The 55,535-nt window shown below is 71.9% G+C and carries 55 protein-coding genes (1 of these 55 running past the window's edge); 32 read left to right on the top strand and 23 right to left on the bottom strand.

Going from position 1 to position 55,535, the window contains the following annotated elements; all coding sequences use genetic code 11:
- Positions 1 to 822: the 3' portion of an FAD-binding and (Fe-S)-binding domain-containing protein gene (locus OF819_RS23480; protein WP_267245599.1), read on the top strand. It extends 2,070 nt beyond the left edge of the window; the window shows 822 of its 2,892 coding nt (coding positions 2,071-2,892); the start codon falls outside the window, past its left edge; it ends in the stop codon at positions 820 to 822.
- Positions 823 to 926: 104 nt separating this feature from the next.
- A complete protein-coding gene (locus tag OF819_RS23475) occupies positions 927 to 1,373 on the top strand; it encodes a hypothetical protein (protein ID WP_267245598.1) in 447 nt (148 codons plus the stop codon).
- Positions 1,374 to 1,474: 101 nt separating this feature from the next.
- On the opposite strand, the gene tgmC is transcribed toward OF819_RS23475, so the two are convergent.
- The 3 genes from tgmC to OF819_RS23460 are packed head-to-tail and all read right to left on the bottom strand — an operon-like array spanning position 1,475 to position 3,373.
- Positions 1,475 to 2,596, bottom strand: a complete 1,122-nt coding sequence (gene tgmC / locus OF819_RS23470; RefSeq protein ID WP_267245597.1) for an ATP-grasp peptide maturase system methyltransferase — start codon at positions 2,594 to 2,596, stop codon at positions 1,475 to 1,477.
- Positions 2,589 to 2,852: a hypothetical protein gene (locus tag OF819_RS23465; protein WP_416370607.1), complete on the bottom strand. Its 264-nt coding sequence runs from the start codon at positions 2,850 to 2,852 to the stop codon at positions 2,589 to 2,591. Before OF819_RS23465 ends, tgmC begins: the two co-directional genes overlap by 8 nt.
- A 26-nt stretch (positions 2,853 to 2,878) precedes the next feature.
- Positions 2,879 to 3,373, bottom strand: coding sequence for an NUDIX domain-containing protein (locus OF819_RS23460; protein ID WP_267245596.1), 495 nt, complete (start codon positions 3,371 to 3,373; stop codon positions 2,879 to 2,881).
- Between the two features lie 110 nt (positions 3,374 to 3,483).
- Between OF819_RS23460 and OF819_RS23455 the strand changes: the two genes are divergently transcribed.
- From OF819_RS23455 to OF819_RS23445, 3 genes are all read left to right on the top strand, one after another.
- Complete coding sequence (locus tag OF819_RS23455) at positions 3,484 to 4,716, top strand: helix-turn-helix domain-containing protein (protein ID WP_267245595.1); 1,233 nt, start codon at positions 3,484 to 3,486, stop codon at positions 4,714 to 4,716.
- A 95-nt stretch (positions 4,717 to 4,811) separates the two neighbouring features.
- Positions 4,812 to 5,072 carry a hypothetical protein gene (locus OF819_RS23450; RefSeq protein WP_267245594.1) on the top strand — a complete coding sequence of 87 codons (261 nt, stop codon included), beginning with the start codon at positions 4,812 to 4,814 and terminating at the stop codon, positions 5,070 to 5,072.
- Complete coding sequence (locus OF819_RS23445) at positions 5,069 to 5,437, top strand: DUF6415 family natural product biosynthesis protein (RefSeq protein WP_267245593.1); 369 nt, start codon at positions 5,069 to 5,071, stop codon at positions 5,435 to 5,437. Before OF819_RS23450 ends, OF819_RS23445 begins: the two co-directional genes overlap by 4 nt.
- 4 nt (positions 5,438 to 5,441) lie before the next feature.
- On the opposite strand, the gene OF819_RS23440 is transcribed toward OF819_RS23445, so the two are convergent.
- A complete protein-coding gene (locus tag OF819_RS23440; protein ID WP_267245592.1) occupies positions 5,442 to 6,338 on the bottom strand; it encodes a LysR family transcriptional regulator in 897 nt (298 codons plus the stop codon).
- A 93-nt stretch (positions 6,339 to 6,431) separates the two neighbouring features.
- Here OF819_RS23440 and OF819_RS23435 point away from each other — a divergent pair, with 93 nt between their 5' ends.
- The 9 genes from OF819_RS23435 (at position 6,432) to OF819_RS23395 (ending at position 18,220) form a co-directional block, all read left to right on the top strand.
- Positions 6,432 to 7,301 (top strand): EamA family transporter, encoded by an 870-nt coding sequence (locus OF819_RS23435; RefSeq protein WP_267245613.1) that lies wholly within the window; start codon positions 6,432 to 6,434, stop codon positions 7,299 to 7,301.
- 116 nt (positions 7,302 to 7,417) lie between these two features.
- On the top strand, positions 7,418 to 8,227 hold the full coding sequence (locus OF819_RS23430) for a TIGR03084 family metal-binding protein (RefSeq protein ID WP_267245591.1): 810 nt from the start codon (positions 7,418 to 7,420) through the stop codon (positions 8,225 to 8,227).
- Positions 8,224 to 10,104: an acyclic terpene utilization AtuA family protein gene (locus OF819_RS23425; protein WP_267245590.1), complete on the top strand. Its 1,881-nt coding sequence runs from the start codon at positions 8,224 to 8,226 to the stop codon at positions 10,102 to 10,104. Before OF819_RS23430 ends, OF819_RS23425 begins: the two co-directional genes overlap by 4 nt.
- Positions 10,101 to 11,744, top strand: a complete 1,644-nt coding sequence (locus tag OF819_RS23420) for an acyl-CoA carboxylase subunit beta (RefSeq protein WP_323748960.1) — start codon at positions 10,101 to 10,103, stop codon at positions 11,742 to 11,744. The genes OF819_RS23425 and OF819_RS23420 overlap by 4 nt, the downstream gene beginning before the upstream one ends.
- A 12-nt stretch (positions 11,745 to 11,756) precedes the next feature.
- Positions 11,757 to 13,970, top strand: coding sequence for a biotin carboxylase N-terminal domain-containing protein (locus OF819_RS23415; RefSeq protein WP_323748959.1), 2,214 nt, complete (start codon positions 11,757 to 11,759; stop codon positions 13,968 to 13,970).
- On the top strand, positions 13,967 to 15,115 hold the full coding sequence (locus OF819_RS23410) for an acyl-CoA dehydrogenase family protein (protein WP_267245589.1): 1,149 nt from the start codon (positions 13,967 to 13,969) through the stop codon (positions 15,113 to 15,115). The genes OF819_RS23415 and OF819_RS23410 overlap by 4 nt, the downstream gene beginning before the upstream one ends.
- A gap of 98 nt (positions 15,116 to 15,213) precedes the next feature.
- Positions 15,214 to 16,830 carry a 4-coumarate--CoA ligase family protein gene (locus OF819_RS23405; protein WP_267245588.1) on the top strand — a complete coding sequence of 539 codons (1,617 nt, stop codon included), beginning with the start codon at positions 15,214 to 15,216 and terminating at the stop codon, positions 16,828 to 16,830.
- Entirely contained in the window at positions 16,827 to 17,627 is an 801-nt protein-coding gene (locus tag OF819_RS23400) for an enoyl-CoA hydratase family protein (RefSeq protein WP_267245587.1), read from the top strand. Before OF819_RS23405 ends, OF819_RS23400 begins: the two co-directional genes overlap by 4 nt.
- On the top strand, positions 17,615 to 18,220 hold the full coding sequence (locus OF819_RS23395) for a TetR/AcrR family transcriptional regulator (protein ID WP_267245586.1): 606 nt from the start codon (positions 17,615 to 17,617) through the stop codon (positions 18,218 to 18,220). The genes OF819_RS23400 and OF819_RS23395 overlap by 13 nt, the downstream gene beginning before the upstream one ends.
- Positions 18,221 to 18,230: 10 nt before the next feature.
- Here OF819_RS23395 and OF819_RS23390 read toward each other — a convergent pair whose 3' ends face one another.
- The gene (locus OF819_RS23390; RefSeq protein ID WP_267245585.1) at positions 18,231 to 19,337 is read right to left on the bottom strand and encodes a citrate synthase 2; all 1,107 of its coding nucleotides are present in this window, start codon (positions 19,335 to 19,337) and stop codon (positions 18,231 to 18,233) included.
- A 420-nt stretch (positions 19,338 to 19,757) separates the two neighbouring features.
- Between OF819_RS23390 and pdxH the strand changes: the two genes are divergently transcribed.
- Together pdxH and OF819_RS23380 are read left to right on the top strand one after the other, a co-directional pair.
- A complete protein-coding gene (gene pdxH / locus OF819_RS23385) occupies positions 19,758 to 20,390 on the top strand; it encodes a pyridoxamine 5'-phosphate oxidase (RefSeq protein ID WP_267245610.1) in 633 nt (210 codons plus the stop codon).
- Positions 20,391 to 20,584: 194 nt separating this feature from the next.
- Positions 20,585 to 22,168: a PAS domain-containing protein gene (locus OF819_RS23380; RefSeq protein ID WP_267245584.1), complete on the top strand. Its 1,584-nt coding sequence runs from the start codon at positions 20,585 to 20,587 to the stop codon at positions 22,166 to 22,168.
- 28 nt (positions 22,169 to 22,196) lie between these two features.
- Here OF819_RS23380 and OF819_RS23375 read toward each other — a convergent pair whose 3' ends face one another.
- Positions 22,197 to 22,952: an SIS domain-containing protein gene (locus tag OF819_RS23375; RefSeq protein WP_267245583.1), complete on the bottom strand. Its 756-nt coding sequence runs from the start codon at positions 22,950 to 22,952 to the stop codon at positions 22,197 to 22,199.
- Positions 22,953 to 23,172: 220 nt separating this feature from the next.
- Between OF819_RS23375 and OF819_RS23370 the strand changes: the two genes are divergently transcribed.
- Together OF819_RS23370 and OF819_RS23365 are read left to right on the top strand one after the other, a co-directional pair.
- Positions 23,173 to 23,865, top strand: a complete 693-nt coding sequence (locus tag OF819_RS23370; RefSeq protein WP_267245582.1) for a metal-dependent transcriptional regulator — start codon at positions 23,173 to 23,175, stop codon at positions 23,863 to 23,865.
- A 730-nt stretch (positions 23,866 to 24,595) separates the two neighbouring features.
- Positions 24,596 to 25,462: an alpha/beta fold hydrolase gene (locus OF819_RS23365; RefSeq protein WP_267245609.1), complete on the top strand. Its 867-nt coding sequence runs from the start codon at positions 24,596 to 24,598 to the stop codon at positions 25,460 to 25,462.
- A gap of 124 nt (positions 25,463 to 25,586) precedes the next feature.
- On the opposite strand, the gene OF819_RS23360 is transcribed toward OF819_RS23365, so the two are convergent.
- From OF819_RS23360 to OF819_RS23330, 7 genes are all read right to left on the bottom strand, one after another.
- Positions 25,587 to 26,312, bottom strand: a complete 726-nt coding sequence (locus tag OF819_RS23360) for a DUF4190 domain-containing protein (protein WP_267245581.1) — start codon at positions 26,310 to 26,312, stop codon at positions 25,587 to 25,589.
- Positions 26,313 to 26,612: 300 nt separating this feature from the next.
- Positions 26,613 to 27,482: an AraC family transcriptional regulator gene (locus tag OF819_RS23355; protein ID WP_267245580.1), complete on the bottom strand. Its 870-nt coding sequence runs from the start codon at positions 27,480 to 27,482 to the stop codon at positions 26,613 to 26,615.
- A 119-nt stretch (positions 27,483 to 27,601) separates the two neighbouring features.
- Entirely contained in the window at positions 27,602 to 27,877 is a 276-nt protein-coding gene (locus OF819_RS23350) for a hypothetical protein (RefSeq protein ID WP_267245579.1), read from the bottom strand.
- Between the two features lie 8 nt (positions 27,878 to 27,885).
- The gene (locus OF819_RS23345; RefSeq protein ID WP_267245578.1) at positions 27,886 to 28,461 is read right to left on the bottom strand and encodes a hypothetical protein; all 576 of its coding nucleotides are present in this window, start codon (positions 28,459 to 28,461) and stop codon (positions 27,886 to 27,888) included.
- 26 nt (positions 28,462 to 28,487) lie between these two features.
- Entirely contained in the window at positions 28,488 to 29,087 is a 600-nt protein-coding gene (locus OF819_RS23340; RefSeq protein WP_267245577.1) for a dihydrofolate reductase family protein, read from the bottom strand.
- 117 nt (positions 29,088 to 29,204) lie between these two features.
- On the bottom strand, positions 29,205 to 29,408 hold the full coding sequence (locus OF819_RS23335; RefSeq protein WP_267245576.1) for a DUF397 domain-containing protein: 204 nt from the start codon (positions 29,406 to 29,408) through the stop codon (positions 29,205 to 29,207).
- Between the two features lie 11 nt (positions 29,409 to 29,419).
- Positions 29,420 to 30,271, bottom strand: coding sequence for a helix-turn-helix domain-containing protein (locus OF819_RS23330; protein WP_267245575.1), 852 nt, complete (start codon positions 30,269 to 30,271; stop codon positions 29,420 to 29,422).
- Between the two features lie 277 nt (positions 30,272 to 30,548).
- On the opposite strand from OF819_RS23330, the gene OF819_RS23325 reads away from it, so the two are divergent.
- On the top strand, positions 30,549 to 30,950 hold the full coding sequence (locus OF819_RS23325; RefSeq protein WP_267245574.1) for an ATP-binding protein: 402 nt from the start codon (positions 30,549 to 30,551) through the stop codon (positions 30,948 to 30,950).
- A 76-nt stretch (positions 30,951 to 31,026) separates the two neighbouring features.
- Here OF819_RS23325 and OF819_RS23320 read toward each other — a convergent pair whose 3' ends face one another.
- The 3 genes from OF819_RS23320 to OF819_RS23310 all read right to left on the bottom strand — a co-directional run bounded on the left by OF819_RS23320 (position 31,027) and on the right by OF819_RS23310 (position 34,418).
- Entirely contained in the window at positions 31,027 to 32,694 is a 1,668-nt protein-coding gene (locus OF819_RS23320) for a transporter (protein ID WP_267245573.1), read from the bottom strand.
- Complete coding sequence (locus tag OF819_RS23315; protein ID WP_267245572.1) at positions 32,691 to 33,530, bottom strand: ABC transporter ATP-binding protein; 840 nt, start codon at positions 33,528 to 33,530, stop codon at positions 32,691 to 32,693. The genes OF819_RS23320 and OF819_RS23315 overlap by 4 nt, the downstream gene beginning before the upstream one ends.
- Positions 33,531 to 33,656: 126 nt before the next feature.
- A complete protein-coding gene (locus tag OF819_RS23310; protein WP_416370606.1) occupies positions 33,657 to 34,418 on the bottom strand; it encodes a bifunctional DNA primase/polymerase in 762 nt (253 codons plus the stop codon).
- Positions 34,419 to 34,677: 259 nt separating this feature from the next.
- Between OF819_RS23310 and OF819_RS23305 the strand changes: the two genes are divergently transcribed.
- Positions 34,678 to 36,060, top strand: a complete 1,383-nt coding sequence (locus OF819_RS23305) for a transcriptional regulator (RefSeq protein ID WP_267245571.1) — start codon at positions 34,678 to 34,680, stop codon at positions 36,058 to 36,060.
- An 850-nt stretch (positions 36,061 to 36,910) separates the two neighbouring features.
- Positions 36,911 to 38,095, top strand: a complete 1,185-nt coding sequence (locus OF819_RS23300) for a hypothetical protein (protein ID WP_323748958.1) — start codon at positions 36,911 to 36,913, stop codon at positions 38,093 to 38,095.
- Between the two features lie 81 nt (positions 38,096 to 38,176).
- Here the strand turns inward: OF819_RS23300 and OF819_RS23295 are convergent, their stop codons facing one another.
- A complete protein-coding gene (locus OF819_RS23295; RefSeq protein ID WP_267245569.1) occupies positions 38,177 to 38,623 on the bottom strand; it encodes a winged helix-turn-helix transcriptional regulator in 447 nt (148 codons plus the stop codon).
- Between the two features lie 131 nt (positions 38,624 to 38,754).
- Between OF819_RS23295 and OF819_RS23290 the strand changes: the two genes are divergently transcribed.
- A complete protein-coding gene (locus OF819_RS23290; RefSeq protein WP_267245568.1) occupies positions 38,755 to 39,627 on the top strand; it encodes an aldo/keto reductase family oxidoreductase in 873 nt (290 codons plus the stop codon).
- A 272-nt stretch (positions 39,628 to 39,899) separates the two neighbouring features.
- On the opposite strand, the gene OF819_RS23285 is transcribed toward OF819_RS23290, so the two are convergent.
- A complete protein-coding gene (locus OF819_RS23285; protein WP_416370609.1) occupies positions 39,900 to 41,213 on the bottom strand; it encodes an ABC transporter substrate-binding protein in 1,314 nt (437 codons plus the stop codon).
- A 173-nt stretch (positions 41,214 to 41,386) separates the two neighbouring features.
- On the opposite strand from OF819_RS23285, the gene OF819_RS23280 reads away from it, so the two are divergent.
- Entirely contained in the window at positions 41,387 to 41,833 is a 447-nt protein-coding gene (locus tag OF819_RS23280) for an SCO4402 family protein (RefSeq protein ID WP_267245607.1), read from the top strand.
- 116 nt (positions 41,834 to 41,949) lie between these two features.
- A complete protein-coding gene (gene purU, locus OF819_RS23275; protein ID WP_267245566.1) occupies positions 41,950 to 42,801 on the top strand; it encodes a formyltetrahydrofolate deformylase in 852 nt (283 codons plus the stop codon).
- A gap of 143 nt (positions 42,802 to 42,944) precedes the next feature.
- On the opposite strand, the gene OF819_RS23270 is transcribed toward purU, so the two are convergent.
- Positions 42,945 to 43,241 carry a hypothetical protein gene (locus tag OF819_RS23270; RefSeq protein ID WP_267245565.1) on the bottom strand — a complete coding sequence of 99 codons (297 nt, stop codon included), beginning with the start codon at positions 43,239 to 43,241 and terminating at the stop codon, positions 42,945 to 42,947.
- 89 nt (positions 43,242 to 43,330) lie between these two features.
- On the opposite strand from OF819_RS23270, the gene OF819_RS23265 reads away from it, so the two are divergent.
- Positions 43,331 to 43,870: an ABATE domain-containing protein gene (locus OF819_RS23265; protein WP_267245564.1), complete on the top strand. Its 540-nt coding sequence runs from the start codon at positions 43,331 to 43,333 to the stop codon at positions 43,868 to 43,870.
- 24 nt (positions 43,871 to 43,894) lie between these two features.
- On the opposite strand, the gene OF819_RS23260 is transcribed toward OF819_RS23265, so the two are convergent.
- Positions 43,895 to 45,379 (bottom strand): zf-HC2 domain-containing protein, encoded by a 1,485-nt coding sequence (locus tag OF819_RS23260; protein ID WP_267245563.1) that lies wholly within the window; start codon positions 45,377 to 45,379, stop codon positions 43,895 to 43,897.
- Positions 45,376 to 45,978, bottom strand: a complete 603-nt coding sequence (locus OF819_RS23255) for a sigma factor (protein WP_267245562.1) — start codon at positions 45,976 to 45,978, stop codon at positions 45,376 to 45,378. The genes OF819_RS23260 and OF819_RS23255 overlap by 4 nt, the downstream gene beginning before the upstream one ends.
- 239 nt (positions 45,979 to 46,217) lie before the next feature.
- Between OF819_RS23255 and OF819_RS23250 the strand changes: the two genes are divergently transcribed.
- Together OF819_RS23250 and OF819_RS23245 are read left to right on the top strand one after the other, a co-directional pair.
- On the top strand, positions 46,218 to 46,589 hold the full coding sequence (locus OF819_RS23250) for an STAS domain-containing protein (RefSeq protein ID WP_267245561.1): 372 nt from the start codon (positions 46,218 to 46,220) through the stop codon (positions 46,587 to 46,589).
- 74 nt (positions 46,590 to 46,663) lie between these two features.
- Positions 46,664 to 47,224, top strand: a complete 561-nt coding sequence (locus OF819_RS23245) for an EF-hand domain-containing protein (RefSeq protein ID WP_267245560.1) — start codon at positions 46,664 to 46,666, stop codon at positions 47,222 to 47,224.
- Positions 47,225 to 47,276: 52 nt separating this feature from the next.
- Here the strand turns inward: OF819_RS23245 and OF819_RS23240 are convergent, their stop codons facing one another.
- Positions 47,277 to 48,782 (bottom strand): class I adenylate-forming enzyme family protein, encoded by a 1,506-nt coding sequence (locus OF819_RS23240; protein ID WP_267245559.1) that lies wholly within the window; start codon positions 48,780 to 48,782, stop codon positions 47,277 to 47,279.
- Positions 48,783 to 48,929: 147 nt separating this feature from the next.
- Between OF819_RS23240 and OF819_RS23235 the strand changes: the two genes are divergently transcribed.
- The 4 genes from OF819_RS23235 (at position 48,930) to OF819_RS23220 (ending at position 53,281) form a co-directional block, all read left to right on the top strand.
- The gene (locus OF819_RS23235; RefSeq protein WP_267245558.1) at positions 48,930 to 50,183 is read left to right on the top strand and encodes an amidohydrolase family protein; all 1,254 of its coding nucleotides are present in this window, start codon (positions 48,930 to 48,932) and stop codon (positions 50,181 to 50,183) included.
- The gene (locus OF819_RS23230) at positions 50,183 to 51,316 is read left to right on the top strand and encodes an acyl-CoA dehydrogenase family protein (RefSeq protein ID WP_267245557.1); all 1,134 of its coding nucleotides are present in this window, start codon (positions 50,183 to 50,185) and stop codon (positions 51,314 to 51,316) included. Before OF819_RS23235 ends, OF819_RS23230 begins: the two co-directional genes overlap by 1 nt.
- Before the next feature lie 8 nt (positions 51,317 to 51,324).
- Entirely contained in the window at positions 51,325 to 52,284 is a 960-nt protein-coding gene (locus OF819_RS23225) for an acyl-CoA dehydrogenase (protein ID WP_267245606.1), read from the top strand.
- 346 nt (positions 52,285 to 52,630) lie between these two features.
- Entirely contained in the window at positions 52,631 to 53,281 is a 651-nt protein-coding gene (locus tag OF819_RS23220; RefSeq protein ID WP_267245556.1) for an ATP-binding protein, read from the top strand.
- A 210-nt stretch (positions 53,282 to 53,491) separates the two neighbouring features.
- Here OF819_RS23220 and OF819_RS23215 read toward each other — a convergent pair whose 3' ends face one another.
- Positions 53,492 to 54,418, bottom strand: coding sequence for a cyclase family protein (locus tag OF819_RS23215; RefSeq protein ID WP_267245555.1), 927 nt, complete (start codon positions 54,416 to 54,418; stop codon positions 53,492 to 53,494).
- Between the two features lie 139 nt (positions 54,419 to 54,557).
- Here OF819_RS23215 and OF819_RS23210 point away from each other — a divergent pair, with 139 nt between their 5' ends.
- A complete protein-coding gene (locus OF819_RS23210) occupies positions 54,558 to 55,472 on the top strand; it encodes an SDR family oxidoreductase (RefSeq protein ID WP_267245554.1) in 915 nt (304 codons plus the stop codon).
- Positions 55,473 to 55,535: the final 63 nt, after the last annotated feature.

Here is a 55,535-nt window from a genome sequence, read left to right as displayed (position 1 = left end):
CGCTGGCTGCGCAGACGACAGCAGGGCCGGGAGACGGTGCTCGCCGAAGGCCGTACGGCGGTGCTGTGGCCCGACACCTTCACCGATCACCTCTCGCCGGAGGTGGGGCGCGCGGCGGTACGGGTGATGGAGGCGGCGGGCGTGGGGATCGTGCTGCCCCCGGGGCGGGTGTGCTGCGGGCTGACGTATGTCTCCACCGGCCAGCTCCACCGGGCGCGCACGGTCATGCGGCGCACCCTGGACACAGTGGAGCCGCTGCTCGATCTGGGCATGCCGGTGGTGGTGCTGGAGCCGAGCTGCGCGGCGGCGCTCACCACGGACCTCCCGGAACTGCTGACCGGCGACCCCCGCGCACGCCGCCTCGCGGCCCTGGTCCGCACCTTCGCCCAGGGCCTTGAGGAGTGCGCCCCGCCCGACTGGTTCCCGCCGCGCCTCGACCGCCCCGTCGTCGGCCAGACCCACTGCCACCAGCACGCGGTCCTCGGCGAGGCGGCCGAGCGCCGCCTGCGGGAACGGGCCGGACTGACGGGCGAGCTGAGCGGCGGCTGCTGCGGCCTCGCGGGCAACTTCGGCTTCGAGCGCGGCCACTTCGAGGTCTCCGCGGCCTGCGCGGAGGAACAGCTGCTGCCGTCGGTGCGGGCCGCGTCCCCCTCGGCCGCCGTCCTGGCCGACGGCTTCTCCTGCCGCACACAGCTTGCGCAGCTGGGCGGCGTGCGGGGGCGGCACCTGGCGGAGGTGCTGGCGGAGGCGCTGCCGGAGGCTCCGGCGGAGGCTCCGGCGGAGGGGGCGGCCCCGGGGGCGTCTCAGGGGCGTCAGACCTGAGAGGTACGTGCGGTCGGCACTCTCGAGGGACGCCGGCGGGGGCATTCGGCGGAAAGGATGGAGATACGCACGACCGACAAAGCATCTGAAAGCGAGCACAAGCCGTGAACCGCAAGTCCGCCCTCGCCGTCACCGCCGGAGCCGTCGCCGTCCTGGGCGTCGCCGCGGCCTTCGCCGTACCCGCCGCCGTGGACTGGTACGACAACCGTCACCAGGAGATATCCACCTACGCCAGCGGCGCCGAGGCCAAGAACGCGCGGACGTCCGTGCCGCGCTGGCTGCCGGACGACGCGACCTCCGTCAAGTACTCGATGAAGACCACTGGCGGCGAACGACTGCTCGTCGCCACCCTCGCCGACGGGGCGCTCCCCGCCGAATGCAAGCCGCTGAAGGGCTTCGCCCCCGCCGCCGAGATCGAGACGGACTGGTTCCCCAAGAACGTGGCCGACAAGGCCACCGCCAAGTGCGGCCTGTACTACGCCTTCACCGACGGCACCACCCTCACCGCCTGGTCCACCGACCAGGAGTGGCGTGACGCCCGAACGTCCTGATGCGGCCGCGCCGGCACGGCCTCAGGAGATATACGGCTCCGTCGAACCCAGACCGTGATCGATGCGCGCCCGAAGCGCCGGATGCACCGGGTGGCTGGCGGTCACGCCCAGGTGAGGCGTTGCCCGTCGGGGCCAACGTGCAGCCGCATACGGTCGGCAGGTGGGCGCCCGTCCGTCTGCCACTGCGTTACACGCTCGGTGATCTCGTCCCACAGGCGCGCCATGCCGCCCTGCCGGACCATCCACCGTCCGCCGTCTTGGAAGACAACCGCCCACGCCTCCGCGCCCACGTCGAGCACGACGTGTTCCGTCCGGCCGTCCCGTTCCAGCGTGAGCCGCTGAGCGCGCGGTGCGGCGAACTGCGCGACGAACCGGGCGGTCCAGTCGTCGAGCACATCCGCGCCCAGCTCCGCGGGCACCGCGTCGCCCTCGCTGAGGTTCGGCAGGACGCCCAGCGGGGGCGGAAGGTGGGGGCGGGCCAGCATGAACGAGACCTGTCCGCCGAGGACCGGGCCGCTGGCCGTTCCGTCGTCGGCGACCGTGAGCCGTACGAGTTCGGATGCGTGCATCCATCCGCCGACCGTGACCAGGACCTCACCTCCGGGCCGGGTCTGCGCGAGCCAGTCGGCTGGCACGGTGTGCACGCCGCAGGTGGCGATCACGCGGTCATACGGGCTGCCCTCCGTGCAGCCCGCCAGGCCGTCACCGACCACGCGGGCGGGCCAGTACCCGGCGCCCGCGAGCGCGATCCCGGCACGGGCGGACACCTCGGCGTCGACCTCCACCGTGGTCACGTTGTCCTCGCCGACGACCTGGCAGAGCAGCGCGGTTGAGTAGCCCGTGCCCGTGCCGATCTCAAGAACGCGCGTCCCCTCGGTCGCCCGCAGGTCTTCGAGCATCCGCACCACCAGACTCGGCAGGGTGGACGACGACGAGGGGGCCGCGGCGATGCGCCCCTCGACCTGGTCGGGGAAGACGCCCCCGGCCACCTGCGTCACGAGGGTGTCGTCTTCGTAGATCCGCGCGAGTCCTTCCGCGGAATCCCCGGCCGCGGGCCGGTACCAGCCGCCGTCTTCGTACTCGAACCAGCCGCGCGAGAGGAACGCCTCGCGGGGCACTGACATGACGGCCGCTTCCCATTCCGGGCTGCGCAAAGCACCGGTCTTGGACAGACGCCGCGCGAGGTCGGCCCGCAGGCATTCCGACGGCAGGGGGTCACTCATGCCGACTCACTCCGTTCTCCAACAGGTCTGCGATTGCGGTTGTGATCGGAAGTCCGGCCGCCTCTTCGAGCCACGCCCATTGGCCATTGGGGTTGCACTCCAGAAACCACCATCCGCCGTCCGCGGTCACGGCGAAGTCGAAAGCGCCGAAGTTCAGCCCGAAGGCGGCGAGGAACCGCACCAGCGCCCCGCGTATCCCGTCCGGGCAGGCGACCGCCCGGGTACGGGCGGTGCGTCCAACGCGCGACAGAGTCAAGCTAAGGCGGCTGCCGGGTGCGGCCTTTACGAGATGTACGGCTCCGCGGAGCCCAGACCGTGGTCGATACGCGCCCGAAGCGCCGGATGCACCGGGTAGCCGTCCAGTTCGGCCGGGGGCAGCCAGCGGACTTCCGCCGCTTCCGACGGGTCGGGTGCGATACGGCCCCCGACGACGCGGGCGCGAAGGCAGACGTTGATGGGCTGACGCACTTCATCGAGCCTGTCGCCGTGCCAGTAGGCGATGACGTGGTCCGGTGTCGAGAACACCCCGACGAGTCCGGTGATCTCGACCTCCAGGCCGGTCTCTTCGCGGCACTCCCGAACTCCCGCCTGCCCGACGGTCTCGCCCTTCTTGACACCGCCCGTGGGGATGGTCCACAGATCGTTGTCCACCCGCTTGAGCAGCAGCAGCCGCCCACGGTCGTCGCGGACGAACACGGACGCCGACGTCTTGCGGCTGGTCGGCTTGGGGGCGGCCGGGTCGCGCCAGTAGTCGATGCGGCGGGTGCGTTTGCTCATCGGGACTCCGTGACGACGATGCCAGCGGGCCGAACCCTGCCAGTTCCTCATTCCCTGGACCACAGCCCCGCCCCTACTCTGACCGAAACGGCACACGGAGAAGGGGCACCATGGACATCCCCGACGGTCTCAGCACCGGTGAACGCATCCGACTCCTCCGGGAATCCCGGGGCATGTCCCGAGCCGTGCTCGCCGGCATGTGCGGCCGAGGCCCCGACTGGCTCAAGAAGATCGAGTCAGGCGAGCGGGAGCTGCGCGCCAACCACCTCGTACTGCGTCTGGCCGCCGCGCTCCAGCTCTCCGACGCCTCCGTGCTGACCGGCTCGACACGAGTCGGCCAGACGGTGCCGACAGGCCGTCTTCAGCATCCGGCCATGCCCGCGATCTGGGATGCCGTCATGAACAGGCGTCTCTCCCTCAACGCGCCTGCAACGCAGCCCGATGTGGCCGGGCTGCGGGGGCGCGTCGACCAGACGTGGCGGCTCTGGCACACCTCAAGCCACAATCGCACCGAGGTCCTCAAGTTGCTGCCCGCGCTGATCCGGGACACCGAGAACGCGACACGGGCACTCGACGGCGACCAGCGCCGCGCCGCGCTTGTCGCGGTCTCGGACGTCTACCGCCTCACCGGGCAGGCCACCGCCTACATCGCCCCCGCGGAGCTGGCCTGGGTGGTTGCCGACCGGGCCATGGCGGCCGCGCAGGATGCGGACCAACCGGCCGCGATCGCCGCTGCGGCCTGGAACATGGGCAACATCCTGCGTGAGACCGCGTATCCGGACGAAGCCCTTCGGGTGGTGACGGAGGCCGCCGATCTGATCCGGTCTCATCTCGACGACGCTCCGGATGACTGGCGCGGCATCTATGGCGCGCTCCAGCTGCACGCCGCCGTCACGGCAGCGCGCGACGGCAGGTCGGGAGACGCTTGGCGTTACTGGGGCGCCGGCGACCAGGTCGCGAAGTCCCTGCCCGCCTCGTACGTTCACCCCTCCACCGTGTTCGGCCGGGCAAACGTCGACTTCCACGAGATCAGCGTGGCGGTCGATCTGAAGACCAGTCGCCAGGCGCTTTCCGCGGCGAACGACATCGACCCGGACGAGATGCCCTCGGTGGAGCGGCGAGCGCGCCTGTGGGTGGAGGTCGCCCGCGGGCATCTGCAACGGGGCGACCACACGGCCGCGCTGCATGTGATGCAGCTCGCGCACCAGATCGGGGCCGAGACGGTCGAGTACACGCCGTCCGCTCGTACGACGGTGGCCGATCTGTGGCGGGAAGTGCCTCGGGCGCTGCGCCCGGAGGCGGCGAGGCTGGCGGAGCGGATCGGTCTGCGCGAAGCAGGGTAGGGGGACGCCGGGGGCAACGGGGACGCTCCGTCCCCGTTACCACGTGGTATTGCTCGTACGGTGACGGCCCGTCAACGCCGATACCTGGAGGGCCGATGGCCACACCTTGGCATGCCTCACGGCGTCCGGACATGTCGCCCACGGGCGATGCCGACACCGGAGAGATCCGCGTACCACTGGACTTGTGGTGCGTCGACAGGCCGCAAGGCCAAGCCGATCTCGTCCTCACTCGCATCGAGGCCGAGCACCTGTACGCACATCTGTCCCGTCTGCTGAACCAGTCCCGGCTGTCGAAGGCCGTGGACTGCAACGTCGAGATCCGCAACCACCCGCACACCGCAAGGAGCGACGCATGAACCCCGCAGCCAGCCCGGCGATGCTCAGTACGACGGGGATGCGGGCCGACGCCGAGCGGTTGCTGGCCTGCACCGGCGATGTGCCGGCGTACGACGGGCTGCATGAGCTGACGCTGCGGCTGCGCGGGCACCTCATGTGGCTCGTCCCCGTCGTGACCGAACGGATCACCGCCTACCCGCGCAACGACGACACCCTGGCCGCCGCGCTGGGCGGCGTCGCCCGGGCGCGCTGGCGGCTTGACGAGCAGCTGACCGGCGCCAGCCTCGCCGAGGCCGTCGACTACGCCCAGCGGCTCGCCCGTACGGTGCTCGCGCTCACCGGTCATCTGGCCCAGCTTGAGCAGGGCCAGAGAGGGGAGCCGTGAAACGTTAGGTACGGCGGTCCGTCGTCACCTCGTGGGCCAGGGTGGACAGTTGGGGGAGCGCCGGGTGGGCCGGGCCCTGGCGGTGGGCCAGGAGGACCGGGATGTGGGGGGCGTCCGGGAGCGGGCGGTAGGTGACGCCCGGATACGGGTGGAGCGCCGCCGTCGAGGTGCCCGAGACGCCCGCGCCGCGGCCCGCCGCGATCGCGGTGAGCCAGTCGTCCGTGTTGGCGACGGTCAGCACGGCGGCCGGGCGGGCGGAGGGCGGCCACAGGTCGAGGGTCGTCGTGCCGGAGACCGGGTTGAGGATCACAGGGAGCGCCGCGAGGTCGGTGAGCGTGAGCGACGGGCGCTCCGCCAGGGGGTGATCGGAGGGGAGCGCCGCGACGCGGGGCTCCGTGAAGAGCAGCTCGGTGACCAGGCCGGGGACGTCCGCCGGGCCCCGCAGCACCGCCGCGTCCACCTCGCCGCGCGTCAGCCCCGCCGTGATGTCGTCGATGCGGAGCAGCTCAAGCGGGGTCTCCGGGTGCTCCTGCTGCCAGCGGCGCAGCAGCGGCGTGGTGTACGGGCCGAGCGCCGACCAGGCGTGCCCGAGCCGCAGCGGCCAGCGGCGCAGCCGCCCCGTGTCGAGCGCCTCGTCGAACGCGGCCACCGCGGCCGCCGCCTTGTCACGGAAGGCCCTGCCCTCCGCCGTGAGGGCCACATGGTGGGTGGAGCGGTCCACGAGCCGTACGCCCAGGGCCCGTTCCAGCGCGGCCAGCGTGCGGGACACCGCGGGCTGGGTGATGCCGAGCCGGTGCGCCGCGCGGGTCACGCTCGACTCCTCCGCCACGGCGAGGAAGCACCGCAGATGACGCACCTCCATGCTCATGTTTACCGAGCATAACCGCAGACCAATAGACATTTCACTGCCGACGCGGCAATCCCTACGGTAGGGCGGGTGAACAGCGAGACAGCGACGAGGAGCGCGGCCGAGCCCGCGCGGGCGCACCAGCACATGGAGCGGGCCGGGACACGGCGCGGCGGGCCGTGTCTCGGGCCCGTCTCGCTTGTCGTCGCCGGCGCCCTGTCCGTGCAGTTCGGGGCGGCCGTCGCCGTGCTGCTGATGCCGCGCGCCGGGGCCCTCGGCGTCGTCACCCTGCGCCTCGGCCTCGCCGCCCTGGTGATGCTCGCCGTCTGCCGCCCCCGGCTGCGCGGGCACTCGCGCGCCGACTGGGGCACGGTCGTCGCCTTCGGCGCGGCCATGGCCGCCATGAACACGCTCTTCTATCAGGCGGCCGACCGCATCCCCCTCGGCGCGGCCGTCACCTTCGAGGTGCTGGGCCCGCTCGCCCTCTCCGTCATCGTCTCCCGGCGCTGGGTGAACCTCGTGTGGGCGGGGCTCGCCCTGGGCGGCGTGCTGCTGCTCAGCGGCGGCGGCTTCGACCGCCTCGACCCCGTCGGCGCGGCCTTCGCGCTTGCCGCGGGCGCGATGTGGGCCGCGTACATCGTCTTCAGCGCCCGCACCGGCCGCCGCTTCCCGCAGGCGGACGGGCTGGCGCTGGCCATCGGCGTCGCCGCGCTGCTCACCCTGCCGCTGGGCGTCGCCGAGGCCGGGACGACGCTGATCACGCCCGCGATCCTCGGTCTCGGCCTCGCGGTCGCGCTGCTGTCGTCCGTCCTGCCGTACACGCTTGAACTGCTCGCCCTGCGCCGGCTGCCGGCCTCCACCTTCGCCGTGCTGATGAGCCTTGAGCCGGCGATAGCCGCCGGAGCCGGATTCCTGGTGCTGCATCAAGCCCTGTCGCTCACCGATGCGCTGGCGATCGCGCTGGTCATCGCGGCGAGCATGGGGGCGGTGCGGACACAGGTGGCCGGAAAGGGCTAGAAATCAAAGCAAGCATGCTTGCTTGTTTTTCGCGGCGCTGCCATGCTCCGGGGCACTGACGCCGTGCCCGAGGGAGCGCCTCGTGTCCGATCCCGCCGCCGTGCCCGCCGCGCCTGGTGTTTCCCCCCGCGCCTGGTCTCGCCGTCGCCGTCCTCGACGATCTGCGGCAGGAGAGCCGTGAGCTCGACCGGCTGGCAGCGGAGCTGAGCCCCGAGCGCTGGCGCGCCGCCACGCCCGCCCCCGGCTGGACGGTCGCCCACCAGATCGCCCACCTGGCCTGGACCGACGCCGCCGCGCTGCTCGCCGCCACCGACCCCCACGCCTTCGCCGCCGAGGTGGAAAAGGCCCTCGCCGCGCCCGAGTCGTTCGTCGACGAAGGCGCGCGGGCCGGGGCCGCCGCGCCGCCCGGCGAACTCCTCGCCCGCTGGCGAGAGGGGCGCGAACGACTCCAGCACGCCCTGCGCGCGGCCCCGCCGGACGCCCGGCTGCCCTGGTACGGCCCGCCCATGGGCGTCGCCTCCATGGCGAGCGCCCGGCTGATGGAGACCTGGGCGCACGGCCAGGACATCGCCGACGCTCTCGGAGCCGTACGCACCCCGACCGCGCGGCTGCGGCATGTGGCCCGCATCGGCGTCCGGACGCGCGACTATGCGTACGGGGCGCGGGGGCTGACCCCGCCCGCGGACGCCTTCCGCGTCGAGCTGACCGCCCCGGACGGTACGGAGGTGTGGGAGTACGGCCCCGAGGACGCGCCCCAGCGCGTGACCGGCCCCGCCGTCGACTTCTGCCTCCTCGTCACCCAGCGCTCCCACCGCGCCGACCTCGCCCTGCGCGCCGAAGGCCCGGACGCCGACCGCTGGCTGGACATCGCCCAGGCCTTCGCGGGCCCGGCGGGCCCCGGCCGCCCGCCGAAGGGGTCCATATGACGGACCCCGTCCTCCGGATCGGCAACGCCTCCGGCTTCTACGGCGACCGCTTCGACGCCATGCGCGAGATGCTCGACGGCGGCGAGCTGGACGTCCTCACCGGGGACTACCTCGCCGAGCTGACCATGCTCATCCTCGGCCGGGACCGGCTCAAGGACCCCCGCCTCGGCTACGCCAAGACCTTTCTCCGCCAGCTTGAGCAGTGCCTCGGCCTCGCCCTCGACCGCGGGGTGCGGATCGTCGCCAACGCGGGCGGGCTGAACCCCGCCGGACTCGCCGACGCCGTGCGCGGCCTCGCCGAGCGCCTCGGCGTCCCCGCCCGCGTCGCCCATGTCGAAGGCGACGACCTGCTGGCGCGCGGCCGCTGGGGCGCGGGTGTGCTCACCGCCAACGCCTATCTGGGCGGGGCCGGGATCGCCGCGTGTCTGCGCGCCGGGGCGGACATCGTCGTCACCGGCCGGGTCACGGACGCGGCCCTGGTCACAGGCCCGGCCGCCGCGCACTTCGGCTGGGGGCCCGAGGAGTACGACGCCCTGGCCGGGGCCGTCGTCGCGGGCCATGTCCTGGAGTGCGGCACCCAGGCCACCGGCGGCAACTACGCCTTCTTCGCCGGACACGACGCCCGCGCCCTGCGCCGCCCCGGCTTCCCCCTCGCCGAGCTGCACGCCGACGGCTCCTGTGTCATCACCAAGCACCCCGGCACCGGCGGTCTCGTCGACGTCGGCACCGTCACCGCCCAGCTGCTGTACGAGACCGGAGGCGCGCGCTACGCCGGCCCGGACGTCACCGCCCGCCTCGACACCGTACGGCTGGAGCCGGACGGGCCGGACCGGGTGCGGATCTCCGGCGTACGCGGCGAGGCCCCGCCCCCCACCCTCAAGGTCGGCCTCAACCGCATCGGGGGCTGGCGCAACGAGGTCGTGTTCGTCCTCACCGGCCTCGACATCGAGGCCAAGGCCCAACTGGTGCGCGACCAGCTCGAAGACGCCTTCGCCGCGGACGGCGGCCGACAGCGGCCCGCGCATGTGCACTGGGAACTCGCCCGCACCGAACGGGAGAACGGCGACACCCAGGAGCGCGCCAGCGCCTATCTGCGGCTCGTCGTCCGCGACGGCGACCCGGAGAAGGTGGGCAGGGCCGTCAGCGGCGCGGCCGTCGAGCTGGCGCTCGCCAGCTACCCCGGCTTCCATGTCACCGCCCCGCCCGGCAAGGGCGCGCCGTACGGCGTCTTCGAGGCGCGGTATGTCGACGCGGGCGAGGTCACGCATACGGCGGTGCTGCCCGACGGGGAGCGGGTGACCGTGCCGCCTCCCGTCCGCACGGAGCCGGCCGCCCCCGTGCGCCCGCCCGCCGGGCCGTCCGGATCGCCGCTGCCCGCTGGGCCGTCCGGATCGCCGCTGCCCGGCCCGCCGCCGCCCGTCGCGCTGCCCGGCCCGCTGCCGTCCGTCTGGCCGTCGGGCCCGCCGCTGCCCGTGGCGTTGCCGCCCGCCGCACTGCCCGGCCCGCTGCCGCCCGTTGCACTGCCCGACCCGCTGCCGCCGGGCCCGTGCCGGGCCGCGCCCCTCGGCCTCGTCGCGGGCGCACGCAGCGGCGACAAGGGCGGCGACGCCAACGTCGGGGTGTGGGCGCGCTCCGACGCCGCCTGGCGCTGGCTGGCGCACGAGCTGACCGAGGACCGCTTCCGCGCGCTGCTCCCGGAGACCGCGGGACTCACCGTCGTACGCCATGTGCTGCCCAATCTGCGCGCCCTCAACTTCGTCGTCGAGGGCATCCTCGGCGAAGGCGTCGCCGCGCAGGCGCGCTTCGACCCGCAGGCCAAGGCGCTGGGTGAGTGGCTGCGTTCGCGGTACGTCGACATACCGGAGGTGCTGCTGTGACGGCCATAGACGTCAGAGGCGCGGAGTACGCCGCCAACCGCGAGGCCATGCTCGCCAAGCTCGCCGACCTCGAAGCCGAGCACGCCAAAGCGCTCGCGGGCGGCGGCGAGAAGTACCGCGCCCGCCACCGCGACCGCGGCAAACTGCTCGCCCGCGAACGCGTCGAGCTGCTCCTCGACCCGGACACGCCCTTCCTCGAACTGTCCCCGCTCGCCGCCTGGGGCAGCGACTACCCGGTCGGCGCGTCCATGGTCACCGGCATCGGCGTCGTCGAGGGCGTCGAGTGCGTGATCACCGCCAACGACCCGACCGTGCGGGGCGGCGCGTCCAACCCCTGGACCCTGAAAAAGGCCCTGCGCGCCAACGAGATCGCCTTCGCCAACCGGCTGCCGTGCATCTCGCTCGTCGAGTCGGGCGGGGCGGATCTGCCGTCCCAGAAGGAGATCTTCATCCCCGGTGGGGCGCTCTTCCGGGATCTCACCCGGCTCTCCGCGGCCGGGATACCGACGATCGCCGTCGTCTTCGGCAACTCCACGGCCGGAGGAGCGTACGTCCCTGGCATGTCCGACCACGTCATCATGGTCAAGGAGCGGTCGAAGGTCTTCCTCGGCGGGCCGCCGCTGGTGAAGATGGCGACCGGCGAGGAGAGCGACGACGAGTCGCTGGGCGGCGCGCAGATGCACGCCCGCACCTCCGGACTCGCGGACTACTTCGCCCTCGACGAGCCCGGCGCGCTGCGGCAGGCCCGGCGTGTGGTCGCCCGGCTCAACTGGCGCAAGGCGCACCCGGAGCCGCCGCACCCCGTCGTGCCGCCGCGGTGCGACCCCGAGGAGCTGCTCGGGATCGTGCCCGGCGATCTGCGCACCCCGTTCGACCCGCGCGAGGTGATCGCGCGGATCGTCGATGGCGCTGACGGTGCTGACGGCGCTGACGGCGCCGGCGCTTCGTACGGTTCGGTCTTCGACGAGTTCAAGCCCCTGTACGGGCCGAGCCTGGTGACGGGATGGGCGCGGCTCGCCGGGTATCCCCTCGGGGTGCTCGCCAATGCGCAGGGCGTGCTGTTCAGCGAGGAGTCGCAGAAGGCGGCGCAGTTCATCCAGCTCGCCAACCAGCGCGATGTGCCGCTGCTCTTTCTGCACAACACCACCGGCTACATGGTCGGCAAGGAGTACGAGCAGGGCGGGATCGTCAAACACGGCGCGATGATGATCAACGCGGTGTCGAACTCGCGCGTGCCGCATCTGAGCGTGCTGCTGGGCGCGTCATACGGGGCCGGGCACTACGGCATGTGCGGACGCGCCTACGATCCCCGTTTTCTGTTCGCCTGGCCGAGCGCCAAGTCCGCGGTGATGGGACCGCAGCAGCTCGCGGGCGTGCTGTCGATCGTGGCGCGCCAGTCGGCGGCTGCCAAGGGGCAGCCGTTTGACGACAAAGCTGCGGAGGCGGACGCGGCACTCCGCCAGATGGTGGAGCAGCAGATCGAGTCCGAGTCGCTGCCGATGTTCCTGTCCGGGCGGCTGTACGACGACGGGGTGATCGACCCGCGTGATACGCGGACCGTGCTGGGGCTGTGCCTGTCGGCGATCCACACCGCGCCGGTGGAGGGTGCGCGGGGCGGCTTCGGCGTCTTCCGGATGTGAGGGGGAGTGACGGTGATTCGTTCTGCGCTGGGCTCCGCGCTGGGCCCTGCACTGGGCTCTGTACTGGTCGCGAACCGCGGGGAGATCGCCTGCCGGGTTTTCCGCACCTGCCGGGAGCTGGGCGTCGGCACGGTCGCCGTGTTCTCGGACGCGGACGCGGCGGCGCTGCATGTGCGGGAAGCGGATACGGCGGTACGGCTGCCGGGGGCCGCGCCCTCGGAGACGTATCTGCGGGGCGATCTGATTGTCGAGGCGGCGCTGGCGGCGGGCGCGGACGCGGTGCATCCGGGGTACGGGTTCCTGTCCGAGAACGCGGATTTCGCGCGGGCGGTCGAGGACGCCGGGCTGGTGTGGATCGGGCCGCCGCCGGCCGCGATCGAGGCGATGGCCTCGAAGACGCGGGCGAAGCAGCTGCTGGGGCTCGCGCCCCTGGACCCGGCCTCGCTGACCGAGGACGATCTGCCGGTGCTGGTGAAGGCGGCGGCGGGCGGCGGCGGCCGGGGCATGCGGATCGTCCGCGAACTGTCCCTGCTGGGCGGGGAACTGGCCGCGGCCCGGGCGGAGGCGGAGTCGGCGTTCGGCGACGGCGAGGTGTTCGTCGAGCCGTATGCCGAACGGGGGCGGCATGTCGAGGTGCAGATCGTCGCGGACGCGTACGGGACGGTGTGGGCGCTGGGCACGCGGGACTGCTCCCTCCAGCGCCGCCACCAGAAGGTCATCGAGGAGGCCCCGGCGCCGGGGTTGCCGGAGGGGCTGGCCGCCGAGGTGTGCGGGACGGCGGTGCGGGTGGCGCGGGCGGTGGGGTACCGGGGGGTGGGGACGGTCGAGTTCCTCGTCTCGCCCGAGGGCCGGGCGCACTTCCTGGAGATGAACACGCGGCTCCAGGTGGAGCACCCGGTGACGGAGGCGGTGTACGGGCTCGACCTCGTCGCCCTCCAGCTCCGCCTCGCGGAGGGCGCGGCCCTGGCGGAGGCTCCGCCGGCCGCGTACGGCCACGCGGTGGAGGCGCGGCTGTACGCGGAGGACGCGGGGCGGGGCTGGACCCCGACGTCTGGCGCGCTGCACGCGCTGTGCTTCCCCACCCACCCGCCCTCATCTGTTGGCGGCTCCGCCCCCAACCCCCCTGGCGGCTCCGCCGCCAACGCCCTCGGCGGCTCCGCCGCCTGGGCGAGCCCAGCACGGAACAGGGGCAGCACCTCGGGCCGCCCCGCTGCCCTGGCAGGCTCGGTTGGCGGTTCGGTTGCCGGCACAGGCGGGGACGCGGACGTCGCTGCCTCGGCGCGCGGCACCCCGGCCAGCACGAGCACCCCCGAGGCGCTTCCCTGGGTGCGGGTGGACGCCGGATATGCCGCGGGGGACGTCGTCGGGGTGCACTACGACGCCATGGTGGCGAAGGTGATCGCGTGGGGGGCCACACGGGAGGAGGCCGTGCGGCGGCTGGCGGATGTGCTGCGGCGGGGGCGGGTGCATGGGCCGGTGACCAACCGGGAGGTGCTCGTACGGTCGCTGGAGCATGCGGAGTTCCGCGAGGGGCGGATGGACACCCGGTTCTACGAGCGGAACCTGGAGGAGCTCACCGCGTCCGCGGAGGGGGAGCGGCATGCGGCGATCGCCGCCGCGCTCGCGGACGCGGCGCGGCGGGGCGGCGCGGGCCCGGGGGCGTGGCGGAATCTGCCGTCGCAGCCGCAGGCGAAGACGTACGGCGAGTACACGGTCCGGTATCACCGCACCCGTGACGGCGGGTACCGGCTCGTGGACGAACCGCGTGTGCGCGTCGCGGGGGTGACGCCCGAGACCGTACGGCTGGAGGTCGACGGGGTCGTCCGGCGGTACGACGTCAGCGTGTACGACGGTGCGCCGGAGCGGGTGTACGTCGACTCGGTTGGCGTCGGCAGCCACACCCTCCCCGTCCGCCCCCGCTTCCCCGACGCCCAGGCCCGCACCGAACCCGGCTCGCTGCTCGCCCCCATGCCCGGCACCGTCGTGCGCGTCGGCGAGGGGCTCAAGGCCGGGGCGCACGTACGGGCCGGGCAGCCGCTCGTCTGGCTGGAGGCCATGAAGATGGAGCACCGCATCGACGCTCCCGCCTCCGGCACGCTCACCGCACTCCACGCCGTCCCCGGCCGTCAGGTCGAGGTCGGTGAGCTTCTCGCCGTCGTCGATGAAGTACGGGACGAGATACGGGACGAAGTACGGGACCACGCACAGGAGGACGAACCATCGTGAACCTGATCCTGGAAACGGAAGAGCACACCGCACTCCGCACCGCCGTCGCCGCCCTCGGCCGCCGCCACGGCCGCGGCTGCGACCCCGAAGCCCTCTGGCAGGAGGCCGCCAAACTCGGCTACCTCGGCGTCAACCTCCCGGAGGAGCACGGCGGCGGAGGCGGCGGCATCGCCGAGCTGTCCATCGTCCTGGAGGAGCTGGGGGCCGCGGGCTGCCCGCTGCTGATGATGATCGTCTCGCCTGCCATCTGCGGCACCGTCATCGCCCGCTTCGGCACCGAGGACCAGCGCCGCGCCTGGCTCCCCGGCCTCGCGGACGGCTCCCGCACGATGGCGTTCGGCATCACCGAGCCCGACGCCGGGTCGAACTCCCACCGCATCACCACCACCGCGCGCCGCGACGCAGACGGCCGCGCAGACGGCGGCTGGATTCTCACCGGGCGCAAGGTGTTCATATCCGGCGTGGACATCGCCGACGCCACCCTCGTCGTCGGCCGCACCGAGGACGCCCGCACCGGGAAGCTCAAGCCGTGCCTGTTCATCGTCCCGCGCGACGCCCCCGGCTTCACCCGCTCGCGCATCGACATGGAACTGCACGCCCATGAGAAGCAGTTCGAGCTGGTCCTCGACGATGTCCGACTGCCCGCGGACGCTCTTGTGGGCGAGGAGGACGCGGGGCTGCTCCAGCTGTTCGCCGGGCTCAACCCGGAGCGCATCATGACCGCCGCGTTCGCCGTCGGCATGGGCCGGTACGCGCTGGACCAGGCCATCGCGTACGCACGCGAGCGGCAGGTCTGGCAGACCCCCATCGGCGCGCACCAGGCCATCGCCCACCCCCTCGCCCAGGCGCATATCGAGCTGGAACTCGCCCGGCTGATGATGCAGAAGGCCGCCGCCCTCTACGACGCGGGCGACGACATCGCGGCGGGCGAGGCCGCGAATATGGCCAAGTACGCGGCGGGCGAGGCCTGTGTGAAGGCCGTGGACCAGGCCGTGCACACTCTCGGCGGCAACGGCCTCACCCGCGAGTACGGCCTCGCCTCCCTCGTCACCGCCGCACGCGTCTCCCGCATCGCGCCCGTCAGCCGGGAGATGATCCTCAACTACGTGTCCCATCAGACCCTGGGTCTCCCCAAGTCGTACTGACGCACGACATCCTGGCCGTCCGCACTGTCACCGTCGCACTGTCACCGCCCGCACTGCCCTCACCGACAAGCACCGCCCTCACAGACCAAGGGGTCGCCATGGTGTTCCGCAGTCCGTACGCAGCAGTCCCGGCCGTCGACGAGCCGATCCACCAGGCCGTGCTCGGCCGCGCCGCGGAGTTCGGCGACGCCGTCGCCCTCGTCGACGGCGTGAACGGCCAGACCGTCACCTACGCCCAGCTCGACCGCTTCCACCGCCGCATCGCGGCCGCACTCGCCGCCGCCGGACTGCGCAAAGGCGATGTGCTGGCGCTGCACAGCCCCAACACGATTGCCTACCCGGCTGTCTTCTACGGCGCGGCCCGCGCCGGGGCGTCCGTCACCACCGTCCATCCGCTCGCCACGCCGGAGGAGTTCGCCAAGCAGCTGAGCGACTCCTCCGCCCGCTGGATCGTCACCGTCTCCCCGCTGCTCGACAACGCCCGCCGCGCCGCGGAACTCGCCGGAGGCATCGCGGAGATCTACGTCTGCGACACCGTGGACGGACATGACGGACATAGCAGATATGTCAGCGTGCTCGACATGCTCGCCTCGACCGCGCCCGAGCCGGAGGTCGCCATCGACCCCGCCGAGGACGTGGCGGCCCTGCCGTACTCCTCCGGCACCACCGGGGTCCCCAAGGGGGTGATGCTCACCCACCGCTCCATCGCCACCAACCTCGCCCAGCTCGCCCCGGCCATCCCGATGGGGCCCGGCGACCGCATCCTGGCCGTGCTTCCCTTCTTCCACATCTACGGCCTGACCGCCTTGATGAACGCGCCCCTGCGGCATGGCGCGACCGTCGTCGTGCTGCCGCGCTTCGAGCTGGAGACCTTCCTCGCCGCGATCGAGAAGCACCGCATCAACGGCCTGTACGTCGCCCCGCCGATCGTGCTGGCGCTCGCCAAGCATCCGGCCGTCGCCGACTACGACCTGTCCTGTCTTCAGTACATCGTCAGCGCCGCCGCCCCGCTCGACGCGCACCTCGCCCAGGCGTGCTCGAAGCGCCTCGGACTGCCGCCCGTCCTGCAGGCGTACGGCATGACGGAGCTGTCCCCCGGCACCCATGTGGTGCCGCTGGACGCGCAGAACCCGCCGCCCGGCGCCGTGGGGCGGCTGCTCCCCGGCACCGAGATGCGGCTCCTCGCCCTCGACGGCTCCGGCAAGGACGCCGACGCCGGGCAGGAGGGCGAGATAGCGATCCGCGGGCCGCAGGTGATGAAGGGCTACCTCGGCCGTCCCGACGCCACCGCCGCGATGATCGACGAGGAGGGGTGGGTGCACACCGGCGACGTCGGGCGCGTCGAGGGCGACGGCTGGCTCTTCGTCGTCGACCGCGTCAAGGAACTGATCAAGTACAAGGGCTACCAAGTCGCCCCCGCCGAACTGGAGGCCCTGCTGCTCACCCACGAGGGCATCGCGGACGCCGCGGTGATCGGCGTGCCGGACGCCGACGGAAACGAGATCCCCAAGGCGTACGTCGTACGGCAGCGGGCCGCCGCGGACCTCACCGCCGGCGAGGTGACGGCGTACGTCGCCGCACGCGTCGCCCCGTACAAGAAGATCCGCCGGGTGGAGTTCATCGACGGCGTGCCGCGCGCCGCCTCGGGAAAGATCCTGCGACGGGAGCTGCGCGAGAGGGATCGCGCGAGCGATCGCGAGAGGAAGACCGTATGACGCTGGTGCTCCGCGGCCGGGAACGCGGCATCGCCACCCTGACGCTTGACTCGCCCGCGAACCGCAACGCCCTGTCGGCGCGGCTCGTCGACGAGCTGGCGCAGGCCCTCGGCGACTGCGCGCGGGACGAGACCGTACGGGCCGTGGTGCTCACCCACACCGGGACCGTCTTCAGCGCGGGCGCGGATCTGAAGGCCCCGCCCAACCCGTACACGTTCGTCGCGCTGCTGCGGCAGCTCGTCACCCTGCCCAAACCGGTGGTGGCGCGGATCGACGGGCGGGTACGGGCCGGAGGCATCGGCCTGGTCGGGGCCTGCGACCTGGCGGCGGCGAGCGCGGGCTCCGACTTCGCGTTCACGGAGGTGCGGCTGGGGGTCGCGCCCGCGGTGATCTCGCTGCCGCTGCTGCCGCGCATGGACCCGCGGGCCGCCGAACGCTACTACCTGACCGGGGAGCGGTTCGGCGCGGCGGAGGCCGTCCGCACCGGGCTGCTCACCGTCGCCTCCGAGGACGCCGGCGGTGACGCCGATGCCGATGCCGGTTCAGGCTCTGTCTCCGGCTCTGTCTCCGGCTCCGGCGTCGATCGTGTGCTCGCCCCGCTCCTCGACGGGCTGCGCAGGGCGTCCCCGCAGGGCCTGGCCGCGGCGAAGCAGCTGCTCGCGGCTAGGGTGCTGGAGACCTTCGAGCGCGACGCGGAGGATCTCGTACAGCGCTCGGCCTCGCTGTTCGCCTCGCCCGAGGCGCGCGAGGGCATGACGGCCTTGCTGGAACGACGGGACCCCGCATGGGTGTTGTAGCAACCGCGCACAAAGGCGCCGAGAACGCGCCGAAGCAGGACCGCAGCCGCGCCACCCGGCAGCGGCTGCTGGAAGCCGCCGTGGCCTGCCTCGCCGAACACGGCTGGGCAGGCTCCACGGTCCTCGTCGTCGCCGAACGCGCCGGGGTCTCCCGCGGCGCGGCCCAGCACCACTTCCCCACCCGCGAGGACCTGTTCACGGCGGCCGTCGAATACGTCGCCGAGCAGCGCTCCAGCGCCCTCGCCTGCCTCGCGGGCGAGGACCGCAAGGAGATCGTCGCCGCGATCGTCGACCTCTACACCGGCCCGCTGTTCCGGGCCGCCCTGCACCTGTGGGCAGCCGCCTCGAACGAGGACCAGCTCCGCCCGCGCGTGACGGAGCTGGAGGCGAAGGTCGGCCGCGAGACGCACCGCATCGCGGTGGAGCTGCTGGGCGCGGACGAGTCCCGGCCCGGTGTGCGCGAGACCGTGCAGGGGCTGCTCGACATGGCGCGCGGGCTGGGGCTCGCCACCCTGCTCACCGACGACAGCGCACGCCGCGGCCGGGTGGTGGCCCAGTGGGCGGCGCTGGTCGACGCCCAGCTGGGCCGCTGACTGAGCTGAATCAGCTGATGCCGACGATGTCGTCGTAGCCGGCGATCTCGCGCGGGCTGCGCGAGCCCGGCCCCACATACCGCGCCGACGGCCGCACCAGCCGGCCCGTGCGCTTCTGCTCCAGGATGTGCGCCGACCAGCCCGCCGTGCGGGCGCAGGTGAACATCGACGTGAACATATGCGCCGGGACCTCGGCGAAGTCCAGCGTGATCGCCGCCCAGAACTCCACATTCGTCGCCAGGACCCGGTCCGGGCGGCGGTTGTGCAGCTCCTCCAGCGCGGCCTTCTCCAGCGCCTCGGCGACCTCGTAGCGCGGCGCGCCCAGCTCCTTGGCGGTGCGGCGCAGCACCCGGGCGCGCGGGTCCTCGGCGCGGTAGACGCGGTGGCCGAAGCCCATCAGCCGCTCGCCCTTGTCCAGGGCCTGCTTGACATAGGCGGCGGCGTCGCCGGTGCGCTCGATCTCCTCGATCATGCCGAGGACGCGGGAGGGCGCGCCGCCGTGCAGCGGACCCGACATCGCGCCGACGGCCCCGGAGAGCGCGGCCGCCACATCCGCGCCGGTGGAGGCGATGACGCGGGCGGTGAAGGTGGAGGCGTTCATGCCGTGCTCGGCGGCGGAGGTCCAGTACGCGTCCACGGCCTTGACGTGCTTGGGGTCCGGCTCGCCGCGCCAGCGGATCATAAAGCGCTCGACGACCGACTGGGCCTTGTCGATCTCCCGCTGCGGGACCATCGGCAGCCCCTGGCCGCGTGCGGACTGGGCGACGTACGACAGCGCCATCACGGCGGCGCGCGCCAGATCGTCGCGGGCCTGCGCCTCGTCGATGTCGAGGAGCGGTTTCAGCCCCCACACCGGGGCGAGCATGGCCAGCGCGGACTGCACGTCGACGCGGATGTCGCCGGAGTGCACGGGGATGGGGAAGGGCTCGGCGGGCGGCAGACCGGGGTTGAACGCGCCGTCGACCAGCAGACCCCAGACGTTGCCGAAGGACACCTGGCCGACCAGGTCCTCGATGTCGACGCCTCGGTAGCGGAGCGCGCCGCCCTCCTTGTCGGGTTCTGCGATCTCCGTTTCGAACGCGACGACTCCCTCGAGTCCAGGTACGAAGTCGGACATCAGGCGGCTCCTCAGGGTGGCTGCGACTTCAGGCGGGTTGGTCGCCCCGGCGGTGTCCGGTACGGCGGGTCGTCAGCGGGCCGTCCGGAAGCTGTGAGGGGGCCACAGTGACCCGAGCCAAGATTTTGGCTGGTCCGGCTGGTGCGGGGAAGCGTGACATCCGGCACACTGCCCCATTTCAGCGAGAGAGGATTAGTGACACTCCGTGCCGGGCAGACTCCCCCGTCGTCGCGGGGCGTCGCGGGGGCCGCGGGCCCGTCACCCCTCGGCCGATGGCACTGCGTACCCGCTCGGGAGCCATAGGGAGTGCCCGCTCGGGCGCTGCGGCAGGATGAGCCCGTGACCGATCACCAGCCCGCCCCTGCCCGGCACACCGCGTCGCCCGTCATCGCCGGGACCGTCGTCCCCGACCCGTCTGTCATGCGGGAGCAGTACCGCTCCACGCCGCTGTACGAGAGCGACCTCGCCGCCACGCCGATGGAGCAGTTCGCGCACTGGTTCGCCGAGGCCGCGGCCGCCGCGCTGCACGAGCCGAACGCCATGGTCGTCTCCACCGTCTCCGCCGACGGCCGGCCCTCCTCGCGCATCGTGCTGCTCAAGCACTTCGACGACCGGGGTTTCAGCTTCTTCACCAACTACGGCTCCCGCAAGGGCCGCGACATCGACGCCAACGCCTCCGTCTGTCTGCTCTTCCCCTGGCATCCGCTGGCCCGCCAGGTGATCGTCACGGGGGAGGCGTCACGCGTCGGCCGCGCCGAGACCGCCGCGTACTTCCGCACCCGGCCGCACGGCTCGCAGCTCGGCGCGTGGGCCAGCGAGCAGTCCGCGGTCATCGCCTCCCGCGAGGAGCTGATCACCCGCTACGAGCAGCTCGCCGCCCGCTACCCCGAAGGCGAACAGGTCCCGGTGCCCCCGCACTGGGGCGGCTTCCGCGTCGCCCCGGACACGGTCGAGTTCTGGCAGGGCAGCGAGAACCGGCTGCACGACCGGCTGCGGTACGTACGCGACGAGACGGCGGTTGGGGGCTGGCGGCTGGAGCGCCTGTCGCCCTGACGGGGCTTCCCGTGTGCCGCACGCAGGAGGACGTCAGGAAGCGGGCCGCGCCCGCACAGCCCAGTTTCCAAGCGGCAACGATTTTCGGGAACAGAGTGTGTGCTGCGTCACGTTCCAGTTGAATGAACTCACGTGCATGAGCTGAAGCTGACGGGCATGAGCATGCGTGGGACGCGTCCTGCAGGGGGTCCAGGATGAGTGCTTCCAGGAGTGAGACGGCGGGCGCGGCGCTCGGGCCGGATGAGCCCGGGCCCGAGCGCGAGCGAGAGCGGGAGCGGGGCGGGCCGGGGGCGGAGCTGCTGGCCGCGCTGCTGGACGGGATGGACGCCGCGCTCTGCGCCTTCGACGCGGACGGGGTGATCACCCATTGGAACCGCGAGGCCGAGCGGATTCTGGGCTGGTCGGCCGAGGAGGCGGTCGGGCGGCGCGGGTTCGCCGGATGGGCGGTGCGCCGCGCGGACGCCGGAGAGGTTGAGGGGCGGCTGCTGGCGGCCATGGACGCGCCGGGGCGGCAGGTGCATGAGTTCGCGCTGCTGCGCAAGGACGGCGGCCGGGTGCTCGTGCGGACGCAGTCGGCGCGGGTCCTGGGCGCGGACGGCGAGCCCGCCGGCGTCTACACGGCCTTCAGTGAAGTCCATGCGCAGATCGATCTGGAGCGCTCGATCGCGCTGAGCGAGGCCCTGTTCGACGATGCCTCCTGGGGTGTCGTCCTGGTCGATGTGGATCTCCGCCCGACCGTCGTCAACGCCCATGCGGCGCGGGCGCTCGGCGCGGGGCGGGTCTCGCCGCTGGGGCGGCCGCTGGGGGAGCTGGTCGTCCAGGGCGTGGAGGAGCTGGAGGGCGCGCTGCACCACGTACTGGCCGAGGGCGCGCCGCGCGGGCTGGTCGAGCTGTGGGTGACCCTGCGGGCGGCGGAGGCCGGGGGCGGGGCAGAGGGGGAGGAGCCGCAGCGAAGGTGCTGGCGGAGCGGGTTCCTGCGGCTGGCCTCACCGCTCGCGGAGGAGCCGGTGCCGCTCGGAGTGGGCTGGCTGTTCCACGATGTGACGGAGCAGAAGCTCGCCGAGCAGGAGGCCGACCGGCTGCGCTTCAGGTCGAGCCAGCTGCACCGGGCCGGGCGCGCCGCCGTCGAGTGCGAGGACCCGATGGAGGCGGCGACGGCGTATGTCGACTTCGCGCTCGCGGGCTTCGCCGACCACGCCCTGATCGACCTGCTGGAGCCCGGCGGCGACCGGCTGGTCCGCGCGGCCGCCACGCCGTCCGGGACGCCGGGGCCGTGTCTGCCCGTCGCGGGCGCGGGCCCTGAGGGCGCGGGCATCCCCGTCCGCTATCCGCCCGGCCATCCGGCCCTTCAGTCGGCGGACCGCGTCGGCTCGGTCCGCGCGAGCGCGGGCGCGCGGTCGGTTACGAGGGCGGGCGCGCGGGCGGGGGCCGGCGGGGGCCCCGCGGCGCACGCCGGCGGCGGCCGGGCGGCGGGCGAGTGGGCCGAGGAGCGCCAGTGGCCGGCCGACACCGCCCACGCCCTGTGCACCCCGCTGCGCAGCCGCGGCCGCACCCTGGGGGTCCTCACCTTCCTCCGTACCGCCAGCCGCCCGCCGTTCGAACGGTCCGACGCTGCGTACGCGGAGAGCGTCGCGGCCCTCGCGGCGGCGTCGCTGGATCTGGCCCGTCTGGCTGGGAGGGAAGAGCGCGCGCGGGACGACCGGGACGAGCGGGAAGGCCGGGGCGGGCCGGGCGACCGGGGCGAGCGGGGCGGGCCGGGCGACCGGGGAAGGCCCTAGCGGAGCCGGTGGGCCTCAGCCGCGCCGGTCAGTGGCGGAAGAAGATCCGGTCGGCGTACTGACCCAGAATCCGGCCGTTCCACTCATGGCCGCCGTCCACGTTCCCGGAGCGCAGCAGCGGGGGCTCGATGCCCCGCTCGACGAGCCGCTCCGCCGCGGCGGCCATCGTCGCCTGCATCAGCGCGCAGGTGACGACCGTGGACGCGGGCGCGAAGGGGGCCTCGATCCCCTGGTGCGTCAGCTCCGCGTCGCCCACCGCGATCTTGGAGTCGATGACGATGTCGCAGTGGTCCTTGAGGAACGTGCCGGACTTGTGCCGGGATCTGGTCTCCTGCGCGTACGCCGCCGAGGTGACGCCGATGACCGTCAGTCCGAGGGCGCGCGCGTTCATCGCCATCTCCACCGGCAGGGCGTTGCGCCCCGACAGGGAGATGATCACCAGTACGTCGCCGGCGCGGGCGGGGCTGGAGTCGAGCACCGCGCCCGCCAGCCCGTCGACGCGCTCCAGGGCGGAGCCGAGCGTCGCGGGCATGATGTCGACGCCGACGACGCCGGGGACGGCCAGCAGATTCATCAGGGCGAGGCCGCCGGCCCGGTAGACGACATCCTGCGCGGGGAGGGAGGAGTGCCCGGCGCCGAAGGCGAAGAGGCGGCCGTCCGCGGCGACGGCGTCGGCGATCGCGGTCCCGGCGGCCGCGATGTTCGCCGATTCCTCGTCCCGTACGCGCTGCAACAGGCCGATCGCGGCGTCGAAGAACTGACCGGCCAGCTTGCTCTCGCTCATGCGCAGCCCTCTCGCACGCGTGGAATGTTCATGCCGCCGATACGTTGCGGTCTGGACCATTCCCCTGTCAATACGGCGTCCAATACGGCGTCCCCGCGGCTGTTCCCGCACCTCCGCGTGAACGTTCGGCGGCGGGCTTCCATCGACGCGGGACGGTTGTCGGCGGGATGCGTCAGAATTGAGTTCAGGGCCGCCAGCACGATTCCATCGAGGGGCACGTATGTCCGGACTGATCGACACCACGGAGATGTATCTCCGCACCATCCTCGAGCTTGAGGAGGAAGGTGTGGTGCCTATGCGCGCCCGTATCGCGGAGCGGCTCGACCAGAGCGGTCCCACGGTCAGCCAGACCGTGGCCCGCATGGAGCGGGACGGCCTGGTCACGGTCGCGGGAGACCGCCATCTGGAGCTGACGGAAGAGGGCCGCCGGCTGGCCACGCGCGTGATGCGCAAGCACCGCCTCGCCGAGTGCCTGCTCGTCGACGTCATCGGCCTGGAGTGGGAGCAGGTCCACGCCGAGGCGTGCCGCTGGGAGCATGTGATGAGCGAGGCGGTCGAGCGGCGGGTGCTGGAGCTGCTGCGCCACCCGACCGAGTCGCCGTACGGGAACCCGATCCCGGGTCTTGAGGAGCTGGGCGAGAAGGCGGAGGCCGACCCCTTCCTGGACGCCGGGATGGTCTCGCTGGCCGATCTGGACGCGGGCACGGAGGGCAAGACCGTGGTCGTCCGCCGTATCGGCGAGCCGATCCAGACGGACGCTCAGCTGATGTACACGCTGCGCCGCGCGGGCGTGCAGCCCGGCGCCGTGGTGAGCGTCACGGAGTCCGCGGGCGGCGTGCTCGTGGGCAGCGGCGGCGAGGCGGCGGAGCTTGAGTCGGACATCGCCTCGCACGTCTTCGTGGCCAAGCGCTGAGACCGGCCCCCGGCCCTGTGTGGCCCGGGGCGGTGCCGGGCCGGGAGGCGCGGGAGAACGCACCTGGGTTCCTCGGCGCTCTGAGGCGCCATTGGCGCCTCGGGCACTTTGGGCACCTTGGGCGCTTTGGGCACCTTGGGCGCTTTGGGGCCTGCGAGGGCCTTGTGGCCGCCGAGGCGGGCGGGGGGCGTCCGGAGGCGTCCGGCGGGCGCGTGCTGGTTGCTTTTCCGTCCTCCTGACTCCGATTTCCGTCTGGATTCCCGTCGGAACGGCAGCGCCCGAGGGAATCGCATGCCACGCTGTGGCTGAGGCATATGACCCCACGGCCGGGGAGGGGATCTGGGTGATGCGCCCGCCGCGCTCGTCGTACGCCCCGCGCGTGTCGCAGCGCGCCGTTTCACGCGCCCGCGCACGGCACCCGAGGCCATTCGGCCGCCTGACGGCGACAGGGGTGGACCCCGGCGCCTTGCGACGCCGGGGCCCGTCCTCCCCTGTGGCGACCCTGAGCCCCGAGCTCCCAGGGTCATCCCCTCGGACCGTTTTCCCCGAGCGGCCCGCCCCCCGGAGAAGATCTCCCCTTGGTCGTGGACGCCAATCCTTGAGCGTGGTCACTCGTATGAGCGGTGTTGCGCGGCAGAGCCGCATTTCCAGCTTGTTCGAATAGAAGTTCGATAGTCTGGCGGGGCTCGACAGGGTTCGATCACCGGGGGAGAAGGGGGTGCCAGACCACATGGTGCGGCGCATCGATGTCAGCGGAGCCGGCGGCGTACGCCTCGCCGCATGGGAGTTCGCCGACCCTCCCAAGGGCCGCAGCGGCGACGGCGAGCCCGCTCCGGGAGTATTACTGCTCCACGGCCTGATGGGCCGTGCCTCGCACTGGGCCTCCACGGCCCGCTGGCTGGCCGAGCGGCACCGCGCCGTCGCGCTCGACCAGCGCGGCCACGGCCGCAGCGACAAACCGGCCGACGGCCCCTTCACCCGGGACGCATATGTCTCCGACGCCGAGGCCGCGATCGAACAGCTCGGCCTCGCCCCGGCGATCCTCATCGGCCACTCCATGGGCGCCCTGACCGCCTGGCAGCTCGCCGCCAAACGCCCCGATCTGGTCCGGGCCCTGATCATCTGTGATATGCGGGCCTCCGCCCTGGGAGCGGCCTCGCAGCGCGAGTGGGAGGAGTGGTTCCGCTCCTGGCCCGTCCCCTTCGCCACCCTCGCCGACGTCCGCAAGTGGTTCGGCGAGGACGACCCGCGGGTCGAGCGCCCCAACCCCTCCCGCGGAGAGTTCTTCGCCGAGGTCATGGCGGAGCGGGCCGACGGCTGGCGTCCCGTCTTCTCCCGCCGCCAGATGCTCATCAGCCGCGCGACCTGGGTCTACGACGCCCACTGGGAAGAGCTGGCCCAAGTCCGCTGCCCCACCCTGGTCGTCCGCGGCCTCGACGGCGAACTGGGCCGCGCGGAGGCCTCGGAGATGGTCCGCGTCCTCCCCCGCGGCCAGTACGGCGAAGTCGCCGACGCGGGCCACCTCGTCCACTTCGACCAGCCGGAGCGCTGGCGCTCCGCGATCGAGCCCTTCCTGGACAGCGTGCTGACGCCCTGACGCCCTGACGCCCTGACGCCCTGACGCCCTGACGCCCGGCCGGACGGCCCGGCGCCTGCCGTGCGGCCTTACGACAGACCGGGCCGGGGTGCAGCTGCCCCGCTCCCCGGCTCAGCGCACCAGCTCAGTTGGGGCCGGACCAGTAGGCGTCCGGCCACCGCTTCGAGTCCGGGCTGAACTCGACCTCGATCTTGTCAGCCGCGTCGGGCGGCAGTGAGAAGGCGTACTTGCCGATGGCTTCCTTGCCGGGCAGGACATAACCGGTGATGACCTTCTGGCGTCCGCTTCCGTCGATCACGAGTTCTGTGGAGGCCCCGTTGGCGTCGTTGACGCTGGGCAGCCCCGTCTCGACCGACAGCCGCTCGGCGCTGGTGTTGACGACGGTGACCGTCACCTGCACGGCCTTGTTCCCCTTCGCATGGCCGTAGACCAGGCTGTCCGGGGTGAACGGCTCCGGCTTGGCCACAGTGACCTTCAGTCCGTTCTCGAAGGTGTACGCCTCACCGAACGACAGGTGCCTGGCCTTCTCCTTCTCCCGCTCCTTTTCCGCCTCCGCAGCCGCCGATGCCCTCACCTCGGCGATCTCTGCGCGGGCGTCCTCGGCCGCATCCTTGACCAGCAGCACCGAGAACACCCCGCCGCCGACCGCGATCAGCAGACCGGCCGCGCCCAGGATCACACCGGTCAGCGCCATCCCTCTGTTGGTCGCCACTCCCTTGCGGCAATGGGCAAGCCCGACGAAACCGAAGACCAAGGCCAGCAGGGCCGGCAGCCAGGACATCCAGAAGAGGACGACGGCCAGTCCGAGGACCACGCCGACTATGCCGAGCACCAGGGCCGTGACCCCCATTCCATTCCGGGCCTGCGGAGCCTGAGACGGGTACCACGGCCCGTGCGAAGCGGAGGGCCCTGAGGGCTGGGATCCCCACGGATTCCGGGAGGTCGACTCCCGGTCCACGGGATTGCGGTCACCGGGCGGAGCAGGCATGGTCATGCAAAGTCCTTGGCTGTCGAATTCACCGGGTCGATGACCCTACCAGCCGCTTTTACCGTTTCCTCATCCCTGGTGGCGGATCGGGGAAGCCTCGGCGGCACGTGTACGCAGCCTCCGGACCAGGGGTGCGGGGCCCTGGTCCGCAGGCGCAGGCGGTCAGGAGGGACTGGTCCGCGCCACCGGAATCCAGAGCTCCGCCTCTGCCTCGGCCCAGTCCTGTGAGGGGACGACCCGCAGCATCTCGGGGCCCGGACGGCTCTCGTACGGATTCGAGGGGAACCACTGCGTGAACACATCCCGCCACAGGTGCTGCAGCGACTGCGGGAACGGCCCCGAGTCCTCGAACACCGCCCACATGCCCGCCGGGACGGCAAGCGCGTCAAGGTCCTCGGGCGGGTCGGCGCAGGTCACCACGCCGTGGTAGTAGTCCAGCTCCGTGCCCTCCGCACGGCTCGGGTCCACCTTGTCGCTCACCTGGAGGATGCCCGCCGGCTCCTGGTCCGACAGGGCCGTGATCCGCTGGATCGTCGCCTGGTCGATTCCCCTGATGAACTCCACGATCGCCGGATTCAGGCCCTCGTGGACCAGCGGGACACGGGCCCTCTTCCCGACCACGCGGAACTCCTCCCGCTCCACGATCCGGTATCGCATGCTGCTGCTCCCTTCGACGACGAGCCGGAAGGACAACCGCTGCTGCGACCGCAGAGCCGCGCCGGTCCGCCGGGCCTCTCCGGGCCCGACGCCGTGCACCGCGCGGAACGCCCGCGCGAACGCCTCCCCGGAGCCGTATCCGTACCGCACGGCCACGTCCAGAAGCGTCCGCTCCCCGGCGAGCACCTCCGCCCCCGCCACGGTCAGCCGCCGACGCCGGATGTAATCCGACAGCGGCATCCCCGCGAGGGCCGAGAACAGCCGCCGGAAGTGGTACTCCGACGTCACCGCGATCCGCGCCAGCTCAGCCGCGTCGATCTGTGCGTCGAGGTGCTCCTCGACGTACTCCATGGCCTGGTTGAGCCGCTCCAGCATCCCGGTCTCCTTCCCTTGCACCGACCACGCTAGGAAGGACCGGCCCTGCGGGACCCGACATCCCGTGCCCGCTCCGATCGGGTCCGGTCGGGTCTGGTCCGGTCGGGCACGGGAATGTGTCATCGGGGACGACGCGGCTCTCTGCCGGGGTTACGCCTCCCGTACCCCACGATGTAGCCGGTGGCCAGCAGCAGCCCCACCACGCCGACCGCGAGCGCGCCCAGAATCTCGACGATCCCCGCACCTTGTGAGACGGCGGTGATGAAGCCGCCGATTCCGCCCACGGACGCCAGCACGCCCAGGATCAGGGTCCTGTGAGTGCGGGACAGCAGATCGAAGAGCTGACCTCCGGCCCGGCCCGGCGCGTTCTCGCGTCGTCTGTTCACACCGCTCATCACACCGCTCACTTCCAATGCACTCTTCCCGGGTCCTTGGGGGCCATGATCTTCGCGTCGGGTCCCTGAGAGGCGCTCTGCGCCGGGGTGTAGTAGAAGTCCAGCCCCGTGGCCACCACGCCGGCCGGGAAGCCGAAGATCTTTCCGCCCAGCCAGCCCGCCTTGTTCATCAGAGTCGGCTTGCGGTGCCGTCCGCCTCCGCCGGAGCTCTCCATCAGGGAGGCCTCCATGCCGGCCGCATAGGCGGGCGTTCCGGCGATGAAGTACGACTCCGCGTCGGCCCACTTCCCCTTCTGCGCGCTGTTGGCGCTGTTGAGCCATGCCCGGTAGCCGATGAACTCCGCCGCCGGCTTGAGCCAGGACTGCCGAACTTCCCCTTGGAGGCCCCGCAGGAGGGCGGGCGTCACATGCAGCTTCTGCTTGGCGCCCTGGCCGCCTCCGCCGTCGAGCTGGTTCAGTCGGGTGCTTGTGGGGCGCTGCGTTCTGGCGTCGGACATATGCCCGGCCCACTCGTCTTCAAGGACATGGTGCTGAAGTTCACCCCGTGCTACGTGCTCTGCGCGTCCCCCGTAGGACGTGCACATGGGGTGCACGGTACCCCGTCCGGGTGTCAGGCCCCGTCTGCCGCCCGGCGGTAGGTGCACACCTGGACGCCGGTGTCGCTGGTGACCGTGGAGACCAGCTCAAGCGGGAGCTTCGTGCCGTCGTTGGGGAAGACCGACTTTCCGCCGCCGAGGATCACCGGCATGACCATGAGCTTCAGCTCGTCGACCAGCCCCTCGCTCAGCAGCGTGCGTGCGAGCGACGCGCTCCCCATGACCAGCAGATCGCCGTCACCGGCCCCGCGCAGCTCCCGGATCTGAGCGACTGCCTTGTCGCCCGGGATGAGCTGCGTGTTGTTCCACGTCAGCTCCGACTCGCCCAGCGTCCGGGACACGACGTACTTCCGGACGGCGTTCATCCGGTCCGCGAACGGATCACCCGCCCGCCCCGGCCACGCCCCCGCCATCGTCTGCCATGTACGCCGCCCGAACAGCAGCGCCTCCGCCTTCCCCAGCGCCTCGTCGAAGGCCCCGCCGACCACCTCGGGGTCAAAGTACGGGTGCGTCCAGCCGCCGTGGGCGAAGCCGCCCTCGGTGTCCTCCTCCGGCCCGCCGGGCGCCTGCACGACGCCGTCGAGGCTGATGAACTCGCTGATCACGATGCGCATGGAAACCACCGCTCCTCGTCGTCTCATCCGGGGTTACGGCAATGAAGACTGCCGCGCCACGCCGGAATCATCGCCCCTGTGCGGTCCTGCCGGGTGATCCAGGCCATATGCCGCGGCTCACCCGCCGAGGGCTCTGTGACCGCCCTCCTTGGCGGCGGCTATGAGCGCGCGCAGCGCGGCGGGGCGGGTGGTGAGGACGGCGGCGGGGGCGTCGCTCTCGCGGAGGTGGATGCCGCGTCCCGCGCTGGCCAGTTCCACGCACTCCTCGTGCGAGCCGCCGCCGGAGAAGCTCGACTTCTGCCAGTGAACGGGTGAGGACATGTCGATGCCTTTCAGAGGTCCTGAGCGATTCGGGCGATGAGATTCCGCGAGGCGTCGGGCGGGAGTGCCGTGCCCTGTACGCGTGCGAACCGTGCGCGGTACTGCTGGAGCCGGGCTTCGGAACCCAGGAAGACGCTGCTGTGCGCGGTGTCGAACTGGACGGTGTCAAGCTGTGGCACCGGGCCGACCGCGTAGTGCATCGAGTGCCCGGCACCCGCGAAGTCATCAGTGTCGAAGGATACGACCCGCACGTTCACATGAGGCAGGTCTGCTGCCTCCATGATGCGTTCGAGCTGCGCACGCGCCGTCTTGCGGCCGCCGACCCTGAAGCGAAGGGCCGCTTCGTGGATCACCGCCTCCACGGGGGTTTCGGGTGCGTCCGTGACAATCCGCTGGCGGCGGGTGCGGAAGGCGACATGTGCGTCGAGGTCGGCCTGCGGCCAGTCCGGGGATACGTACCGGAAGGCCGCGCGCATGTGATCCTCCGTCTGGAACAGGCCCGGGATGTGGGTCACTTGGAAGGTCCGGATTCGGGTGGCATGGTGCTCCATCTCCGCCACATCCAGGCTGGCCGGCGCGATGACACCCCGGTACTCTTCCCACCAGCCTTTTCGACGCTCGGTGGCCATCGCTACCAGTGCGTCGACGAATGCCGCGTCGTCGCAGGCATAGTGAGCCGCCAGACGGCGGATCCGGTCCTCACTGATGCCGCTGCGACCTGATTCCACATGGCTCATCTGCATGGGGTTCGACCCCAGCAGTGCGGCAGCGCTGCGCGCGGTGACTCCGGCCCGCTCACGCATCTTGCGAAGTTCCGCGCCCAGACGCTCCTGCCGAGCCGTGGGATTGCTTCTCGGGGGCATGGTTCAACTCTCCCTGCTGGCCCTGACGATGGGTAGGCGAGCGTCAGCATGGCACGGAGCCGCGAGCCGGAATCAATCCTCGGCAAAAAGTTGCGCCACCATTATTTTTTGCCCTACGGTCGGTAGCGGCTTCAACGCGCTTTGTTGTGGACGGTCTTCGTGGCCTCCCGCGGCGAGGCGCACTCGTTGACGGCCGGAAGCGCACCCGCCCATCTGCTGACGGCGGGCAAGGCCACCGGCCGGGATCACCCCACTCCCCACCTGGAGCTGATACGCCATGCCCTACTCGTACACGCTCTTCTGCCCTCCCCTCCCCACCTCCCCCCGCATCGCCCGCGACTTCGTCGCCTCCGTGCTGCGCGCCCAGGAGCTGGACGACTTCGTCGACCCCGCCGCGCTGTGCACCTCAGAGCTGGTCACCAACGCCTATCGCCACGCGACGGGGATCGGCTCCCTCCTCTGGCTGGCCGTACAGGACAAGGGCGTACGGGTCACCGTGTACGACGGAGAGCGCCGACGCCCCGTGATGCTGCACGGCTACGACGGCGCGAGCGGGCGCGGCATGTGGCTGGTGGACGCCGTCACCGAGGGACGCTGGGGCACCGAGACCGGCGCGCCCCTCGGGCTGGGGGCGCAGGACGGCAAGGGAGTGTGGTTCGAGCTGGTCAGAGCCTGCTGAGCGAAAGGCTCAGCCGATGAGCCGCACGCGCACGCCACCATGTTCAACTTCAACGCAAACATCGCCGTCATGCCCGTCACGCCTTGCTGACCGCCGCCAGGATCTCCGGAAGACGCTTCGCCGTCTGCGGGGCGGCCAGCCGCAGGCCCGCCCAGCCGAGGAGGATGCCGTACCCCGCGCCCGCGGGGAGGAGGAGCCAGCGGGCGCCGTCCGTGCCGGTCGCGTGGAGCCAGATGGCGGCGGCGATGAGCGGGGCGCACAGCAGCGCGCCGGCGACCATGCCGCCGAGGATGGACATCCAGGCGATTGCCCCCTGCCCCGGGGCGACGTTCTTGTACGCGCTGTCCTGCGGGATGGAGTACGGGAAGCGGGCCGAGGCCACCGCGCCCGTCGCCAGCATCGCGCCGAGCAGGGCGAAGGACAGGCCCAGCACCTCGGGCAGCGCGGTCCAGTCGCCCAGCAGCACGGTGGTGAGGACCACCACGAAGACGGTGTACGGGAGGGTGATCACCAGCAACGCCAGCGCACGCGCGCGCAGTTCCTCGTACGCGTCCCGGGGTGACGAGATGGTCAGCGCGACCATCCAGAACGCCGAGGTGTCCTGCCCGAACTGGTTGTACATCTGGACGCCGAGCATCCCGGCCGCGAAGCACGCCAGATAGAGCGAGCCCGTGCCCTGAAGGGCGTTGAACAGCGGCACGATCAGACCGATCGCCAGCGCCGTCGTCCAGGCGGCTTTGGTCTTGGGGTCGCGCCAGACATAGCGCAGGCTCCGCTGCATCACCGTGCCCGTACGACCGTCGGGCAGCAGCGCGTGCAGGCCGCCCCCGCGCCCGGCGGCGGGGTCCTTGCGGGTGGGCTCCGCGGCGGCCGCGAGCGTGGAGCCGTCCGGCGAGGTCATCAGCTTCGTCAGGCTGCGCTGCCACAGCCACAGGCAGCCGGCCAGCGCGGCCCCGGACAGCGCCAGCTGCACGGCCGCCGTGCCGTACGCGCCCTCGCTCGCCGCGTCCACCGCGGCCAGCGCGGAGGCGGGCGGCAGCCACTGCACGATCTGCGCCGCGGGGTCGAGCGCCGCGAGCCCGCCCGCCTCGGTCAGCCGCTGCGTGCCGAAGTTGACGAACTGGATGCCCACCGCGATCACCAGACCGCTCAGCACCGCCAGATCGCGGCCCTTGCGCGAGGTGAGCAGCCGGATGTTGCCCGCCGCGACGGCCCGCGCCAGCGCCACGCACACCAGCAGCGTCAGCGGCACGGCCAGGACGGAGACGGCCACGCCGGCCGCCCCGTGCGCCAGGGCCAGCGCGCAGCCGACCGCGAGGCACAGCGTGAACAGCGGCCCGATGCCCACCAGCGAGGTGACCAGCAGCGCCGAGACCAGCGGCCGCGGCCGCAGCGGCAGCATCACCAGACGCGTCGGGTCCAGCGTCTCGTCCCCGCTCGGGAAGAACAGCGGCATCGTCGCCCAGCCCAGCGCCAGCAGCCCGATCAGCGGGACGACCAGGGACGCGGCATGGTCATGACCGCGCAGTCCGAGCAGGCCGAGCATCAGGCCCGCCGCGAACAGCGCCGTCAGCACGAGCGAGGTGACGAAGGCCGCCGTACGGCCCGACGACTGGCGCAGCCCGTTGGCCAGCAGCGACAGCTTGAGCCGTACGAAGACGGAGGTGAGGGAGGGGGAGTGGGAGTGGGGTGCGGCGGGGGTGGCCGCCGGGGTGGTCAGCGGGGTCGTCGGCGGAGTCGTCATCGCGTGCCGCCGCCCAGCCAGTCCAGCGACTGCCCGGCGTCCCGGCCGTTCGCGCCGACGAGTTCCAGGAACGCCTGCTGCAGCGAGGGGGCGTCCCCGCGCACCTCGGCCAGCGGCCCCTGCGCACGGATGCGGCCCGCCGCCATCACGGCCACCCAGTCGCACAGCGACTCCACCAGCTCCATCACATGGCTGGAGAAGGCGACGGTCGCGCCCGAGGCGGTGTACCGCTCCAGTACCCCGCGGATGGTCTGCGCCGACACCGGGTCGACGCCCTCGAACGGCTCGTCCAGGAACAGCACTTCCGGGTTGTGCAGCAGCGCGGCCGCCAGGCCGATCTTCTTGCGCATGCCGGTCGAGTAGTCGACGACCAGCTTGTGCTGCGCCCCCGCGAGGTCGAGCACGTCCAGCAGCTGGGACGCCCGCTTGTCGACCTCGTCGCCGGGCAGCCCGCGCAGCCGCCCGTTGTACGCCAGCAGCTCACGCCCGGACAGCCGCTCGAAGAGGCGGAGACCCTCGGGCAGCACCCCGATGCGGGACTTGACCTCGACCGGGTCATGCCAGACGTCGTGCCCGGCCACCTCGATACGGCCCTGGTCGGGGCGGAGCAGCCCGGTCACCATCGACAGAGTGGTGGTCTTGCCCGCGCCGTTCGGGCCGACCAGACCGATGAACCGGCCGGCGGGCAGCATCAGATCGACCCCCGAGACCGCGACATGATCGCCGAACCTCTTCCACAGGCCCTGGACGAGAACGGCGGGCGGCGCTGGTGACGCTCCGCCCACCGCGGATGTGGAAAGTGCTTCCGTGGCCTGGTGCGCTGCCTGGTCCGGCATGGCGGCCTGCCTTTCGATGTCCCCGTATGTACGGGGACCACCCTAAGCAACGCCGCAGGAGGCGGCAGGGCTCAGGCCCCGGCCGACTCGCGCAGGCCCGCCGGTCCCTCAGGCTTAGGCCCCTCCTCAGGCCCCCGCCGGCCCTGCCCTGCGCGCCGACCTCGCCGCGGCCGCCTCGCGCCCGCACGCATACGCCAGCGCGCTGATCAACTCCTCCGCGTCAGGCAGCCAGCGGTTGGCGGGCGTCGGGCGGCGCGCCCACTGCACCGCGCCATGGCCGCCGACGCGGGTCGGCGGCGCCGCCACATAGTGACCCTCGCCGCGCGGCACGAGATCGATCGCACTGGGCATCCAGCCGAGCCCGCGGACCAGGTCGGGGACCTTGGCCGCGCCGCCGGGAAGGACGAAGAACAGCATCCGCCGGTCCGGGGTGCAGGTCACCGGACCGAGCGGCAGGTCCATCCGCTCAAGACGGGCCAGCGCCAGAAAGCCAGCGGACTCCGAGACGTCCAGCGCGTCGAACGTACGGCCGGTGGGCAGCAGGATCGAGGCCTTCGGATGCTTGGACCACATTCTGCGTGCCGCCACCGCGCTGCCTGTCGCCTGGTGCGCCCAGTCCGGCCTGGCCGGGTGCGCGCCCGGCGCCGGGCAGGCCGCCTCGCCGCACGAGCAGAGTTCCCTGCCGTCCACCGGCTCCAGCCAGGTGCCGGGGAACACGTCCCAGTGCCGCTCCTCCGCGTACCGCACGGCGCTGTCCAGCAGTTGCTCGCCCCGCTGCTGGGGGATCTGCGCGGTTTCCGTGCCGACTCCGGAGACTCCGCTGACTCCGCTGACGGCGCTGGCTGAGCTGACTGAGCTGACTGCGCTGACTCCGATGGTCTCTTCCACGACACACTCAACTCCCCCCGTCACCTTGGGTTACGGGCGTCACGCGGCGGGTGGCGGAGCATCGATCCTGCATACGGGGGCGCATGGGTGCACGGGTGGGGGCGCGCATGCGGCTGTGCTGCGGCGGGCGGGTAGCCAACTGCCGGAGACGAGCCTTCCGGCAAAAAGCGACAAAAACCGAACCATTCTGCATTCTCCGTATATCAGCCGGGCATTGATCACTGTGGTGGACCGATCAGCCGGCCTCAGGGGGTAGTCAATGGCAGCCAGGCCTCTCGTCGCCCGACAGCCGAACGAGCGATTGCAGGCGCTCATCCAGGAAGCCGGGTGTTCCAACGCAGGGCTGGCCCGTCGCGTCAACATGGTCGGCGCGGAGCGGGGGTTGGATCTTCGGTACGACAAGACGTCGGTGGCCCGCTGGCTGCGCGGCCAGCAGCCGCGCGGCCGGGCGCCGGGCATCATCGCCGAGGCGCTCGGCCGCAAGCTGGGCCGCACGGTCACGATCGACGAGATCGGGATGGCGAACGGCAAAAACCTCGCCTCCGGCGTCGGACTGCAGTTCTCGCCGACCGTGCTGGGCGCGATCGAGCAGGTCTGCGAGCTGTGGCGGAGCGACGTGGGCCGCCGGGACTTCCTGTCGGGCTCCGCGGTCGCGGCCTCCGCGCTCGTCGAGCCCAGCCGGGACTGGCTGATCACGGGCGCGGACCCGCAGGTGGCGCGGAACGCGGGCGCGCGCGTCGGGATGTCCGACGTCGCGGCGGTGCGGGCGATGACCGCCGCGCTCAACGACCTCGACCACCGCTTCGGCAGCGGTCATGTGCGGCCCGTGGTCGTGCACTACCTCAACAGCGTGATCTCCGGGCTGCTCTCCGGGTCGTACCGGGAATCGGTCGGGCGCGAGCTGTTCGCGGCGGTCGCGCGGCTGACCGAGCTGGCGGGTTATATGGCCGTCGACACCGGTCAGCCCGGCCTTGCCCAGCGGTACTACATCCAGGCGCTGAGACTAGCGCAGGCGGCGGGCGACCGCGCCTACGGCGGCTATGTGCTGGCCGCCTCGATGAGCCACCTCGCGGCGCAGCTGGGCAACCCCAGAGAGATCGCGCAGCTTGCGCGCGCCGCGCAGGAGGGCACGCGGGGGCAGGTCACGCCGAGGGCGGAGGCGATGTTCCTGGCGGCGGAGGCGCGCGGGCACGCGCTGCTCGGCGACTCCCGCACCTGCCTGGAGGCGGCGGGCCGGGCGGTCGCGGCGCTGGAGCGGGCCGACGGCGCGTCCGGGGACGACCCCGCGTGGATCGCCCACTTCGACCGGGCGTATCTCGCGGACGAGCTGGCCCACTGCTATCGCGACCTGGGGCAGGCCGGGACCGCCGCACGGCATGCGGCCGACGCCCTCGAAGGCCACCCGGAGTCGCGGGCCAGACGGCGGGCGATCGGCTATGTCCTGCTCGCCTCGGCACAAGTCCAGCAGCGGGAGGTGGAACTCGCGTGCGCGACGGGGGCGCGGGCCGTCGAGCTGATGGGGTCGCTGCGGTCCAGCCGGGGCGCGGAGTATCTGGAGGATCTGCAGCTGCGCCTGGAGCCGTACGCGGCCGAGCCGGCGGTGCGGGAGTTCAACGCGAGGGTCGGGCTGCAGTCGGTGTGAGCGGCGTGGTGAGAGCGGGCTGTGTCCGGGTGGTGCGACCGGGTGTGTGTGAGCGTCCGGTGCGGGCTGCGGTGTGGGCTGCGGTACGGGCCGATGTGGTGGTTCCGTGTGCCTACCGTGGCGTAGGCCGGGAGCCCTGGCCGGGAGGGCGGCGGACGGCGGCGGAGGCGCTGTAACGGGTGCCACACGTGTGTGCGGAGCGCCGGGGGGAGCCGGTAGCGTGACCCGACGGTTCCGTAGGTCCACACGCCCGATGCACCAGATGTAGGAGTCCCCGGTGACGCAAAGCGGACAGGGTGACGGCCGGCAACTCCCCGCTGACCGGCCCGCGCACGAGGGTGTCGTGCTGCCCGCAGACGGCAGCGAGCCCTGGATACCCGGCGGCGACGCACAGGGGACTCCGGCGGGCGGCCAGCCGTGGGGGCAGCCCTGGGGACCGCAGCAGCCGGGGCCGCAGGGCCCTGCGGGGCAGCCGGGCCAGTCGCCGTATGCGGGCCAGTCCGGGCATGCGGGGGAGCAGGCCCAACTCGGGTACGCGGGGCAGTCGGGTCAGGCCGGGCACGGGGGTCAGCAGGGCCAGTCCGGGTACGCGGGCCAGCAGACGCAGCGTGGATACGCGGGCCAGTCAGGTCAGGCCGGGCATGCGGGGCAGTCGGCTTACGCCGGTCAGTCGGGCTATGCGGCGCAGCCCCGTCACGCAAGGCAGTTGGGCCACCCTGGACACGAAGGCCAGCCGGTATACGCGGGCCAGTCCGGGCATGAGGGCCAGCCTGGCCCGTCAGGGCAGCCGGATCAGCAGGGGTACGGAGTCCACGCCGACCAGCAGGGGTACGCGGGAGTTCCGGCTCCCGTGAGCCAGCCGCTTCCTCCGTATGCGCCGATGCCCCCGCAGGGACCGCCCCCGCAGGGACCACCGGCCGGGGGTGACGCCGACGCGACGCAGTACATCCCGCCGGTCGCGTCCACTTCTGCCGCGCCTGGCGTGCTGCCGCCGAAGGCTTCGGCGGAGTCCACGCAGTTCCCGGGCGCCCAGCCACTCCCGCAGGGGCCCGATGTACAGGCCACGCAGTATCTGCCGCCGGTCGCGCCGGGAAGCGCCGCCGCCCCGACCGCGCAGATCCCGCCCGTGCCCACCGGCGCGCCCTACGGCATCAGACCTGGTGCGCCTGGCGACCGGCAGCCGCCGGCCGAGTTTGACAACCTCTTCCGCGAGAGCGGAGGCGGCACACCTCATGTCGCGGACGCCACACAGCAGTTGCCGCGCTTCGCGGACCAGCCGCAGCACCAGCAGCACCAGCCGCATCCCGCCTATCAGAGACCGCCGCAGTCGCCGCAGCGCGCCTACGCGCCGTACAAGCCCCAGGCACCCGACCCCGACGCGGGCCGCCGCAGATCCTCGCGGGTGCCGCTGATCGCCGCGGTCGTCGTCGGCTGCGCGGTGCTCGGGCTCGGCGTCAGCGCCGTGATGTTCGGCGGAGACGGCGACGACGACGCCAAGAACGCGGGCGCGAGCAAGAACGTCGCCGCCGGTTCCCCCGCCCCCAGCCAGACCTCAAAGTCGCCTTCCGCCCCCACGGACCCCGCCGAGCCGCAGGCCAAGGCGCTGGACAAGCTCCTCGCGGACAGCAACAACAGCCGCGACAGCGTGATCCGTTCGGTCGAGAACATCAAGCAGTGCAAGAACCTCGACCAGGCAGCCGCCGACCTGCGCGCCGCGGCCAACCAGCGGCGCGGCCTGGTGACCCGGCTGCAGGGCCTGACCGTCGACCAACTCCCCGACCACGCCAGGCTCACCGCCTCCCTCACCGAGGCATGGCAGGCCTCCGCAACGGCGGACGACCACTACGCGGCCTGGGCCGACCAGACGAAGGGCGAGAAGGGCTGCAAGGACGGCAAGGCGCGCGGCACCAAGCAGCTGGCCAAGGGGAACAGGGCGAGCGGCGAGGCGACGAAGGCGAAGCGGGAAGCGTCGGGGCTGTGGAACGCGATCGCCAAGAAATACGGTCTGACGGAGCGCCGCAGCGACCAGCTCTGACGGGAAAGGTTTCCGGGCTCTTCGCAGTTGAGGGTGTAGCACCCGAGAACATAGAGCTGTTGGGCGGTTGGGCGTGCGTCGTCAGGAGGTGCGAGCGTCGTAGTTCTCGCGGTTTGCGAGGACCTCGGCCATGTGTGTCTGCGCCCAGTTTCTGAGCCCGCGCGTCATGTGATGAAGCGAGAGGCCGAGGTCGGTCAGCTCGTAGGAGACGGTGACAGGGACGGTTGGCGTCACGGTACGGGTGAGCAGGCCATCGCGCTCCAGCGACCGTAGCGTCTGGGTCAGCATCTTCTGGCTGACCCCGGCCAGAAGACGAGAGATCTCGGAGTACCGCATCGCTTTCGGAGCGTCTGCGTGTGCTGTACCGGGCTGCCCAGGGCTGTTGTCCCCGCCCAGCGCACACAGGATCAGGACGACCCACTTGTCCGAGATTCGGTCGAGCAGCTGCCGGCTGGGGCACCCTGCCAGGAACGCGTTGTACTCCACCTTGGCCTGAGCTCTCTTCTGGGCCGCCTTCGTCGTCGCCACTGATCGCACCTCTCACCGATGGGTGGGTTACGCACTCCAAAGTGCCTACTTCCCGACAGGAAGTTTCTCTCCAATGCTGATGCAGGGAGGCAGCAGGCGCCACCCCCAAGTGCACGGCGAAAGGCAACAAGATGAGCACACCTTCCCTCTCTCTTCCCGGCGGCACCTGGACTCTGGGTGATCTGACCGTCACCCGGTTCGGCTACGGCGCCATGCAACTGGCCGGCCCGTGGGTCATGGGGCCGCCCACCGATCGCGAGGGCGCCCTGGGCGTTCTGCGTGAAGCGGTCGGCCTCGGTATCACCCACATCGACACCAGCGACGCCTACGGGCCGCGCGTCACCAACGAATTGATCCGCGAGGCGCTGCACCCCTATCCCGAGTCGCTGCACATCGTGACCAAGGTGGGCGCGACCCGCGACGAACAGGGTGGCTGGCCCACGGCCCGGCGACCCGAAGATCTGCGCCGCCAGGTCCACGACAACCTCACGTCCCTCCGGCTCGACGTACTCGACCTGGTCAACCTCCGGCTCGGCAACGCCGAAGGTCCCCAGCCCGGCTCGCTCGCCGAGGCGTTCGAGACGCTCGTGGAACTCCAGCAGCAGGGCCTGATCCGCCACCTCGGGGTCAGCAACGCGACCGAGGAGCAGGTCACCGAGGCGCAGAGCATCGCGCCGATCGTGTGCGTGCAGAACATGTACAACCTCGCCCACCGCCACGACGACAAGCTCATCGACCGGCTCGCCGCCGACGGCGTCGCGTACGTGCCCTTCTTCCCCCTCGGGGGCTTTACCCCGCTTCAGTCCTCGGCGCTCTCGGCGGTCGCCGCTCGCTTGCAGGCGACGCAGATGTCCGTCGCGCTGGCCTGGCTGCTTCAGCGATCACCGAACATCCTGCTCATCCCCGGCACGTCATCGACAGCGCACCTGCGCGAGAACATCGCCGGCGCGGGACTCTCCCTCTCTCATGAGGACTTGACCGAGCTGGACGACATCGGCCGCTGAATCCCTCGTAGCTGAACGGCCCACAAGGCACGACCGAAGCCACCGTTCGGGTTTCGGCCCGGCGGCTGGCGGCCAAGAACTCGACGAAGTCCGTGGGTGAAGGAACCTTCCCGTCCGGACCGCCCTCGGTCCTGGTCGAACTCCGCGTCACCAGCTGAGGTGCCGGGGGGCCTGGCGCGCACAACTCCGGTGCGCGCTGGGCGTCCTCCGGTTCGGCCGGTGAATTCGATCCCGCCCGCAAGGGCCGGGGCGGAGCCCCAGCAGGGAGCGGGCTACGCCGAGGAGGCCGCGTTGAGCAATGTGTCGGCGACGTCCGCGAAGTCGTCCTGCTGGGCCGTCAGCCGGCCGTCGCGCACCACCTGGAAGCTCACGCTCGTGTTGACGATCCGCGGATAGCCCGGCGCGCCGAGCATGTCCTCGTACTCCCAGCGCAGCGGCGGCGTGAGCCCGCCCGTCGTGACCCGGACGCCGTCGTCGAGGGCGCGGGAGAGGTCCGACGCGGTGATCTCGTCGCGGTTGAGGAATTCGATCGCCTTGCGCAGCACGGTGTAGGCGATCCATGTGGTCTGGACGCCCGCGTCGGCCGGGTCGATCCGGTTGTCGCCGAAGGCGTATTCGTTGATCACGTCCCGCATGGGCTGCCAGCGCGCGTCGTTGCCTTCCGGGTACCAGCCGGTGACATACGCCCCCTCGAAGGGGCCCTTCCGCCCGCCGGTGCTGTTGATCAGGAGCTGATTGACGCTGCCCATGACGGAGGAGATCCTGACCTGCCGCCCGTCGTCGGAGAGCCGCCGGAAGGAGTCCAGGAAGGTCTCGGTGCGGTCGCCGAGCGCCGCCGCCACGCACCCGGGCTTCTCGTCCTTCTTCAGCTCCGCGAACGTCGCCTCGGCGGCCGCCTTGCGCGCCTTCTCCGCATGCTCCGCATATTCGGTGGCGTCGTCGGGCGCGAGGATGTCCGCGGCCTCGCCGCGGCCGCTCTCTTCGAGGGCGGCGTTGAGCAGCACGGGCAGTTCGTCGCCCGCGAGCGAGTTGGGCCGGACGAGCGCGACCTTGTCGCAGGCCCCGGCGAGCTGTCGCCCGTTGCCCGCCATCAGCGCGGCCTGGCCGCCGTTGACGGGGTAGGAGAGATAGCTGGTGAACTCCTCCTCGGATATCCCGTAGCCGCCGATGAAGGGGATGCCGGCCGCCTCCAGCGGGGCCATGAACGCATCGCCGTGCTGGCTGTACGAGCCGACGACGGCGACCACCTCTTCCTTGACCGCGCGGCGCGCACAGGCGGCCGCACCGGCGGGGGTGTTCTGCTCGTTGCAGGTGATGACCTGCAGCTCATGTCCGTCGATGCCGCCCTTCGCCGCGACCCAGCGGGCGTACGCCTGCGCCATCGCCGGCATTCCGGGCAGATTCGTCGATCTGGTCTTATCCGGTGCGAAGGTCATCACTTTGACGGGCTCCCTGGAGCCCCCCGAGCCGCCGGGGAGTACGCCGCAGCCGGCGATGAGCGATACGCCGGCCGTCAGGGCTGCCGCTGTGCGGATGCGGGCTGAGGTGTGGTGGGAGAAGGAAGAAGAGTGACGCCAACCGGTCATGGTCATGCACATTTCCTTCTCATGGGGAACGCCGGAGTGAGCGCTCCACAACGAAGGGTGACCGGAAGGTGAATTGCGGGGGGACGCAGGGCCGCCCGGCGGGGGAACGTACGATCGGGCATGTGCAGTCAGGTTCTGTCAACCCTTCCCGCCGCGGCCGTCGCTCCTCCACCATGGGCGGCATGCCGCTCAATGACATGCCGTGGTGGCGCTGGCGCTGCAATGTGCGCTCGGCGCTGCATATGCTTTCCGACCCCGTCTTCCATCAGGAGTGCTGGCTGGCCGGCCGCGAGGAGTACGGGGATGTGACCGACGCCGTCTACCGGCTGGTCGAGGACACCTGGCTGGACAACTGGTCCGCGGAGAAGTACGTCGGGACGATATTCAGGGACTCCGCGGAGGCGGCGCTCGTCGATGTCGCGGTGCTGCGGGTGCTGCGGATCATGCACCAGGTCGGCGCGGACGCCCCGGTCTCGGACTATCTGGAGCACCATGGCTGGCCGGAGGCGGTACGGGCGGCCCGCGACGCCCATGTACGGCTGGCCGTCAACGACGGCGAGGACCCGGACGCGCCGCCGCGCTCGCTTGAGGTCCTGCGGATACTCACCCGCTCCGCCTGATCGCCCGCATACGGGCTGGCCGCCCGCACACGGGGAGGCCGCCCGCACACGGGGAGGCGCGGTCCGGCTGCCGGACGGGCTACGGCCGGGGCCCGCGGATGTGGCAGGCTACAAGAATGACCGACCAGTACGTCCTGACGCTCTCATGCCCGGACAAACAGGGCATCGTGCACGCCGTCTCCAGCTACCTCTTCATCACCGGCTGCAATATCGAGGACAGCCAGCAGTTCGGAGACCGGGACACGGGTCTGTTCTTCATGAGGGTCCATTTCTCGGCCGAGGCCCCGGTGTCCGTGGACAAGCTGCGGGCCAGCTTCGCCGCCGTGGGGGACTCCTTCCAGATGGACTGGGAGATCCATCTCGCCGAGGAGCGGATGCGGATCATCCTCATGGTCAGCAAGTTCGGTCACTGCCTCAACGATCTGCTCTTCCGCTCCCGGACGGGCGCGCTGCCCGTGGAGATCGCGGCCGTGGTCTCCAACCACACGGACTTCGCCGAGCTGGTCTCCTCGTACGGCATCCCCTTCCACCACATCCCGGTCACCAAGGACACCAAGCCGCAGGCCGAAGCGGAGCTGCTGGAGCTGGTGCGCGCGGAGAACGTCGAACTGGTGGTGCTCGCCCGCTATATGCAGGTCCTCTCGGACGATCTGTGCAAGCAGCTCAGCGGGCGGATCATCAATATCCACCACTCCTTCCTGCCGAGCTTCAAGGGCGCGAAGCCGTACCACCAGGCGCATGCGCGCGGGGTGAAGCTGATCGGCGCCACCGCGCACTATGTGACGGCCGACCTCGACGAGGGGCCGATCATCGAGCAGGAGGTGGAGCGCGTCAGCCATGACGTCACCCCCGAGCAGCTCGTGGCGATCGGGCGCGATGTGGAGTGCCAGGCGCTGGCGCGCGCGGTGAAGTGGCACGCCGAGCACCGGATTCTGCTGAATGGCAGCCGTACGGTGGTGTTCGCGTAGCGCCCGCGGGTCAGGTCCGCGGCAGCACCACGTAGTCGACGATCACGGCGGCCGTCTCGTCGTGGCGATTGGTCACCGCCCAGTCAAAGACGAGATGGCCGCCGCACCCGGTCAGCGGCGCGGATGGGGATGGGCTGGAGCGGCTAGGCGGCGGAGTGGAGCACTTGGGCGTGCCGCATTTCATGGACCGCGCCCACCCTGCTGAAGAAGCCCCGCGCCCGCTCGTCGGACGGCATCTCCTCGGCGGCGCGGGCGGCGACGTCCGCGTCCGCCCAGAGGATGAAGTCCAGCACGCTGCCGTCGTCGAACCGGGCCAGATGGGCCCCGAGGAAGCCGTCCCCGTACCGCTCCTTCAGCAGTGTGACCAGCTCCTCGCGGTGGGCGGCGAGGCCCTCGGGGTCGTCGGAGTCAAACCGTACGTACTCGATCGTCGTGCTCATGGCAGACACCTTTCACGGGTTTGGACTTCTGAATCCGTGAGTCGACCGTATCACGGGTTTGCTGTGCTGAATCCAGTAGATTGGGTGCCATGACCATGCGTGAGCTGCGCGAAATGCCATGGATCGGCGAGGGGCCGGTGCTGGACCTGGCCAACACCGTCGTCGTGGGCGCCGGGCCGGGGCGCGAGGACGTCGACTTCTTCGCCGACGGGGAGCTGGCCGGGCGCTGGCGCGAGCGCGCCGCCGACCGCGCGCTGGCGGCCCTGCCCCTCGCGGAGCTGGAGCGGCTGCGGGCGCTGGTGCGCGGCGCGCTGGAGGCGACCGCCGCGCGGACCGCACTGCCGGACGGCGTACGGGAGCGGCTCAACGCCCTTGCCGCCGACGCGCCCGTGGTCTTCCGGCTCGCCGGGGACGGCACGCTGGAACAGCGGGAGTGCGGCGGCGGGCCCGCCGCGGTCCTGGCCCGCGAAACCCTGGCCCTGACGGCGGGCGGCGTGGGCGCGCGGGTGCGCCGCTGCCCCGCCCCGAGCTGCGGCATGTACTTCCTGGCCCGCCGCAGGGACCAGTCCTGGTGCACGGTCTCCTGCGGCAACCGCGCCCGCTCCACCCGCCGTCAGCCGCCCGCCTGACCTTCCGGGTCCCGGACAGGGGGATCAGAGCCGGCTGAGCGACGCCGTCGCGCCCAGCACTTCGCGGATCGCCTCCCGGTCCCCGTCCTGACCCGCTGCCGCCTCTTCCGGAGAGATATGGCCCGCCACAAGCCGGCAGAATTCCGCCGCTTCAAGGGCCACTTGCGCGACGGAGTGGTCAGCGGAGCCCTTCGCCGCGGGCGAGTCCAGAGCGATATGCCAGTTGCCGCCGCCCGCGCCCTCGATCTCCAGATGCAGTGAACGGCCGGGAGCGCCCGGCGTCATCAGATAGTGCGGCGGACTGGCGAGTCCTGCACGCCGTCGCGCGGCCAGCGCATGCGGCAGCAGCCGCGCCGCAAGGTCGATCATCAGGTTCAGATGGACGCCGCTGGGCGGCTCGTACGGATAGTCCACCGCGTCCGCGATATCGCCCGCGTGGATCCAGCACTCGAACGCCCGGTCCAGCAGGGAGTCCTTGAGCGCCAGCGAGAAGTCGCCGTAGGAGACGGACAGTTCCGACACGCCCCGGCCCGCGAAGGACACCGTGCGGATCAGGGTGTGGCTCTGCCCGCGCCAGGGCTGACGGACGGCGCGGGTCAGCGGCTGCCTGGCGGTGTTCCAGAACTGCTCCGTGCGCTCCTCGGGCGACGACGGAGCGGCCGTGCCGAGCGGGTCGCCCAGCCCGAGCATGCCCGCCACCAGCCCGTCGACCGACAGCAGATGGCCGAGGACCTGGGCCACGCTGGTGGACCGCGTCAGCTGCCGGTCGCCTTCGAACCACCTGAGCTGCACCTCGGCATCCCACTCCGAGTCGCCGAAGTCCCGCAGCAGGGCGTCGAGCCTGGCCGTCTCGGCGTCGTACGGAGCGGCCCACGCGGGCACCGGGATACGGGCGGGCCTGCGGCCCAGGCAGTTCTCCAGCACCCGGAAGCGGAGCAGCGGATCGAGGTCCAGATCGCGCTCCATGTGCAGCAGACCCACGGCGTCACGCAGCCGCAGCGCCTCGTCCGCGCATGCCGCGCAGTCGCCGAGGTGGAGCTCGACGGCCTCGGTCTCCTCGGCGGAGCACGCGGACAGCGCCCATGCGCCGAGCAGCGACTTCAGCACGCTGTGCGAGGGCCCGGGGGTGTCCGCCCCGCCGGTTCCGGCCGTCCCGTCTGCTGCCGCGCCCGCGTCGCCGGCGTCGTCAGCGTCGTCTCCGGCGTCGGCGTCGTCCGTCATGTCAGCGTCGCCGGGGGCGTCGGATTCACCGGGCTCGTTCACCGCGTCCGTAACATCCGTCACGTTCGCGGGGCAGTCCTCGGCGCCGGGGTCGTCCGGCTCCTCGGCCTCCTCGTCCTCGTACGCGCCCAGCACCAGCGGGAACGGCGGTACGGACAGTGTGAGATCGTCCCCCGCCGCCCGCGGAGACGGAATCCGCGGCACGCCGCGCACCTCGTCCCTGGCGTCGTCCCCCTGGCCTCCGCCGCCTCCCTGGTCGTCACGGCCTCCGTCGAGCGGCCCGGTCACCGGGAGTGTCCATATCGGGGCATCGGGCCGTAGCCGGGCGGCGGGGAACCGTCCAGGGCACGGGTGTGCGCGGTCGACAGCAGCTGCAGGCCGAGCCGGAGCCGCCGCCGCGCCTCGTCCTCTGTCACCCCGAGCAGCTGCGCGGCGCGCCGGTAGTCCGCGCGCTGGCGATAGGCCAGCTCCAGTGCGGCGCGCAGCGGCTTGGGCATCGAGGTGACGATGTAGTCGGCGCGTGCCGCGACCGCCGCCCTGCGCACCTTCTGCTCCAGCTCCTCGGCCGTGCCCTCGCCTTCGCCGCGGGCGAGCGCCGCCGTCTCCGTCTCCCGCAGCCGGTGCACCGCCTGGCCGTTGGTGAGCTTCGCCACCCATGAGCGCATGGAGCCCTGCTTGGGGTCGTATGCGTCCGGGTTCTCCCAGATGTAGCCGAACACCTCGCGGGTCACCTGGTCCGCCGCCGCGTCGTCGTCGAGCACCCGGTGGGCCAGCATGTGCACCAGCGAGGCGAACCGGTCGTAGAGCTCGCCGAGCGCGGCGGCCTCGCCCCGCGCCAGCCGCTGCTGCATCCTGCGGTCCCAGCGCGGCGGTGTGTCCTTCGCCATACGGCCCCCAAGCTCTGCGCTCTGTTCCCCTGTGGCTGTTTCCCCTGTGCCTGTCGCCACTTCGAATGTAATGCGCACGGCTCGCGGCGCACGCCCCTTTGCGGCAAGTGCGCCCCCGTGGGGGACGCGGCGGGGACAGCGTGTTTCATGGGAGAGCGGCTGGGCAGCCGCGAAGGAAGGGCGGCTTCCGGTCGGTGCGTCGGTTACGTCCGTACAGGACGAGGAGAGGTCCAGGCACGATGCTCACAGTGGACGAGGCCCGGCAGGGCGGGTGGACCGTGCTGCACGTCCGCGGGGAGCTGGACATCGCCTCCTCGCCCGCCGTCCGCCAGCATGTTCACGATGCCGTCGCCTCGGGCCGCAGGGATGTGGTGCTCGACCTCTCCGAGGTGTTCTTCTGCGACTCCAGCGGCGTGGGCGTGCTGATCGCCGCACGGCGGCTGCTGCGCTCCTGCCGCGGACGGCTGCGGCTGGTGCTCCCGGCGCGCGGAGCCGAAGAGGGCTCGCATGTGAACCGCGTGCTCGCCGCCCTCGGCGTGCGGCGGCTGTTCGAGGTGTACGCGGACGCCGGCGCCGCCGCCGACGAGGAGGCCCAGCCCCTGTCGGCCTGAGGGCCGGTGGCGCTCACGGGGGAATTCCGCGCGGTACTTGAACGCGGCACCTCTCGGAGTCGTACTCTCCCCGCATGGACAGCGCAGAGTACGAGCGCAAGATCGCGTCTCGGTTCGCCGCCTTCGATCAGGACGGCAACGGCTATATCGACCGTGAGGACTTCAGCGGGGCCGCAGCGGCGCTGCTCGCCGAGTTCTCCGTCACGGCACGCTCGGAGCGGGGCCAGGCCCTCTACAGCGGCGCTGAGGCGTTCTGGCAGGGCATGGCCGGAATCGCCGATGTGGACGGGGACCAGCGGGTCAGCCGCCAGGAGTTCGTGACCGGCGCGGTGAAGCGGCTGCGGGACAACCCGGAGCGGCTCGCCGAGATCGCCCGGCCCTTTCTGCGCGCCGTGATCGCCGTCGCCGCGGCGGCCGGCCCCGACGGCCCCGACGGTTCCGGCGCGCCGGGCGGGCAGGGCGTCACCCCGGCGTCCGTGGAGCGCGTCCTGCGGGTGCTCGGCGTCGAGCCGGGGGTCGCGTCGGAGGCGGCGAGGGCGCTGGAGGGGGACGGGGAGGCGGGCGGGGGCGGCAGGATCGGCGAGGAGGAACTGCTGAGGGCGTTCGCCGCGTACTGCGTGACCCCCGAGCCGTAGGACAGATCAGCCTCGTGGGCGCGGGGGTGCGGGGGCGGAGGCCCCGGTTTGGTCATGGCGCTGCGAAGCGTTCGCGCAGCTTGTACTTGAGCACCTTGCGCAGGGTGTCGTTGCGCGGCAGCGCCTCCACCACCTCAAGCTGTTCCGGAAGCTTGTGCACGGACAGCCCCGCGCCGCGCAGATAGGCCGTCACGGCGGCCAGCGTCAGCGGCGGCGCGTCCGCCGGCTGTTCGACGACCGCGCACACCCGCTCGCCGCGGTCGGCGTCCGGCAGTCCGATGACCGCCGCCTCGCCGACCGCCGGATGCCCGTGGAGCAGCTCTTCGATCTCCTGTGCCGAGATGTTCTCGCCTTTGCGGATGATGATGTCCTTCAGCCGCCCGGTGAGTTTCAGATGCCCGGACGGCGTGAGCGCGCCCAGGTCGCCGGTCCTGAAGAAGCCGTCGGCGTCAAAGGCGGCCGCGGTCTGCTCCGGGTCGAGATAGCCGCGGCAGACCGCCTCCCCGCGCAGCCGGACCTCGCCGTCGGTGATCCGTATCTCCATCCCCGCGGGCGGCCGGCCCTCCGTGGTGGCGAGGTGCTCGTCCGTGTCGTCGGGCGTGCCCATGGTGATCATCGGCACCTCGGTCATGCCGTAGCCGTGGACGAGTCCGCAGCCCAACTCCCGTATGACGGCGTGGTACAGCTCCGGCGGCTTGGGCGCTCCGCCGCCTGCGAGCAGCCGCAGCGTCGGGATGAGCTTCTCGCCGGGCCGGCTGCGCTGCTCGGCGAGGAACATCGAGTAGAAGGCGGTGGAGCCGCCCGCGATGGTGACCCCGTGGGCGCGGTAGTCCGCAAGCGCGTCGGGCAGCGCGAACTGCTCGAAGAGCACCGCCGGAATCCCGTACAGCAGCAGCATCACCAGATAGTCGGCCCCTCCGATGTGCGCGAAGGGGAAGGCGACCGAGCCGACGTCGTCGTCTCGCAGCCGCAGGGCGTGGGCCAGGCACGCGCCTCCGGCGATCAGCGAGCGGTCGGTGTGCAGCACGCCCTTGGGGTCGGAGGTGGTGCCGGAGGTCCAGTAGATCCAGCGCGGCGCGGTGCCGTCGGCGGGCGGCGGCGGGAGCGCCGCCGGGTCGCCCTGGGGGAGGCTGTCGTACGCCTTGAGGACGCGGCGCGCTCCGAGGCGCCGGGCCATCTCCGTGTGGTCGAAGCCGCGCCAGACGCCCGGCACGGCGAACAGCTCCGCCTGTGAGGCGCGGAGCGCGAAGCCGGTCTCCCGGTCCCGGTAGAAGGGGATGACGGGGGACTGCACGGCCCCGATCCGGGCGAGCGCGCCGGACAGCACCACGGTCTCGACGCGGGTGGGGAGCTGCCAGGCGACGACCGTCCCCGGCCGTACGCCGTACGCCGTGTGCAGCCCGGCCGCCACGCTCTCGCAGCGCTCTGTGAACTCCGCGAACGTGACCGACCGGCCGCCCTGGAGGAGCGCCGGGCGGTCGGGGGTGAGGGCGGCACGGCGCTCGATCAGCTCCCAGAGGGTGCGGGAGGCCCCCAGGGAGTGTGCGGTGTCGTTCACGGCTCCTCCTGGCTCCGCGCGTGGCTGACGGTGTGTCAGATCAGTGCGCAGAGCGTAGAGGCCGACGCCTTGCCGGTCCAGAGGCGCGGGGCTAGCCTGAAATCTGACGCACCGTCAGACATGCTTCGGCCCCAAGGGGGAGGCTTGATGGAACGGGAACTGCCGCGGATCGTCAGCGTGGACGACCATGTGATCGAGCCAGCCCACCTCTTCGAGACCTGGCTGCCGGCGAAGTACCGGGACCGGGGCCCGAAGCCCTTTACAGCCGGCATCGGGGAGCTTCAGTACATCGGCGGAAGGTATCGGTTCACCACCGATCCACAGGGCCAGGTCACCGACTGGTGGGAGTACGAGGGCGAGATCTTCCCGTACAAGCGGATCATCGCCGCCGTCGGCTTCTCCCGGGAGGAGATGACCCTGGAGGGGATCACCAGGGAGGAGATGCGGCCGGGGTGCTGGGATCCGGCCGAGCGGCTGAAGGACATGGATCTGAACCATGTCGAGGCGTCGCTGTGCTTTCCGACCTTTCCGCGCTTCTGCGGGCAGACCTTCGCCGAGGCGAAAGACAAGGAGGTCGCACTGGCGTGTGTGCGGGCCTACAACGACTGGATGGTCGAGGAGTGGTGCGGGGGCAGCGGGGGGCGGCTGATCCCGCTGTGTCTGATCCCGCTGTGGGACGTCGACCTGGCGGTGGCGGAGATCCGGCGCAACGCCGCGCGGGGCGTGCGGGCGGTGACCTTCTCCGAGATCCCCACGTATCTCGGGCTGCCGTCGATTCACTGCGGCTACTGGGACCCCTTCTTCGCGGTGTGCGAGGAGACCGGCACGGTGGTCAATATGCACATCGGCTCCTCCTCGCAGATGCCGGCCGCCTCACCGGACGCCCCGCCTGCCGTGCAGGCCACCCTCAGCTTCAACAACGCCATGGCGTCCATGACCGACTTCCTGTTCTCCGGGGTGCTGGTGAAGTTCCCCCGGCTGAAGCTCGCCTACAGCGAGGGCCAGATGGGCTGGATCCCATACGCCCTGGAGCGCGCGGACGACGTCTGGGAGGAGCACCGGGCCTGGGGCGGGGTGCGCGATCTGATCCCCGAGCCCCCCTCTGCGTACTACTACCGGCAGATCTACTGCTGCTTCTTCCGCGACAGGCACGGCATCGACGCGATCGACGTCGTGGGCCGGGACAACGCCACCTTCGAGACCGACTACCCGCACGTCGACTCCACCTTCCCGCACACCAAGCAGGTCGCCCTCGACCATGTGCGCGGGCTCGACGACACGACCGTCCACAAACTGATGCGCGGCAACGCCATCCGCATGCTGGACCTGGACCTGGACTTGGACCTTGATGCGGGTCCGGACCCCGCCCCCGCCCCCGCCCCGGCCCCGGACCTCGGCTGATGGATCTGGCTCACTCGGAGGAGGACGAGGCCTTCCGCGCGGAGCTGGCGCGCTGGCTCGCCGCCGCGCTGCCCACGCTGCCGCCCCGGCCCGACCCCCGCGACTGGCCGGGCCGCCGCGCCTACGACCTCGGCTGGCAGCGCATGCTGTACGACGCCGGATACGGCGAGCTCCACTGGACCGCCTCCCCGGCCCGGCGGCTGATCTTCCTGGAGGAGACGGAACGCGCCGGCGCCCCCTACGTCGGCGCCAACTTCGTCGGACTGCTGCACGCCGGCCCCACCATCGCCGTCGAGGGCGCCCCGCAGCAGCGCGCCCGCTGGCTCGGCCCGATCGTGCGCGGCGAGGAGGTCTGGTGCCAGGGCTTCAGCGAACCGGACGCCGGCTCCGACCTCGCCGCCCTGCGCACCCGCGCCGTCCGCGACGGCGACGCCTACATCGTCACCGGCTCCAAGGTCTGGACCTCGCACGCCGAGGTCGCCGACTGGTGCGAACTGCTGGTGCGCACCGACCCCGACGCGCCGAAGCACCAGGGCATCAGCTGGCTCGCGCTGCCCATGGACGCCGAGGGGATCACCGTACGGCCGCTGCGCACCCTGGCCGGGTCCACGGAGTTCGCGGAGCTGTTCCTCGACGAGGTGCGGGTGCCGGTCGCCCACCGTGTCGGCGCGGAGAACGACGGCTGGCGCGTCACGATGGTGACGCTCGGATTCGAGCGGGGCACGGCCTTCGTCGGCGAGGTCGTCGCCTGCCGCAGGACCCTGGGGGAACTGGCCCGCGAGGCGCGGGCCAACGGCCGCTGGGACGACCCCGGGCTGCGGCGCTCGCTCGGCCGGCTGCACGCCGAGTTCCAGGCGCTGTGGCGGCTGATCCAGTGGAACGTCAGCGAGGCGCAGACGACGGGCGGTGTGCCGGGCGTCGGCGGATCGGTGTTCAAGCTGCGCTATTCGCACGCACGGCAGAAGCTGTACGACACGGCCGCGCAGGTGCTCGGGGCGAACTGTCTGGACCTGGACCGGGAGTGGACGCGCGACCGGCTCTCCTCACTCTCGTACACCATCGCGGCGGGCACCTCCCAGATCCAGCGGAACATCATCGCCGAGCGCCTCCTCGGCCTGCCGAAGGACAGGTGAGCGCACTCGTGGACTTCCGGCTCACGGACGATCAGCGGGCGCTTGCGGACGGCATGCGCACGCTGCTCGCCCGGATCTTCGACCGGGACGCGCTGCGTGCGGCGGTCGCGGCCGCGGACGCGACCGGCTCAAAAGGCGCGCCGGAGCGGGCGGCGATGTGGAAGCCGCTCACCGAGGCGGGGCTGTTCGCCCTGCGCCTGCCCGCCGGGGACGGCGGCGCGGGACTTGGCCTCCCCGAGGCGGTGCTCCTCTTCGAACAGGCGGGCCAGGCGCTGCTGCCGGGGCCGCTGGCCGTCACCCATCTCGCGGTGACGCACGGGGCGGCGGCGGACGGCGAAGTGGTCGCATGCGCCGGACAGCCGCCCGGGATGGCCGCGTATCTCGACGGCGCGGACAGGGTGGTGGAGTACGGGGACGACGGATGGCGTGAGGCGGCGGCGGACGTGTGGGACAGGGCCGCTCCGGTCCGGTCGGCGGACCCGCTCACCCCCCTGCACCGGCTGCCCCGCGGGAGGCTGCCCAGCGGGACGGGGGCCGCCCGGCGCGCCGCCGGCCGCCGGCCGCCAGGCGACGCGGTGCTGCTGACCGCGGCGGAACAGCTCGGCTCGGCCGCCCGTACGACCGAGATGGCCGTGGAGTACGCCGGACAGCGGCGGCAGTTCGGCAGGCCCATCGGAGGTTTCCAGGCGGTCAAGCATCTGTGCGCCGGGATGCTGGTGCGAACGGAGACGGCGCGGGCGGCCGTGTACGCGGCCGCCGTGACCGAGGACTTCCGCGAGGCCGCCGGGGCGAAGCTGCTGGCTGACGAGGCCGCCGTGGCCAATGCCCGCGACTGTCTGCAGATCCACGGCGGAATGGGATTCACCTGGGAGGCGGATGTGCATCTGCACCTCAAGCGCGCCTGGTTGCGGGCGCAGATGTGGCTCGACGCGCGCGAGGCGGAGGAGATACAGGCCTCGGCGCTGTGAGCGGTCACCGAACGTCGATACCAGGTTGTGTCCGGGTTGTGTCCTCGAAAGGCTGCCGTCACAGGCCGGAGTCGGGCGGCGCTCGGGTACCCTCCCTCGGGTGGCGGTGCTTCCTGCGCGAGTGTCCCGCGCGCGACGTGCGAGGCTGTGTTCGACAACCCGGCAATGGGGGTCGCACAGTATGCCCTACGCGTACTCCTTCGCGCGGGAATATGCCCGAAGCGCTTGTTCCGGTGACTGTACGTCAACCATGCTGTCAGCCAAGGGAGTCACGTTCTGTGACTCCGTCGAGAGCCCCTTGTCGAGGCGCGAGGCGATGCGTCCGCCGGTTCGGATGGTGTGAGCGGTGCAGGTGCTTCAGGTGCAGTTGGAGGTCGGGCCCGATCCCGCTGAGGTGGGCCGGGCCCGGAGGTGGGCCCGTTCGCGGCTCGCCGGGTCCGGGATAGGGGAGGATGAGCCGCTCGCCGAGACGCTGATTCTGCTGATTTCCGAGCTGGTCACCAACGCCGTTGTGCACACCGGCTGTCCGGCGGTGCTGCGGATGCTGTTCGGCGGCTGCGCGGCTGGGACCGGGACCGGGACCGGGTACGCGGGGGGCGGCGCAGGCACGGTGCGGGTGGAGGTCAGCGACACGAGCGCCCGCCCGCCGCTGCCGCGGCACGCCGACGGCGAGGACACCAGCGGCCGCGGGCTCGAACTGGTCGACGGGCTTGCCGACCGGTGGGGCTGGCGGCTGGAGAGCGTGGGCAAGTCCATCTGGTGCGAGGTCGACACAGCGGCCCCTGCTGTGCCTGGCGTCCCTGCCGCCCCGGTCGCGCCTGGCGTCCCGGCCGCCCCCGCCGTCTCGTCGGCATCTCCGGCATCTCCGGTACCTTCTGCGGCTTCGGCCAGGTCCGTGTCCGGAGCCGGCGAGGAGACCTCCGGTGCCGTCGGGGCCAGGGGGGCGCGCGGTGTGGGGGCGTATGCGCCGTCTCGCGCCGTTACCCATCGGTCATAAGAGGTAGATCCCCAAAGGGCTGTTGACGGGACGTGTCACGCTGATCACCCTTGGATGGGCGATTCGCTGTGAGGGGACGCCGAGGGTGCGGTGGGGGCCGGCCCTCGACGATGCGGTACGCCGTGGCGGACGGGTGGCGGACGACGTGCCGTGCTCGGGGCGCGCATGTGGAAGCGCCGCCACCCGGCCCGTCAACAGCGTCCCTCCCGCTCACAGCACCGCCACCGGCGCCACGGGCGCACCGGTCCCGCCGGTGAACGGCTCGGGTGTCGCGCAGAGCAGAAAGGCATGGCTCCGCTCCTCTGCACAGGCTGTGGACAACTCCTCCAGATTCCAGTTCTGGCCTTGCAGCATGCCCATCTCGACCAGATGGAGAGCGTGCACGGGCATCCAGAGATCGGCCACCTCTGGCGGGAAGATCTCAAACGTGAGGGTGTCATTGGCGACGGCCGCGACATCGCGGGCGTGAAACCACTCCGGCGTACGGATCGACAGCCCGGGGGACGGGTGCCCGTAGCCATGCCGGTCCCCGCTCAGCGCCAGCTGGATCTGCCCCGTCCGTACGAGGACGATGTCCCCGGCCTCGACGCGTACGCCGGCGAACTCCGCCGCCTCGTCCAGATCCTCCGGTGTGACGGCATGGTCTCCGGGCAGCCGGTCCACCCCCTTCGTCCGGGCCACATCGAGCAGCACCCCGCGGGAGACGACGTGGCGCACCGTGTCGATCCCGCTGAAGCGGGCGCGGGTGTGCGGGGTGATCGAGTCGGCGGGGCGGCCGTTGTAGATCCGGCCCGAATGGGAGACATGGGGCAGCGCATCCCAGTGGGTGGCCGCCTGCAGCCCCATCGTCACGGCGTCATCGCTGGTGGCGACCGTGCCGGGGCCGAACAGCTGCTGGTTGATCTGGACCATGGTGTGCAGGGGGTTGACCCGGCCAGGTATCAGCCCGGTCTGGACCCCGTCCTGGTGCAGGGGCAGCGCGAGCGGCACCCGTCGGCCGCGGCGGACCGCTCCGGCCGCGGCGCGGACCTTGGCGTCGGTGACCAGGTTGAGCGTGCCGATCTCATCGCTCTCGCCCCAGCGGCCCCAGTTGTTAACGCGCTTGGCGATGTCATGGAACGCGGGCGGCAGTGACATCCGGCCTCCTGGGGCTTGTGCTGCCATATCTGACGGACCATAGAATCTAACGGACCGTCAGAAAGGCGGGAAGGGTGTGTCCGGGTGCCCGGACGTTCGACAGGACGTCCCGGAGGGCGTCCGGGAAAGGGGCCGTGGCGTGGGCAACTTCTTGGCAGGCAAGGTCATCGCCGTCACGGGAGCGGGACGCGGCATCGGCCGCGCCGTCGCCCTCGCCTGCGCGGCCGAGGGCGCGCGGGTCGTCGTCAACGACTACGGGGTGTCCGTGGCGGGCGCGGCGCCGACGAGCGAAGTCGCCGAGTCCGCAGTCAAAGAGATCGAGTCCGCGGGCGGCTCGGCCCGCGCCGCGGCCGACGACATCTCCACCATGGCGGGCGGCCAGCGGGTCGTCGACATCGCGCTCGCCGAGTACGGGCGGCTCGACGGAGTCGTCTGCGTGGCCGGCATCCTGCGTGAGCGGATGCTGTTCAATATGACCGAGGACGAGTGGGACCCGGTCGTCGCCACCCATCTGAAGGGGACGTTCACCGTCTTCCGCGCCGCCTCCGCGGTGATGCGCCGACAGGGTTCGGGCACGCTGATCGGCTTCACCAGCGGCAACCACCAGGGCAGCGTGGCACAGGCCAACTACTCCGCCGCCAAGGGCGGCGTCATCTCGCTGGTGCGCAGCGCGGCGCTCGGACTGCACAAGTACGGGGTGACCGCCAACGCGGTGGCGCCTGTCGCACGGACCCGGATGTCCGCGAACGTGCCGATGGAGCTGAAGGAGATCGGCGAGCCGGAGGACGTCGCCGCGCTCGTCGTCTACCTCCTCTCCGAACAGGCCAGGGACGCCGGCGTCACGGGCCAGGTCTACACCGTCGCGGGCCCCAAGATCGCGGTCTGGGCCCAGCCGAGGGAGCTGCGGGCGGCGTACGCGGAGGGGGCCGCGTGGACCCCGCAGCGCATCGCGGCCGTGCTGCCCGACAGCGTCGGCGTCGACCCCATGCCGATGCTCGCGCACCTCGCCGAGTCCTCCGCCGCGGCGGCCAGCGGCGCCCGCCCGAACGCGTGACACGGCCGTGTGCCCGCCGCGTCGGGCCTGCGTCGGGGCGACCGCGCCCGGCCTCTTCGCCGC

The organism is Streptomyces sp. PR69 (assembly GCF_026420845.1).
Lineage (GTDB): Bacteria > Actinomycetota > Actinomycetes > Streptomycetales > Streptomycetaceae > Streptomyces.
Note: the sequence above shows the minus strand (reverse complement) of the source record. Positions and strands in the feature narration are given on the sequence as shown.

Excerpts from the sequence above, each read along its gene's own strand:
- OF819_RS23405 (WP_267245588.1), top strand. The coding sequence starts at position 15,214 with ATGGTGTTCCGCAGTCCGTACGCAGCAGTCCCGGCCGTCGACGAGCCG.
- OF819_RS23305 (WP_267245571.1), top strand. The coding sequence starts at position 34,678 with ATGGCAGCCAGGCCTCTCGTCGCCCGACAGCCGAACGAGCGATTGCAG.
- OF819_RS23350 (WP_267245579.1), bottom strand. The coding sequence starts at position 27,877 with ATGAGCGGTGTGAACAGACGACGCGAGAACGCGCCGGGCCGGGCCGGA.
- OF819_RS23435 (WP_267245613.1), top strand. The coding sequence starts at position 6,432 with ATGGAGCGGGCCGGGACACGGCGCGGCGGGCCGTGTCTCGGGCCCGTC.
- purU (WP_267245566.1), top strand. The coding sequence starts at position 41,950 with ATGACCGACCAGTACGTCCTGACGCTCTCATGCCCGGACAAACAGGGC.
- OF819_RS23215 (WP_267245555.1), bottom strand. The coding sequence starts at position 54,418 with ATGTCACTGCCGCCCGCGTTCCATGACATCGCCAAGCGCGTTAACAAC.
- OF819_RS23245 (WP_267245560.1), top strand. The coding sequence starts at position 46,664 with ATGGACAGCGCAGAGTACGAGCGCAAGATCGCGTCTCGGTTCGCCGCC.
- OF819_RS23460 (WP_267245596.1), bottom strand. The coding sequence starts at position 3,373 with ATGAGCAAACGCACCCGCCGCATCGACTACTGGCGCGACCCGGCCGCC.
- pdxH (WP_267245610.1), top strand. The coding sequence starts at position 19,758 with ATGCGGGAGCAGTACCGCTCCACGCCGCTGTACGAGAGCGACCTCGCC.
- OF819_RS23335 (WP_267245576.1), bottom strand. The coding sequence starts at position 29,408 with ATGTCCTCACCCGTTCACTGGCAGAAGTCGAGCTTCTCCGGCGGCGGC.
- OF819_RS23390 (WP_267245585.1), bottom strand. The coding sequence starts at position 19,337 with ATGTCCGACTTCGTACCTGGACTCGAGGGAGTCGTCGCGTTCGAAACG.
- OF819_RS23370 (WP_267245582.1), top strand. The coding sequence starts at position 23,173 with ATGTCCGGACTGATCGACACCACGGAGATGTATCTCCGCACCATCCTC.
- OF819_RS23445 (WP_267245593.1), top strand. The coding sequence starts at position 5,069 with ATGAACCCCGCAGCCAGCCCGGCGATGCTCAGTACGACGGGGATGCGG.
- OF819_RS23440 (WP_267245592.1), bottom strand. The coding sequence starts at position 6,338 with ATGTCTATTGGTCTGCGGTTATGCTCGGTAAACATGAGCATGGAGGTG.
- OF819_RS23455 (WP_267245595.1), top strand. The coding sequence starts at position 3,484 with ATGGACATCCCCGACGGTCTCAGCACCGGTGAACGCATCCGACTCCTC.
- OF819_RS23375 (WP_267245583.1), bottom strand. The coding sequence starts at position 22,952 with ATGAGCGAGAGCAAGCTGGCCGGTCAGTTCTTCGACGCCGCGATCGGC.
- OF819_RS23315 (WP_267245572.1), bottom strand. The coding sequence starts at position 33,530 with ATGCCGGACCAGGCAGCGCACCAGGCCACGGAAGCACTTTCCACATCC.
- OF819_RS23345 (WP_267245578.1), bottom strand. The coding sequence starts at position 28,461 with ATGTGCACGTCCTACGGGGGACGCGCAGAGCACGTAGCACGGGGTGAA.
- OF819_RS23425 (WP_267245590.1), top strand. The coding sequence starts at position 8,224 with ATGACGGACCCCGTCCTCCGGATCGGCAACGCCTCCGGCTTCTACGGC.
- OF819_RS23230 (WP_267245557.1), top strand. The coding sequence starts at position 50,183 with ATGGATCTGGCTCACTCGGAGGAGGACGAGGCCTTCCGCGCGGAGCTG.
- OF819_RS23340 (WP_267245577.1), bottom strand. The coding sequence starts at position 29,087 with ATGCGCATCGTGATCAGCGAGTTCATCAGCCTCGACGGCGTCGTGCAG.
- OF819_RS23235 (WP_267245558.1), top strand. The coding sequence starts at position 48,930 with ATGGAACGGGAACTGCCGCGGATCGTCAGCGTGGACGACCATGTGATC.
- OF819_RS23330 (WP_267245575.1), bottom strand. The coding sequence starts at position 30,271 with ATGCCCCCGAGAAGCAATCCCACGGCTCGGCAGGAGCGTCTGGGCGCG.
- OF819_RS23270 (WP_267245565.1), bottom strand. The coding sequence starts at position 43,241 with ATGAGCACGACGATCGAGTACGTACGGTTTGACTCCGACGACCCCGAG.
- OF819_RS23355 (WP_267245580.1), bottom strand. The coding sequence starts at position 27,482 with ATGCTGGAGCGGCTCAACCAGGCCATGGAGTACGTCGAGGAGCACCTC.
- OF819_RS23265 (WP_267245564.1), top strand. The coding sequence starts at position 43,331 with ATGACCATGCGTGAGCTGCGCGAAATGCCATGGATCGGCGAGGGGCCG.
- OF819_RS23395 (WP_267245586.1), top strand. The coding sequence starts at position 17,615 with ATGGGTGTTGTAGCAACCGCGCACAAAGGCGCCGAGAACGCGCCGAAG.
- OF819_RS23320 (WP_267245573.1), bottom strand. The coding sequence starts at position 32,694 with ATGACGACTCCGCCGACGACCCCGCTGACCACCCCGGCGGCCACCCCC.
- OF819_RS23290 (WP_267245568.1), top strand. The coding sequence starts at position 38,755 with ATGAGCACACCTTCCCTCTCTCTTCCCGGCGGCACCTGGACTCTGGGT.
- OF819_RS23400 (WP_267245587.1), top strand. The coding sequence starts at position 16,827 with ATGACGCTGGTGCTCCGCGGCCGGGAACGCGGCATCGCCACCCTGACG.
- OF819_RS23250 (WP_267245561.1), top strand. The coding sequence starts at position 46,218 with ATGCTCACAGTGGACGAGGCCCGGCAGGGCGGGTGGACCGTGCTGCAC.
- OF819_RS23365 (WP_267245609.1), top strand. The coding sequence starts at position 24,596 with ATGGTGCGGCGCATCGATGTCAGCGGAGCCGGCGGCGTACGCCTCGCC.
- OF819_RS23325 (WP_267245574.1), top strand. The coding sequence starts at position 30,549 with ATGCCCTACTCGTACACGCTCTTCTGCCCTCCCCTCCCCACCTCCCCC.
- OF819_RS23285 (WP_416370609.1), bottom strand. The coding sequence starts at position 41,213 with ATGACCGGTTGGCGTCACTCTTCTTCCTTCTCCCACCACACCTCAGCC.
- OF819_RS23380 (WP_267245584.1), top strand. The coding sequence starts at position 20,585 with ATGAGTGCTTCCAGGAGTGAGACGGCGGGCGCGGCGCTCGGGCCGGAT.
- OF819_RS23280 (WP_267245607.1), top strand. The coding sequence starts at position 41,387 with ATGGGCGGCATGCCGCTCAATGACATGCCGTGGTGGCGCTGGCGCTGC.
- OF819_RS23360 (WP_267245581.1), bottom strand. The coding sequence starts at position 26,312 with ATGGGGGTCACGGCCCTGGTGCTCGGCATAGTCGGCGTGGTCCTCGGA.
- tgmC (WP_267245597.1), bottom strand. The coding sequence starts at position 2,596 with ATGAGTGACCCCCTGCCGTCGGAATGCCTGCGGGCCGACCTCGCGCGG.
- OF819_RS23255 (WP_267245562.1), bottom strand. The coding sequence starts at position 45,978 with ATGGCGAAGGACACACCGCCGCGCTGGGACCGCAGGATGCAGCAGCGG.
- OF819_RS23450 (WP_267245594.1), top strand. The coding sequence starts at position 4,812 with ATGGCCACACCTTGGCATGCCTCACGGCGTCCGGACATGTCGCCCACG.